Raw genomic sequence first — 57,671 nt, 5'->3', positions numbered from 1 at the left:
CCCGGCCTGTCAACGAATTACTGCCCCTGTTCAAGTATGTCGTAAGCCTGATGCCTCAGACAATAAATTGCGATCAGAAGAGACGACCAGATAGGCCCGGTTCCGGTAAAGAAATTACTCTCAAGACACGAAGAAAGTAAGGCATACACCCAGATTCGTCCAAAAAGCCGCGTCAAAGCCGGGTCCGTACCGCGGTCCACCGCCGTGCGAAAATCATTTGCGGGAATGATGACGAGCCATATGACTGTCAGGATGAAAGCCGGCAGGCCGCCATTCAGCAGACTTTCGACATAACCATTATGGGCGTGAAAGGCCGTGACCGCCCAGGTGCCGGCGATATCGGCCTGCGATAAAAGCCGATCGCTCGTCCAGAATGCCTGGAAACCCTGGCCGAAGATCGGCGATTGCGCAAAGGTGTCGAAGGACAGGCGCCATATGTCCGTTCGTCCGGTGAAGGTGGAATCGATGCCCAGGCTTTCGACCAGATTCTGTATGCTTGGAAAATAGGTGGAGCCGACCGCGACGATGTTGAGAAATGTGAGGAGGCCGCCGATCATCAGCAATGTCCGGCCGGCATGTCTTTCCATGATCCAGATCAGCGCGATGGTGACGGGCAGCAGCATCGCGGCGGTTTTCCCGTTGGTTTTCCAAAGGAAGAACCCCGCCAGCAGCGTGATCGCAATGCCGCCAAGCGTTGACCAGGCGTTGCGCAGATAAAGCCCGACCATGAAAAGAATGATCATGGCGGGCGCGGCGGCGTTCTTGTGGTTGAAGATGCCGCGCCAGTCGCCAGCAAGCGCTTTTTCCTCAAGATCATAAGGCTGGTGGACCGCGCGCGCGCGCAGGAAGATCACCCCGAAATAGCAGAGCGCAAGGAGAATGATGGCGAAGACGGCCATCATCCGGTCAAACTGCCGCCGGTCCCTTGGCATGACCACAAGGACGCTGGTGATGAAGCACAGAAGCGCCGTGAAGATCAGGCGTTGCAGCGAGGTGCCGGGCCCCGCCCCAACCACCGAGCAGATCACCAGCCAGGCAAACAGCAACAGGATGGGCAGACGCGGCCGCAGCAAAAGCCCCGTCAGCCGGTGGCGCAGGGCAAACACACCTAAAATCAGCGCGATCACCAGTCCAGTCAGCTGGTTTGCAGCGGCGTGCGGCACAGGCGGAGCGGCAAGGTTCTCAAAAGGCGCTACCGAAATCCAGATATAGAGCATCGTGACGACGAAAAAGATCGCGTCGCGGCGGCCGCCCGAAAGGGACATGGCGCTGCTTTCCGCAGAAATGGACTGCGTATCAGCAAAACGCGGCATGGTCGCCTGCATCGGGAGCGGAAAAACGGATCATTGGCCTGCCTTGTGACGAACAACAAAACCCTTGTGAAACCGGGCCATGTCCAAATAACCATAAACGGTCATTATCATCATTATTGTGCAATTGCTTTAACCCTCTCTTACCTCAAGAAGGCTAAGACAGGAGAAACTGCCATTCATTCGGGTTATTGGCATTCAGATTACTGGCCGATCACCGGCTTTTTCAGTTCGCGAAATATTGCAAGGCAGGGCGGTCATTGTTGAACTTGCCCGGCAATGTCGAAAAAACATGGAGAATGAGGTGTCGTTGAATACGCCGCGGTTCGGCCATCTAGTCAGACTGGGATTGACCTACATGGCATCCGGCGGGGCATTGCTGATGTCCAGCGCCGCCCAGCTTTTGACATTTGCCCTGCTCGCCCGCCATCTCGGTGTCGAACAATTCGCGCTTTACGCCTCGATTACCGCCGTGACCAATCTGGGTGTGCAGATCTGCGGCATTGGCTCGCAGGAATCGCTCATTCGCCGCGTGGCGCAGGATCGCAGCATGTTTCCCGTCATGCTTGGCCACAGTTACCTTTTGAGTGCGGCGACCGGTGTGGTCCTGACCATTATCGGCATGGCAACGATCCCGGTGTTTTTTCCGACCTCGGAAACATTGCTGCACACGCTTATCACCACCTTCCTCATCCTCATCACCAACCTCGTTCTTTTGAAGGTCATTTCGCTTTCCACACAGAGTTTCATCGCCCATTCCGACTTCGCCTCGGCCAACAAGCTGGAAGTGATGTTCGCCGTGGCGCGCACGATTGCCGCCGTGGTCGCCTGTCTCGTTTTCAAGGTGGAAACGGTGGAGGCCTGGGCTTTGTGGAACCTCGCCGCCCACACCATTGCGGCGGTGATTTCCGTGAAGGCAATCAGCAGGCTCGGCAGGCCGGTATTCCGGATTGTGCGTGATGAAATCCGCATCGGCATTCTGTTTTCCACGCAGTTCCTGTTCAAGGCCGTGCGCGGCAATGCCGACATTCTGGTTCTCGGCGCTATTGCCAGCGCCGAGGTTCTGGGCAGCTATTCCATTGCCAGGCGAATTCTCGACAGTTCCTACCTCTCCGTTGAGGCGCTTAACCGCCTGATCTATCCGGGTTCGGCCTCCGCCGCCCTGCAGGGCATCAGCAAGACGATAGAACGTGCCTATAATGTGTTGAAGGCTGCTCTCGTCATCGCAGCCGGCAGCGCGTTGGCGATCTTCATCATCGCACCATTCCTGCCCCTCTTGTTCGGCGACGAATATGTTTCGCTGCCCATCATCACCCGGGTTCTCTGCTGGGCGGTGATACCCATGGCTGTTGCGGCAACAGCGCTTGAAGCGCTAGGCGCATCCGGGCGGCAGGATATTCGCGCCAAGATATGGAACAGCGGTAACCTCATCGGTTCCGTCGTCGTCGCGCTTGCCACCTGGTCTTTCAGCATTTCAGGAACGATCGGCAGCTATTTCATGGTGGAGACCGCCATTGCCGCTGCGGTGTGGATCGCGCTTTTGCGACTGCGCCGTAATGACGAGGCGTTTGCCCCCGCGAAATAGGATGTAACGCCACGGGCGATCTGAACCGGATCGACACAGAAACTATCGTCATCCGCAGCGTTTGCCAGCGTAACGCCGCTATGCGGTTTTCCCGAATGCTCTAATAAAGCCCATAGGGGAAATACCGGCGGTAGATTTCTTCCAGCCGGCCGTTGCGGGAAAGTGCGGCAAGCGCCTGATCGAAGGCCGGCACAAGTACATTATCCGGATCGACGGCCATGATGGAAAGGCCTTCGCCAAGAAACCTGTCGGACATATAAGGGCCGCCAAAGAGCGCGCAGCAGCCTTCGGCGGCGCTTCCCGAAATCCAGAAAGGCAGGCGCAGGCCGTCAGCAAAGACGGCGTCCACCTTGCCCGTCTTCAGGGCTTCATACATGGGTTCATAACCCTCGAAACCTTCAGGCGCGGCTTTGGGAAAAAATGCCTTGAGCATCTGTTCATGCCGCGAACCGGCGACAACTCCCACCTTTTTTCCCGACAGGGCGTCAGCACCGGACCCGGAAAACTTCGCGGCCTTGTTGACCGCAAGACGGGCGGGCAACAGCAGATAGGGGCGCGAGAAGGTAAAACTCTTGCGCAGGTCAGCGGTGGTGGCGATGCCGGAAATAACCGCTTCGCCTTCCCCCATTTCCAGGGCCGCCTCCAGCTCGTCAAACGGTAATGCCTGCACCTGGCATTTGCTTTCCACCTTCAGCTGGGCGCAGATTTCACGCACCAGATCCACATGGAAACCCGCGAGCCGGCCCTCCTGATCGGTAAAATTGAACGGCGGAAAATCAACCGACATCAAAAACCTGATCCGCGGCACGGACGAAAGATCGCCGCCCGGAAATCGCTCCTGCGCATCAAACAGCACCGGCATACGGTTTCCGTCCGAGAGACCTTCGGCACGAGCTTCGCCAATAACACCAAAAAATTGTAAAGCGAAAGCTAAAGTAAAACCAATACCTATATTTCGCGTTACATTCGTCATTCTCATCTATACTGTCCGTGGCAGGATGTGGGACATTACCATGACGGCGGCGGCGATGCATGGATCAATCTAGCCATTATACACGAGAATCGTTTCGCACGACGCCAATGGAACGGAAAATTGCATTTTCATTCTCGGGCGATGATCAGCAATGGAGCGCAGCCGAACAGGCTGAACCCGGGCAGGCCGAACCCGGACAGGCGCAGTTCCTCGTTTCACTGGGCTTCGGCAAACCCTATATCGACGCATTCGAGCAGCGGGCTCTTAAAAACGGCTCGACGGTGGAAGATGAGTTGCTGGCAGGCGGCCTTGTCCAGCCGGACGCTTATTTCGGTGCTTTTGCCAGATTTCTGCGGCTGCCGTTTTTCCCGGAAATCGATCCGGAACGGGTCGAGGATATCAAAACCCTCGATACGCAACTCGCCGAACCACAGTTACTCCGGTTGAAGCCACTGAACGGCAGGCCGCTCCTTCTGATCGTGCCGGAACTGGGACGGTTTGAATTGCTGAAGACCATGCTTGATCGGCATCCGCATCTTTTCGACGAACTTGCCGTTACCACGCCGCAGGCCATGCGCAGCGCAATCTGGAAGGCAGGTGAAACGCGCCGCAGCCAGGAGGCGCAACAACGGCTTTTCAACGCGGCACCGGGCCATTCCGCCAGGATTACATTACAGGGCCAGCAGGGTTTCTACACCGGCATTCTGGTTACGCTGCTGACGCTGTCGTTGCTTTTTTATACGGAAGCGGCCCTGGCTTACATCCACGTCAGCCTGACGATGCTCTATTTCTTCACACTGCTTTTCAGGCTGTTTGCGCTTGTTAATGCTCCGCACGCTCCGACGGAAAACGAAAAACAAGCCCTCCCCGCTCTCCGAAACGACAACGACCTGCCGGTCTACACCGTTCTCGTGGCGCTCTATCGCGAGGAGGCAGTCGTCGAGCAACTCATCGGCGCGCTGGAGCGTCTGGATTGGCCCAGGTCCCGACTGGATATCAAACTCATCTGCGAAGCGGATGATGACGCGACGATCGCCGCCATCAAGCGCGTCAATCCCGGCCCGCATATTGAGCTCATAAAAGTGCCGCCATCCCTGCCACGCACCAAACCCAAGGCGCTGACCTATGCACTCGCCGGGGCGCAGGGCACCTTCGTTGTCGTTTACGATGCGGAAGACCGCCCGCATCCGCAGCAATTGCGCGAAGCCCACGCCACCTTTAGCCGCCAGCCCGACGAAGTGGCCTGCCTGCAGGCGCCGCTTATTATCAGCAATGCACGTTCCTCCTGGCTCAGCGCCTGTTTCGCGCTGGAATATTCCGGCCTCTTTCGCTGCATGTTACCGGTTCTTGCCGCACACAGGCTGCCGCTGCCTCTTGGCGGCACTTCAAACCATTTCCGCACCGCGATATTGCGCCGCGTCGGTGCGTGGGACCCCTATAATGTGACCGAGGACGCCGATATGGGCCTGAGGCTGCACAGGCTCGGTTATCGATGCGGTGTCATCCGGCGACAGACGCTGGAAGACGCGCCAACCTCGCTCTCCGTGTGGCTGAATCAACGGGCGCGCTGGTACAAGGGCTGGCTGCAAAGCTGGCTGGTGATGACCCGTGCGCCCCTTACAACTGCACGCCAGATGGGATGGATCGACTATATCGTCTTTCAACTGTTGATCGGCGGCATGCTTTTATCGTCGCTGACCCACCCTCTGCTATTTCTTTCCTTCGCCTTTATGGCCATGGCGATCCTGGAAAGCGGCACAGATACGCTATTGTCCTGGCAGGGCATTCTGTTCTTGATCGATACGCTGAATATTCTCGGGAGCTACACGATCTTCGTGCTGATGGGCCGAAACAGAATGATACCCTATGAGAAGCAACAGGTCGGACAATATTGGCTGACGATACCGGTTTACTGGCTGATGTTGTCTTTTGCGGCGTGGCGCGCGGTTGTGGAACTGAAAACCAGACCCTTCGTCTGGAACAAGACGCCACATATGCCGGCCGTCAAGAATTCGTCCTGACGCGGCATCGGCAATATCGGTAAATGCAGTTCCTACACGTCTTTCCGGCAACCGCAGAACAAGTCTCACCATTGCAGACGTGTTACTGCATCCCGCAAAAATCCGGTTTCGGCGAGTTGCCGTTATCGATACGGAATACACCAGAAGCCTTGCCGAATGAGATTTCTCCTCCGGCAAGCTCTATCACGCCACCACGCGGGTGACCAACGGCCCTATTTGGCGACGAGTTTGTTCTTGATCAGACCGACAATGATCTGAACGATCAGACCACCGACACCGCCGCCAACCAGCTGACCCGCAAGAGCGCCGATATCCACACCACCGGCCGCCGCATTTCCCGCCGCTCCAAGCAGTGAGCCAAGTACGGTTCCGCCGCCAATGCCGCCAATGGCGCCTGCAATCAGGTTGCCAAGCGAGCCGAGATCGGAATCCTTGACTATCTTCCCGCCAGCCGTGCCGCCAACCGCACCACCGATCACCTGGGCCAATATCGAAGCAAGATCCATGTCATCCTCCTCAATGGTTTCCCCGACCATTCGGGAAAACAAACTTCCCATTCATGTCTGCGCGGGCAGGAAGGAGCTGGCCTTGGACCTTACTCTTCTTTCTCGCCGAAAAGTTTCCAGACCACAGCACCGATGGCGCCGCCGAGGATCGGAGCAAGCCAGAACAGCCACAGCTGCTGTAGAGCCCATCCACCGACGAACAATGCCTGTCCCGTCGAGCGGGCCGGATTGACCGAGGTATTGGTGACCGGAATGGAAATCAGATGGATAAGGGTAAGGGCAAGACCGATGGCAATTGGCGCAAAACCGGCTGGAGCCCTGCCATGCGTCGATCCCAGAATGACGATCAGGAAAAATGCGGTGAGGATCACTTCGATCAGCAGCGCTGATAAGAGCGAATATCCACCCGGTGAATGTTCGCCATAACCATTGGCGGCAAAACCACCCAGTTCGGCCCCCGCCTTGCCAGTGACGATGACATAAAGCGCAGCTGCCGCAACAATCGCGCCCAGAACTTGCGCCACAATATAAGGAACGAGGTTCGATACCGGGAACTTGCCGGCCACCGTCAGACCAACGGAAACCGCCGGATTAAAATGACCGCCGGAAATGCCTCCGACCGCATAGGCCATGGTCAGAACGGTCAGGCCGAAAGCAAAAGCAACGCCGAGGAAACCAATGCCAAGCTCTGGAAACCCGGCAGCGAAAACCGCACTGCCGCAGCCACCGAAGACAAGCCAGAAAGTTCCCAGAAATTCCGAAAGAAGTTTGCGACTCATAACACTTCCCCATAATGTTACGACTGCGTCAACTATTACGTGCAATTTAATCGTAGTCAAGTTAAATTGTAGAGATGCACTTGCCACCTAGCGGCGGCCATGCACGACCTGCCCGCGGGCCGGAAAAGATTTCAGCTATATTGGAAAAATGGAGCGGGTTAAGGGAATCGAGCCACTAAACAACATACTGAAATATATATATATATAAATTTCTCTATTTAGATAATTTTCCCGCTTAATATACCGTGTTTCTGTTGGATGTTGCTGGACGAACCGTGGTACTTCGAAGCTAACTGGCGGTCATCCAAATTCACCAAGAGCTGCATGTCGCCGTGCTGCATAAATCTTTATGAATCAGATAGTCTTATCCCGTTCACCAAAGTAGGCGGGATAGCATGGTCGACGTCAAAGATGTGATTGAATCAAAGGAAATGCGTGATGTTATCGCGGCTATAGACGCGCTGAAGCAACGATGGGCTCCTAAACAACAATCGACCAACCACGTCCACCCAATTGACCTCGCGCTTGTCGGTAAGTACCGGGCCAAAGAAATCTTGCAGATACTGCTCGACAGCCATGATTACTACCCCGGCTACAAGGATGTTCTATCCGTAAGTTTCGGCGGTTGGTTGATCACGCCTCGAGAGCGGCGCGTTCGCGAAGTTATGATGGTGCATGCTGCTCTTGACCATATGGACGATGCCGAATTGAAGTTGGGTTACGCCGAGTTTAATTTGGAAAGAGACATAACGGCACGTTACATCCTCACAAGCATCGATTTTTTGGACGAGATTTATGACGGCTTGGGCGGCTATCAAGCTTTCGCAAACAATCCCTCCTATGAGACACTTTGGGAAGAATTCGAACGCAATGAAAAGGTCATAAGTACTGCTGTCCTCGCCATGACTTTTCTTCATCATGCCGTTGACCGGTTCAGTGCTCGGGGCCGGCCGCTCGTTCCAAGCCTCAACAAAGCGGTGCTCGCGTTGGACGAGTTAAAAGCAACCAAACCGCATTTCCCTTACAAAGAGAGATATGTGTCACGGTCTCTGCTTCACCAGCGATGGAGCCAGAATAAGCAAACACTGGCGTTACTGTATGCAGCGTCAACGATCCGCATCAACCGAAAAACGCTGTTTCAACTTATCTTGGATGGCTTCTTTTCATACAAAAACCACCAGCCTTACCTCGATATTTGGGTGCGCCGCGCTCGCTACGTTGCCGCTCACATCTTTGCGCGTATGAGCGACCTTGATCTCGAACGGAAGACCATGCGCCTCGTTGGCGACGGGCCTACCACCGCATTTGCACCTCCAAAGCTCAACGGTGTCGAGACTGCAGCTTTTGCTAAGGCTTTTCGCGATATTATCAAAAGTTAACGGGATCCCCCTTGTCCGTTCTCGACACCCTGTCCATGGACACACCTTGCTGTTGACGTCCGCTGCTCCCAAACGGCGCCCAGTCGATAGGTCAACGGAACTGAGGCACTGGAGTTAGTGTTCCCGGAAGGGTGCTCACTTGCCCCGGAGGAGGCAAAGGCAGTGAATCGCCGTTGAATACGCCGACTTGTCTGCCGTTATCAAACTTCGGGCAGGTACAGGCCTCACCAAATCGGGAGGCATTGACGGGGCACATCGACATTGGCGTACCCGGAGGCAGTTCACTGGGTCGGATCACGCACTGCTGAAATTTTGGCACAGTCGGCATGGGTGGGCAGGAGAATGCAGTAATTCCAACCGGAAGGCTGTTTTTTGCCTCGAATACAACATTAGTGTTTTTTGCCAACGCGACACGAGCCCATTCTCGACCCGGTTGTTTGAGGAACGGAGGCAACATAAAGCCTTGCGGCGGAGAGCTTTCTCTCACTCCCATCAAAAGCACTTCTCCGGTGCAGTTGTTCGTCGCAGTGAGGTTTCTTGTATTCATATCCGTTGCAACGGCAAGGCAGTCACATCTTCCGAGGAGAGGTCCCGTGTCGAAGTTCGGTACAACACGCTCCCACCTAATTGCAACCGATGCAGGACCACGCTCTGGTGCCGGCTCGGTCCTGAACGCGTTGAAAACGCTGCACTCTCTGCGAATATCTTCTCCATAGACCACTGTAAGGGAAACGGTGACGTTGCGCGCCCTTTCTCGAGAAATCAGTATGCTATCCTGTCCAGAAAATACTTTCTCACGTGGCTGATAAAGCTGCGTCTGCAGCGATGGATCAGAAGCGTTAGAGCCACCGACTATACGAGAGCGAGAGACGATTGTTTCTCGACTTCCGGGCGGCCGCCAGTTTATCGCAATAGTGAGGAGGTCCGGATCGCTATTAGGCTTTGCATAGCAAGTTAGCTCAGGCTGCTGGAGCACGCATGCCTCCCACGCTTGCACGGCCCGCGCAGACAAGGCCTTCTGAGCTTCATATCGAAATTGATCAGTGCGGCTTGAGTTTGATGCATCGCCACAGTTTTCGCTCTTCCACTCATTGAATTTCTGCGAACTGTGGCCGCCGCTGCCGTCAAATATTCCGTACTGAACCGCCAGTTCCGTATTCGAGGACGAGCTAGCTTGGCTATAGTCCATGTTGCAGAACGAACTTTTCGCAGCCGATGATGCGGAGGCTTGATCAACAACCAACGACTGGTTCATCAGGCTTGAGTTAAGAATTGCATCGCAATCCGCTGCGCCGGCATTTACCGCAGCGAGAAAAAATAAAATGGCGGCACAGTAGCTTCTCTGCATTTCTTCCCCCGCTCAATATAGGTGAAAGTCTACAGGCCAACGCAAAAGTTGCAAGGCAGTGTTTATCCGTCTCCGCCTCCGATGACTTCCGCAACATGTCGGAAGCACACCGATTTGATCCGCTCAATATCGAAGAGCAGGCGCAGGAAGCGACCAAGCCGCGCAGACGGCTCCGCACCGGAGCTCACTCCAGATGCCCAGCATCTCGCTGGACACGTTACCTCGACATTTGGGTGCGCCGGTGCATTCGCAATAACGTCCGTCAGACGACGGCCCTCACGTCCGTTGGGCGGTATCATCGCAAGAATGAGCATATGCATCCCGTCACCCGCATGCCACTCGATGAGTGGAAGATACTAGGTGACAAACTCGACAACATTGGCGGCCTTTATGTCTATCGCGACGGTATTCGAATTCTTCCCTACGGCAATTCGGACGTGGATTGGCTGAACATTGAGCGGCGTCGCACACTCTCGGCAAATGACTGGTTTTTCTCCTACCGGCGCCTCATAGGTGACGTCCGGCTGACTAATAAACACAATGCCAATCTCGTCGAAAAGGCTGGCCGAGAGGGCTTCAGGCAGAACAAGGCCTATCGACAGATGGTCTCGCTGCTAGAACGCCTCTTCGAACGACTTGCGTTCGACTTTTTTCGCGAAAAAGCACGCATTTCCACTGACTTCGATGCCATCCGCAAGAACAAACAGCGCGACTATGAGATCCTTCAGAAGCGTGCGAAGAGCGTCAAGACAGCTAAAGATACGTTTAATGATGCCCTGTCGCGCTTCTTCGAGAGCGCCAGAAGCGGGGAATTCGAGTTTGCGTGCAAAGAGGTGCGATCAGGTTTCGCTGCTCGGCTGAACGGCTTGACCGCCCTCGCCAATCCCGTCGCTGCCGGCGACCGTCTTCTGACGATAGAGGCCGAATTCGAAATTGCAAACAAAGGCCTGCGGGATCGCATATCTATTCCGCGGCCTCGGCAATTTGGAATGAATAAGCGGCAGCAACAGGACTTTCAAGCCTACCTACGTGAACGCGAAAGACTTCTGACCGGACACTACGAGCCGATGGTGGCTGAAATCACCGAGCAAATCCGTAGGCTGCTTACCGATGGCACAACGGAAGTGGACCCCCGTCGTCGGTTGGATGAACCCGTCAAGAGGGAATCAGAGGTGGCACTGTCAAGCGCCGGCGATGCCCGCAAGAAGGTGAGCACCACACTCGAAAAGCTCGACAGCGAGATTCGCGCCACGATCAATCGAAGCTGGGCTGACCTCAGCAACCAAGTCGAGGCCGTCAAATCCGATTTGGCGCGAACCGAGGTGGCTGCACTCACACCGCAGGAAATCGAACACCGGCGCGACCGACTGATCGATCAAGTTCGGGAATCTGCCGGACGTTCCACGCAGTTAATGGATGCTTTGGGTGAGCAATTGCGTTCGGTGATGGAGGGAATGGTAAACCAACACGACTTGTTGGACGTTGCCGCCGCGTTGGAAAGTGAGAATGATGAATTGAAGGAGAGGGTCGATCAATATGCTGACCTAGCCCAGATTGGTCTAGCCCTCGGCCTTGTGCAGCACGAGTTCTCTGGTCAGGTCCGCAACATCAACAGGGGACTCGATGCACTTAAGCCCTGGGCAAGTCGGAACCGTGGGCTTGACGATCTTTACAGCAGGTTGCAGATTAGTTTCGAACATCTCGAATCTTACCTGCAACTATTCGTGCCTCTGAATCGGCGGCTGCAGCGACGACGTGTTCCGGTATCGGGTACTGAGATTGAAGAATTCATTCGGACCGTTTTTGGGCCTCGCTTCGAACGGCATGGCATCGAGTTGGACGCGCCCGACGCTTTCCGCGCTACTACGGTTACTACTTTCCCGTCGACGCTCCTACCGGTGTTCGCAAACGTCGTGGACAACGCAATTTACTGGTTGGGAGAGATGCGCGACCAATCTAAAACTATCAAGTTCGATGTTTCGCCCGTAGGTCTGACGATCTCCAATTCCGGCCCAGGCATCGATCCGCGCGACGCTGAAGGTATGTTCGAATTCGGCATAAGCAACAAGCCGGCGGGCAGAGGAATGGGCCTATACCTGTCGCGAGATGGATTACGTAAAGAAAGAATGGACATCATCCTGGAACGAGCGGCCGGAGACGTTTCGCCGACTTTCGTGATCACGGTTCCCGATGACATGATCCTACGAGCAGGGGGACAGTGAATGAGTTTAGACGCCGCACAAGCGAAGCCCGCCTTTAAGGAGTACGGCCTTAAGGCGACAAAACGTTTCTTGAAGACCGCCATAGTGATTGATGACGAGATCATCGCCGAACCTCCTACGCAACTCCCGGAGGAGGATCTGGCGGAACCTCCTCTCTTTGCGAATGCACCGAACGAGAATCACATCGGTGACGCTTCGCCAGACGTTGTACATCAAGCACTGGGTAACGATGCGGAGGTGAAAATTAAGCCGCTGGCGGACGCGTTTCTGGATAAGCGGATCGTTTGCGGCGTCCTTAAGCCGGAGGTGGCCGACACCGACTCCCAAGTCATAGACCGAGCAGTTCGCGCCGCATCCGTCGCCGACGTCGTGATAATCGACTGGTACCTGCGTCCCAACCAAGACAACCTCGCAAGGTCTATCCTCGAAAAAATACTGACTGAAGATCGGGAACTCAACGGCCGGCTCCGCCTCGTGATCGTTTACACCAGCGCCGACCCGCTCGCTGACCGTCGCAAAGCATTGGGCGAGCATCTCAAGAGAGCGAAGTTCGATGCAGTGGAAGATCCCAACGATGACACCCTTCTGACGATCGGAACTTGCCGGGTCCGGTTCGTGAGAAAGAGGTCTATTAATGTCGGCGTAGCGGTCGAGGACCTGCCGGACTTTGCGGTGGAGGAGTTTGCCAAGCTTAGCCATGGCCTTTTGGCGAATTTCGCATTGCTCGGCATTGCGGCATTGCGGGACGCCACACACCATATCCTCGCCAATCTCGACACTAGCCTTGATACCGCCTTCGTTGGCCACCGCATGTTGCTTGGTCACGTCACTGAGGCGCGTGGCTTTGCGATGAACCTATTCCTTCTTCAAATGAAGAGTGTGCTATCGTTGCCCAAGCATTTGGGCAACGCGCTCGGCGACCAAGAGTTATCGGCCTGGCTTGACGAGCACTTCAGCTATCCTGAGGCGGAGGCACATCTGGAAGCTGCCGGCACGACCAAGGATCAGCTCCGCGAGAGCGTTCTAAAGGGCGCCGGTAGGCTTGATGGTTTTCACAAGTCGCTGTTCTTACCGATAAGCAAGAACGACCCCGCCAAAGTCGGTGATATCGAAAAGGAACTCAGCCAGAACTTTGCTCGATTCGCCACTTTTGTCAGAGAGCCCGGCGGTTTTAACCCACTGCCGGAGGGCTGGTTACCGACACTGACCTTGGGTAGCGTCGTCAAGCAGGTGGGCAGAAAGACCCGATATTTCCTTTGTGTTCAACCTGCCTGCGACACGGTGCGCATCACGGAGAGTCGCTATTTCCCTTTCATCGAATTAGTCGCGAAGAAGGCAGCAAAGTCTACGGAAAACTTGGTTATACGGGATGGAGAGAAGAAGGTTGTGGTGTATGTCAGTACCTCGGCCGGATCTCGGCTGTACGACAAGTTCAAGCCTGACCTCTCCGAGACGGTGCGCGCAGAGTCCGAGGACGGCAGGTTCCTGTTCAACAGCTCGAACGACCACGTCTACTGGTGGCTCGGCGACATCGATCCGCTGAAAGCTCAACGGATTGCAACGGACGTCTCCGGGTCGCTCGCCCGTGTCGGGATCGATGAGTATGAGTGGTTGCGTCTGGGCGGTTCCGCGAAAAAGTAGAGAGGCGGGCAGACGCTGCTGCATCTCTGGCGCGATGGAAGCCAATACCTAGTTCCATAGCCGATTGTTAGGTATGCGCGAAACCGGGCATGCTACCTACCTATTCCAAGGCCTCCTAACCGAGAGACGCCAAGGCGCCCCCAAGTGCCTTGTGATGGCGAGCACCAATGTTCGCAAGGCGCAACGGCACGTGTTACATCAGGGTTATACCCTCATGTGACGAACCAGCGGTTACAGCCACTCATGTAACATCTGGGTTGACAGCGACTATTTGTGACGGGGTAGCGTCAAGCCTAAAGCTTGAGGTGACACATGGCTCGAATTGGGTACGCGCGCGTAAGCACGCTTGATCAGGATTTAGAAATTCAGCAACAGCGGCTTGTAGCCGAAGGCTGCCAGATCGTCCGGTGCGAAAAAGTCTCAGGCGCAAGCCGCCGAGGCCGAACCGAGTTGGCAACGATCATCGAGTTCTTGCGCGAAGATGACGAGTTGATCGTCACCCGACTTGATCGCCTCGGCCGTGACACCCGTGATGTTCTAAACATCGTCCACGAATGTGAACAGCGCGGCGCATACATCACTGTTCTCGAACCACACGTTTCAACAAAAGGCGAAATGGGAAAAGTCATTTAGACCGTGCTCGGCATGGTGGCGCAGATGGAACGGCGCTTCATCAGAGAGCGGCAGCGCGAGGGTATCGAGCGCGCGAAGAATCTCGGTGTATACAAGGGTGGAAGTCGTCGTGTGGATCGCGATCTCGTTATACGCCTATCGACGCAGGGAATGCTGCCATCCGCTATAGCTGCTTCGGTCGGCTGTTCTCGAATGCAGGTCTACCGAATACTTCAAAATTCCGCAGATGAGGGCGGCGTGAACACTGGACCAAAAAGAGAATGATATATCGATAGATAGACTAAAGATTATAATCCAAATATCCGCTGGCAAGTCGATTCCATCCCTGAAGACAGGCGATAGCTGTCCGTCGGAATACCGATATCGCGACGCGCGTTTATCGCTGCTATCCGTCCTGCTTTCACCGTGACGGCGATCTCGCAACTTTTCTGCGCGTCGTGCGCAGAAATGAACTCCCTGCGTCTAATTGTCATATTTTGCATATAGTCCGCTGTCTCAACATATTGTCCCGGAATATGCGCGACAATGGTGCGAAACCACACGCGGTTCCCTTCCTTGTCCTGGCCTGTCGGTGCCCCGAACCTGCTCTGAAAGTCTGCGAGTGTCTTGCCTCGCCATTGGGAGTCAAGTTTTCGGTATGGTGACAGCATCGCAGCGACGACACCGCTATTCGCGTCGTTGATCGCCGACGATGTCTGATTCAATGCGGTGCATCCAGTCAGGAACAGAGATCCGACAATAATGGAGGAGAAGGATTTCAACATCTTCATTAATTATATCGGCGTCTTCTACAATGAATCGGATGACTTACCCCAACCCTCATCAAAACCGCCCTTCGCTATGATCGCCATTAAATATGGATTTGTACTCAGCAAGCGCTTCAATAGTGGATTTAATATCCAAACTATATTCTGGATTCTGCCTTTCAAAATCCGTCAAAACCATAATACTATCATCAATACGATAATTTGTTCGACACATTCCATAGAATGTTTCAAAAATATTCTTTAACCATAGCTTCTCACTATACTTTGCCTTTTTAAACTCTTCTATCAAAGTATCCCCTGAAAAATTTATCGTTTTTCCATAGTAAACAGCAGACAAAACTGCGGATATTCTTTCTTCTGGATCGTTGTCAATACGCGACAAAATCTCAATAATTTCTTTTTCCGTTCTGTTTTCTGGCGATTTGTACTTCACTTGACAGGCCTCCCTTTGGCCGTGAACAGCCCAGCACGGATAAGTGCATTTTTCTCGGACTGCCGCAGCTCGTTCCAAGAAGACGGAACATACCCGTGATATACGCTCTCAAAGTGATTTTGAAACACAACAATTTCGCCTGTGGAACTGTCGTAACCTATACGCGCAGTACTATTCCCGCCGAGCGGCACAGAATTAGACAATGCTTGCCCTCCGTTCGTAGGTTGGGCACTTACCCCCGGACGAATCTGGTCATGTTTTGGATTTGCTTCATACCTACCGCTGAATGCCCCGGTGGGAACGGGTAGAATATCGACCGAACTGAAAACATTGCCACGGTTATCAGCTATGACAACGTTACCGTTTGCGTCAACAACTCGTGCAAAACCAACAGGCAAACCGCCTACATCGTTGCCAACCGCACCGGCGCTAGAAAGTGGTCTGTACCCTTCAGGAACGAGAACGACGGTTCCGTCGGATGCGACAACTCTTCTGTATCCGGCCGTTTGCCCCCCGCTTGCCTCCCCGTGACCTGTTCCAATGCCAGACCGCAAACCGATCACACCGTAGGCGATTTCGGTTACAGTCGCTGACACGTATTTGAGAGCTTGGCCATTTGCGAAACACCCATTCGATTGACCATGGTCCTCGCAGTAACCCACACCAGAAGCGACATCCATGATCTTCTGCTCGAAGACGGTGGAATCTCCTGTTAGCCATCGTTCCATGACCTGATAAGAGAGCAGGCGCTGCGCCAGTGACTCACTGACGCCAAGTTCCTGCAGTTTCATCACATCAAGGTATGCAAAACGCGGGTCATCGTTCAGATCACCCAACAGGTCCTGTACACACTGCCTCGTCCGGCAGGCATCAAGCTGACGGTCCTGATCGAAGTCGATCTGGCTATATTTATCTGACACGGCAGCTTTACACGCAGCAGGATCGCCAGCACTGTCGCAGCCCTTTAGTTCCTTGGCGAGATCCTCACTCTGCTTGTGAGTCAGGAAATTATAATTGACGTTGTCTAGCCCGGCGGCCGCGCCGGTTTCGCCTCCGACCGCCGCGCCGACTATTGCCGCCACCCACTGCGTGATGGCGCTTTTCTGGTCGCCGGTCAGGTTCGGATTGGCGCTCAACACCTGCTGCAAGACGCCATTGACGACTTCGCTCAATCCACCTGCGAGCGCTCCAGATCCGGCATTGCCGCCTGCAAGCTGTGCGACCAAGCCTCCAACTGCCGCATGAAGAGCAATCTTCGCCGGACTGCCTTCGGCAAAACCGAGTTTAGCGGAGATGTCACCAACGGCGATGTTGGCAAGCGCAGAGAGGGCAGCTGCACTCTCCTGTTTCGCCTTCAGACGCTCGATGTCAAATGGGTCGGCTGTTGTGTTGGCTTTAGAGAGGTCCGTGTTGAGTGAGGCCAAATCCTGTGTCTGATTGGTGAGCGTCAGCTGACCTGGCGTCAGTGTGGCGCGGGCAACCCCCTGATCCTCCTCGTTGGCCGGCTGGCCGACCACAGGAACGGGAATGCCGCCGGGCGTCAGGGATATTCCAAGACTGGAGCTCGACGCCTCGGAGCGGTTGGTTATATCCGACCATGTCAGCGAATTGGCAGAAAGCGTATTCTGAGCAGGATCGGCCGTGGAACCTATCACGCCACCGACGAGACCAACATTGCCACCGACCTTGACGTTATATCCTCCAGAGCCCGCGATTAATCCGCTTTGTTCGGAGACGTTGGCATAGTTGCCTTCAACATCGCTTTTCTGAACTCCACCGCCAACCTTGCCCGCCGAGGAAAGATTGAGGCCACCACCAGCTGTCTTTTCGTCGTAGACCATCGTGTCCTGGCGGCTGACGATGTTGAGATCGCCACCGACGGCAGCAGTAACCCGTTCACCGGACACAACAGCTCCCGCAAGCGTGGTGTCGTTGCCAGAAGCCAGTGTGACATTGCCGGTGCCCATGACATGGGTGTTGAGGTGAGTGACGCTGTTAGCGTCCTGCTTGCCGCTGCCTGCTGCAAAACCGCCACTCAGACCGCCGTTCGTAAGATTGACACCAATTGAAGCGTTTGCTGACTGGCTGCTGCTCGATGAGGATGAAGCAGACTGGGCGCTTTCCAACAGAATGGAGCCGCCAGCCATGAGAAGCACATTTCCTGATGCCGGATCGCTTTGGGTGCCTGCTGCAATCTGAACGCCACGACCGGTCAAATCGCCGGAGTTGGCGACAATGCTGACCGAATCCCCTGCTTCAATCGTTGTGACAACCGGCGTTAATGTCGAGAGAGTTGCGCTACTCTTTTGGTATGTGAAGCCGATGGACAGGCTTGCAGAGGCCAGCGGCTGAGAACCGCCGTCGATCTGCTTAAGAATGTCTTTTACTCGATACGCCGCGAGCGCAGACGGTGCGAGAGCATAGGCACCGTTCGGACCGCCAAGCTTTCCGGCAGCGTTAGCGAGACTACCCGCAGCACTCGCGAGGCCGGAGGACACCGACAGGCTGATGCCAGCAAACATCTCCTCATGCAGGCTTTCGTAGTTGGACTTGTCCTGCGCCGAAAGCAGATTGACGTTGCGCTCTGCGAGGATAGCAACATCCCGCTCAGCGGACACCTCAGCCGCTTGAAGGTTGGCATCGCGGCCCGCCGAGATTATCAGATCACGGCCGGCAGAAAGGGTGGATCTGGCACTGGTCTCGGAAGACTGGCTTGTTTGATCAACCGACTTGCCGTAGCCAATGCCCACAGAGGCGCTACCACCGCCTGAACTGAAAGAAAGACCGAAACCGGAGCGCTGCTCCTTCTGCGCCGACGAGGCACTTTCTGCCCCGGGAGTGATATTGACGTCGCGAGCTGCATCAAGGGTGATGTCACTGCTGGCTGCGATAGAGGAGCCGATGACATTCACGTCGTTTTCGCGTGCCGTGAGCGTGACATCGGTCCCCGCCTTCAGCGCAGAGCCAACGTTTAGGGTAGATGATTGGCTCTTTTCTTTCTGCTCCTTGCCCCAGAGCGAAAGGAAGCCACCGCCGGAACCGGCGAACAGACCGGATTTCTTGCTGCTGCTCTCCAGCGCGTGCTGCTCCTCCGCCCCGATGATGGCGACGCTGTCGCCGGCGACGCTAATCGCATCGCCTGCCGTTATGTTCGAGCCCGCTATGACAGCGTTGCCGCCAGCATCCAGCTTGATGTTGCCGGACGCGGAAAGCTCGGAGCCGACTGTGGCTTCATCATAGTTGTACTGCGTCGAGCTCTTTTTCGAGAGGAAGCCCTTGGATGAGGAGCTCTGTTCGAACTCCGCCGTATTCTTGCCCGACGCGATCAGAAGATCGCCGCCCGCGCTGACATTGATATCGGCTTTGCTGGTCTCATCGCCAGCCATCACCTTCGAGGCGGAGACGACGGTATCTCCACCTGAGACGATGGACACGCCCTTCCCGCCGCTGACCGATGAGCCGACGACAGTCTGCGTTTCCGTGTGGCTCGTCGTCTGTTTGCTTCCGCCGAACAGACCGCCCTTTTTCCTGTAGGTGTAATCTATCGTGGTGGTGTCGATGGCCTCAGCGACTGTCACATCGCCGGTCGCCTTCAGACCAACCGTTCCATCGGCAGCAATGTTGCTGCCGATGACGTTGAGGTTGCCACCTGCATTGGCTGAGACCGACCCGCCCGCGGTGATCTCGGAACCCTGGCTGGTGGTTCTCACAACCGTCGTAGAACTCCGCTTGTCGCGCAAAGTGCTGGTCGTTGACCGTTCGGTGACGGAGATATTGATGTCTCCGTCAGACGTCAGGCCGAGATTGCCGCCGGCCGTCACCTTCGCATTGGCGAGCAGAATGCCCTCATTGCCCTTCAGCGAGGCATTACCCCCCGCCGTGAAGGTGCCGCCGATTGCCGCGATCGACGAACCGGAAACAGTAAGATCGCCAGTCGATGCAATCATCCCTGATGTTGCAAGCAGGCCGGTATCGATCGTCACCTGATTGCCCGCGATCAGCGCGCCTGCAGAATTCAATCTTTCCCTGTCATTAGCGGCGAGATGCAGTACCGGCGCAAGAACGCTCGCGCCGTTCACCGTCTGCCACTCATAAACGACGACGGATTCGGTGAGGCTGGCGATCTCCTCAGCCGTCAAAGGTTGGCCGAGCGGGCGCTGCTGCGCTCCGAGATAGGCGGCTCCATTGTCGAGAAGCTGCTTTATCTGGGTAATTGAATCCTGCCCGGTAAAACCTGAGCCCGTGGCCAGTCTGATCTGTTGCTCAATATACTGGTTCTCGAAATAGGCGTCCCCAAGGAACTGGATCTGGCGATCCGGCTGGTAGCCGATGCGACCAAGGAAATAGCTGGAGCCATAGAATTTGGAGACGTCAAGGAAGGCGGCGCGGGTCTCATAGAGGAACGTCTGGCCGGGAATGGTGCCGCCAAAGCCGCCGGACTGTGGGGTGGCGACGCTGCCAAGCGTGAACAGCGCACCGCTTGCCGTCATACTGGACAGTAATGCGGTCGGATTGTTCGAAGGCGCAGGCGCTGCAACGGCAACACGGTCGGCGATTGATCCGGCAATCGCGGTATTGTTGACGGTAGCAAAGCCGGTGATACCAAGTGCTCCGCCCGAGCGGATTGCCGCTGGAACCCCACCGATCGCCTCGACGCTTTCCACGGTTCGTCCGGGGCCGATATCCTTTGACGCATCCCGCGTTCCAAACGGGCTGGGGCCAGGCACGGCGACCTGCCACGAACCTTCCCAACCACCTGTATCGCCGCTTGTTTTCGATTCCTGCCACTCATAGATGACATCAGGAAAATACTGGCAGCCGCCGTGCTGGTTGCAATTGAATGAAGTGGTGCGCTGCAATTGCAGGCCTAGATTGGTCAGCGTGCCGGAGCCAACAAGCGTCATGCCTGCGCCAGCTTCGATGGCGCTATAGGCATTGGTAAGGTCGATGGTGTCGACGGAAAGCGTATTACCCGCCTTGATCAGCGCTGCAGGACTGCCTGAAGATATGAGGCGATCCTCGACAACGTCCCGGTAAACGTGGTGAGCGGGAGATCCAATGACGAATCGCTTACCGGAAAACTCGACAGGCGACGAACAGTCCCCGCAGTCAGCCGCATAATAGGTGTTATACGCGGAAACGAGCGAGTTGGAGATCTGCTGGCTTGTATAGGTGGGAGCAATTGTTCTTTCGTTGCGCAGATTTACGGTAACGATCGACATGTTACGGCCAGCGGAGATCAGGCCGGAACTGTTGACAACGGCTCCGTTCCGCCCGCCAGAAGCACTTCCAGCAATTGTGAGGTCACGACCTGCGACAATCGCCCCCTGATCATTGGCAAGCACGCCGCCCACGAAAAGTGCCGCGTCGTTACCGGCATAGATGAGCCCCGTGGCGGTGTTGGTCAGGTTGCCGGCGATATTTAGGGTAAGATCATTGCCAGCAGCGAGCTGACCGGAGTTGGCAAGCTGCGAAAGCGACAGCGTCAAATCATGAGCAGCCAGAATGTTGGTGGCGCCATTAACGGTGAGGTTACCTGCTGTGATCGCGATATCACCTGACCCCTGAACAGAACGAGCTGTGCTGCTCGCGGTGACAGCATTGAGCCGCGCACCCGTCAGATCTGTCGTTCCAGATGAGGTGAGATCAATGCCACCTGACGTCAGCGTGCTGTTGGTGAGATTGATATTATTGGCATTGACGTAGAGCGTGCCGGATGTGGCAAGTCCGCTCCTGTTATTGGAAAGGTCGGCATTTTGCTGCCTGATCCTGATGTCGCCGCCGGCGGCCGTGCGCTTGTCGAAGCTGATGACACCATTTGTCGAAGACAGCAAAATGTCTCCGTTTGCCTCCAGACTGTCATAGCGGATGTCGCTGCCAGCCGAAGCCTGCAAATTCCCTTCCGCAAGCACGAGCCCGGAAATCCCCAGATCAAGGCCGGAGAGCAGAGCCAAATCACCTTTCGAAAGGAGTGAGCCCGCCGTGATCGCTCCCGAGGCCGCCGTAAGCGACATCGCCGCACCAGACTGGGCCGTGCCGCTGATGGCAATGGAGCCAGCCCCCGACCATAGCGAAACAGGGCCGGCAGCCGACGCGTCGGCCAAGGCAATACGCCCATCTGCCAGAAGGTTGAGTGCGCCACTGGCCCCGAGAGTACCGCTGACATCGATGAAGCCTGCCCCGCCATTAATCAGGATATCCTCTTCTGTACCGATAGAAGCGACCCTGGCGTCTTTCCCCGCCTTGACCGACACCGATTTTTTTGAGGTCAGACGACCGGCCGAAACACTCCCCTTCGAAGAGATGCTGACGCCGTTATTGCCAGAGGCATTGCCGATCGAAATTTTACCGTCTGCCGACAGCGAGAGCTCACCGGCATTGGCCGCCATGTCGCCGCGCATGCGAACGCCAGAGCCCTTTTCCGTGACAACCATCTTGATGCGGCCGGCCTGCATAGCCCCGAGTGCTGAACCATCGATTGCGTATTCAGGTGTCCCGGAGGTGGCATCGAGCGCTGTTGCCTCCCCGGTGGTATAATCGAACTTGCTCTTACCGGCGGTCAGACGCAGGTCCTCGCCATAGATCGTTCCGTCGATCTGGATGGTACGGGACACGACATCGAACAGACTGACTGCACCATCACCGAGCGCAAAATTCCCACCCCCAGGGCCGAAAGTGACATCCCCTGCGTTGACCGTGAATCCATTGAGACGTCCGTCAGTGCCAATGTCGGGTACGCCCGTCGTCAGCGTGGCGCGTGGCGTGTTGATGAAACCGCAGCCGTCGCAGGTGATCCCGTTCGGATTGGCGATGATGACGTCGGCCCGGCCACCGAACACTTCGGTTGGACCGAGAAGCGAACTGCGGTTTTGCGACGTGACCTCATTGAGGATGACCGTGGCGGAACCTTTGCCTTGAAGGTTTGGATTGCCAGGCGTCACGCCACCCAGTTTCGACGTGCCGATCTCACCGTTGAAGTTGTTGAGGATGACGCCGGGCGTGCCGACGTTGAAATTGTTGTATTTATTGTGCGACAGGCCCTGACCGTTGGGCCCGACAATATCGATGAGCGGCACGCCGTTCGGGGCAGCCCCTATCCCGGGGCGATTTACGGAAGAGCCTCCAGCTTCGGGCGTTATGTCCTGTGCATGGAGCAGCACCGGCTGAAGCACGAGCGTACAACTGACGACCGTTGCAATGATTTTTTGAGCCAGCGCTCCGGCATTGGCGAACAACGCGAGGTCGGTTGCTTTGCGTGGAAGACGCTTGAACTGGGATGTCATTGTTGTTCGCCTCTCGTGGCAGACGGAAGTTTGGGCTTAGCGGTCTTTTCTGCTCGTGTCGGCCGGCGATGGCTTGCTGTCGAGTTTCTTGTAGACATCTGCCAGCTTCGACGGTGGGGCCGGGCATTTTTTGCTTCTGGCAATCTCGCCAAGAACCTGATTGCGGTTACGCAATGCGTCGATTTCCAGTTTTTCCGGCGATTTCGGATCCATGAAGAAAAGGGCGGGCCAAAACAGAAGAACACCGGTCGCGCCAAGGACCACGTTCTTACCCTGCGCATCGGATCGTTCTTTCACCGTCGCCAGCACCTGGCGCTCATTGGCCTCGAATTCGCGCTTTATGCCGGCGCAATCGAAAGCGCTGTCGGCCGGGTTGGTCGAGGAGACCGGATTTGCCGCCCGACCACCGCAACCGGAAACGACAATGGCCGTTGCCACCAGCGCGGATACGAAAGGTAATTTGGAGGTGTAAAAAGAAGATCTGATCATAATATTCTCTTTTGAAGCCTACCAGCGTGCCGTTACGCTAGCGAAAATGAGATTTCCGCGTCCGCCACTCACGCTGCTGGAAAATGCCTGGGAGTAGCCGAAATCGGCACTGATGTTGCCGCCCACGAGTTTCGCGCCAACGGTCCAGCTTGCGAGGTGGCCGTCGGAGATATCGAAGCGATCCTGTGAAAACACGCGGCCGTAATCGAGACCGAGGTATGGGCGTAATTCGCCCAGAACGGGCGCCAGACTTGTACCCTCCCATGGCATTGTCCGCCACGTCAGTTCGTTACGGCTGAAAAACCCGTTGTTGCCGAATATGACACTTTCCCTCAGGCCGCGTACGTTGCTGGAGCCACCAAGTCCGATCTGTTCTGCGCCAAACATGTTGTCGGGCGAATATTGGGCATTGAGGAGCGTCGCTAACTCGAACCGCTGGCCAGCGGCCTCGAACGGCCGCGTCGCGCTGACGGTCGTGTTTAATTTCAAGAACCGAGGATCGGCGGTGCCGGCTCCCGGCTCTCCTGCCTCCACGGCGTCGAAGAGATCAAGACCCTTATCAAGGGCAAAATCGAGAGCGATGACGCCACCCAGTATTCTTTGCGAACGCGAGAGGCCCAGAGTGCCTATCGTGTATCGGCGACTTCCAACCTCAATTCGATTGCCGAGAAGGAAGTTGTCGGTCTGCTTGTAGCTGAGACCGCCTCTGAGGGTCGTGATGGAATCCTTGTCGCGCAGAATGACGCGGTCTATGCCAAATCCAACCTGACCTGAATTGCCCGAGGTTTCGATCGGTCCAAAATTGCCGGGAATGGTGCTCTCGTATTCGTACCAGGACCCATTCGTTGAAAAAGTCCAGTAGCCATAAGGTACGCTTGTATTGAGCGAATAGCTGTTGCTGTGCCCGCGACCATCATCGTCCCAAGGATAGTCCGGGCCGCTCCGACCGTAGGAGAAACCCAACTGATCATTGATGCCCAGCAGGTCGTCGAAGCCGAACGAAACATTGGTCTGGGAGTAACCGGTACTCTCTTGACCGAGGTTGTTGTTGGAAATGCTCGCGTACCAGCGCTTGCCCGGCTTGTTCTCGACATTCAGGATGGACGTTCCATCGTCCTTACCCGGCAACATCGAGGTTTTCGCGTCGTTCGATGACAGGCGGTTGATCTGGTCTAGCCCCTGTTCAATATCGCGAATATTGGCGACCTCACCCTTCACGCCGGGAAAAGCCGTAGCGAATGAACCGTTCCGCCCGGCCGGTTGACCGTTGAGGTAGATATCCGAGATCATGCCTTCGACCACCACCAGCCGCAGCACCCCTGTTCCGGCAATATCCTGTGGGGGAACATAGGCACGTGACGTCACGAACCCCTTGTCCAGATAGAGGTCGGTGATGGCCTTGAGCAGGGCGGTAATATCCGCAACACCGATGCATCTATTGTCGTAACGCCGCGTCACTTTTCCGAGATCAATGGCAGACAGCCTTGTCGCGTCTTCGATATCTACACGTGAGATATCGAAGCATGGACCAGCGGACTTCGCGTCGCCTCGTGGTGTCCGGTCCGCACGGCCAATGACGCTATCAGGCGTGACCTGTTTCAGGTTTTCCAGCCGCTGCAGCTGCTGTTGCTGATCCTGTCGCCGGGAAAAATCATCGGCGGGCGACTGTGCAGTTGCAGGCTCCGACACGAGCAGGCTTGCAAAAAGCGAAATGGCAAAGGTCCGCTTGAAACTGTTAGGCGCGTTCCCCGAATTCCCGAAGGCGTTCCGCTCTACCCGCACAGTGACCGGGGACTTGGCGGCAACTCGAACCGCCGAGACAATTGCGAGACAAAAATCCGGAAGGAGTGACGGTCGGCAAGCAGAAATGTGAGCAGCAACGGGCATGTTTAGGAGGCCTGCATTGGAGATGAAGTTTGTCGCGGCAATGCCGCCCATGCTTCACTCTGCAGCTGTCCTTGCTGTCGATCCCCTACCGGGTAAATAGATCAGTTCATCTGACCCAAGAAGCGTTAAAGTAGTATTTTTTATTGCGAGATGATCGTCGCAAGTCATTTGCTTAAAGAAACGATGACACCAAGAAACTCACATAATAATCAATTCTACCAACACTATGGCAGGAATATCATTTTTCATCTGTGAGTTTTAAGCGCGATCAGCCAATTTCAAGCCCTTCGGCTCCTCGAGTCAAACAACAACCAGAAGTTACCGCAATGCGCCTCTCTCTGCAAGACACAGATGAAGACCAAAGTTAAGAGGAAACTAAAAATGCCTCTGGCATTGGGCCGAGTCAGGCAATGCAAGCTCTCATTCTTGCCCGCGGATTCCGAAGATCGTCCGTGACCGCATACGAAGCTGTCGGAGTCTCCCGGTTGCCAAAAATCGCTCGACCTTAAAGTTTTTAGTCAGCAGTCTCAGCCAAGCTTCGGTTTTGGACACGCTCTTCATCCAGCAAGTCCGCCCACCACTGCATCATCTTCACTCGCTCGCCCCAATATGTGGCCCGATTGTAGATACGTCTAACGGCCCGCGTATCGAGATGCGCAAGCTGAGCTTCGATAGCATCGATGCTGAACTCTCCAGACTCGTTCAATATGCTGCTGGAGGAAGAACGAAAGCCGTGGGCGGTATGCTGGGCCTCTGTTACACCCATGCGCCGCAAAGCGGAGTTCATGGAGTTTTCGGATAGAATCTTCTTGCCGGACATCATTGAAGGGAAGACATAGGGCTTATCGCCAAACAGCTCTTTCATCTCCGTGAGAACTTCCACTGCTTGTGTCGAAAGCGGCACATGATGCTCTCTGCGCATTTTGGTTTTCTCTGCGGGTATGGTCCAAACTAACTTATCAAAATCTAACTCCGTCCACTCCATCGAGCGCGTCTCACCGGGACGGGCAAAACACAAGGCTTGGATTTTCAAGGCAGCCACCAACGAGGGCCAACCCTCGTAGCCATAAATGGCACGCATCAAGCCGCCCATCTCAGCCTTCGTCGTTAAGGCGGCGTGGTTGACCGGCACATGGCGTTGGAGAGCCCCACGTAGTGCCGACGTCGGGTCATTCTCGGCCCTCGCTGTCGCGATGGCGTAGCGAAACACGCGACCAATGGCAGCGCGAGTAGCCAGAGCGCTCCACACGGCCGCTCTTTTCAATGCTGATCAGCACGGCAAGAACGTCACGCGCCGTGATCTGAGTAACCGGGTAAGGCCCCAGCTTTTCGGCAAGGTCTTTCAACATCCATTTGTTTTTGGTGATTGTGGGCTCTGCGCGCTTGTCGCGTTTCAGCTTTTCAATGAACTCATCCGCAATGACGCCGAAGGTGTTTCCGGCAGCGGCCTTGGCAGCAAGCTGATCACGCTTCTTCGCCAGCGACGGGTCTAGGCCCTCAGAGAGCTTCTTCTTCGCCTCGTCGCGCAATCGACGGGCGTCCGCCAGCCCCACCGTCGGGTACTGCCCAATCGTCAGTGTTTTTCGCTTTCCGAAAAAATCGTAATCGAAGCGCCAAGACTTGCCGCCGGCAACCGATATGTAAAGATAAAGCCCCTTCTCATCAGACAGCTTGCGCGGTTTGCTGTCGGCTTTAGCGTTCTTAACCTGAATGTCTGTCAGTGCCATTTTACGGTATCGGCTTCCTACCACGATGACGAGTACCGTGATTTTTACCGACAAAATTGCTGGATGTCACTGCATACTGTTGCACGACCTTACGCGCGCGCGAGGCAAAAACGCTGAAAAATCAGCGCTTGGTGGACGTCGTTGATCTTGTTGGAAAGGTGGCTGGAGCGGGTGAAGGGAATCGAACCCTCGTATTCAGCTTGGGAAGCTCGATCTATCGTAAATATTTCAATACTTTATGGGTAAAACTCCGCCTCTCGCGTCAAAATTCTCCCAATGTTTTCAATAGCGCTGTAAAACCTTGCTGGTCCTGAAACATGGCGAAGGCACTCCATATTGACTCTTTCTCAAAATGAGAACATTTATAGAACAAACGAGAGAGTAAGTGATATGTCAGACGCCGAAAAGATCATCGTGGTGCAGTTCAAAAAGGGGCGCTACGGGATCGTTCCGGGCGATATGCGCCCTGCAACCAACGCAGCATCCGCCGAAAAAATGGCGAGCGCCATGGCACCGCGCCACATCGGCGTAGCGGCTTATGCCGTCACTGTGGACGAGGAAAGCGGCAGCATGGCTAATCCTCGTCTGCTGGTCCAGCACGGGCAAATCGCCGACCTTATGCCAGACTGATTAACCGGCGCGGGGGCGCGCGCCTTTTTATGACAGGGGAATTTTGCGGCTCTGAAACAGGAGTTTGGAAACGTGCGCCCCAACGCAATCAAACAACCAGACGATATCGCGGCCTATGTTATCCAATGCCATGACGGCGACGCTTTTGCCGCCGTGGAACGAAATCTACCATCTGCAAAATCAGCTATCCATCGCCATCGCAGCCATGGGCCGGGGATATACATGCGGATGGACGCCACCCCCGTCCGGCGAGAGTTTAGCCCTTGGACTATTTACAAGCGAGTCACCTTCATGGAACTATTCCGGTTTGCGACACTCGATAGCCACGCTCTCTATCCGAGCTATATCGTCGCCGATCCATTTTCCGTGGCTGTCTACACCAGAGAAGACGCTGTTCCCGTAAACCCCTGTATCAAAGTATTCTAGATTCACGAAACCAACTGTCGACAGTACGTTAAATAGCTCATGTTTTGAGTATATGTGGCGATGCCCATGCCCGTAAAACATCTTATTAAACGCATCATAAATCGTAGACGAATCGTCATCTACAAATTTCTTAAACCACTCAACATAACGCGTTGCTACAGGCCCATCCGGATAGAAAATTAGCTTAGCCATATTCTCTAGGCACGGCGTTACGATCCTACAGCTCCCCCCTGGCTTCAAAACGCGAAAGGCTTCAGACAGCATGAAGTGACCTTCTGACTTCTGGACATGCTCGATCGCGTGCTCCGAGAAAACGGCGTCAAAAGACTCATCTTCGAAAGGGAACTTTTTGGTAAAGTCCAAAAACATCACAGCGTCATCACCAATCTCTACATCGGTGTTGGTCCAGCCTGTGAGGATATTTAATCCAGAACCTAAGTGCAGTTTCATGCTATACCTTCTATCAACGATATTTCTTATTCAGGTCGTGCTGGAACATCTGCTTCAACTCCCGCCAACGGGCTTCCCAGCCGTTGGCTTTTTGAGACCACAAATGCGCTTTTTGTTGACCGTCGATAAGCAGGCAAAGCCGTTCCTTTGTCAAATCATCCTTGATCAAGTGAACAAACTTCTGCATTCGTTTCGTCTGGGGTATTTGGGTCGCGATGACTTCGAGGCCCGCATTCAGATAATGGTACGCCTTGTCAGGATTAATATGCTTTGTCATCGTATTAGAGACATATGGCAGCAGTCCAACGTGGTAATTCCTAAGTATGGCAGGAAGTTCATCGTTGTCATATTCTCCGTGATAACTAATATAGGATGACGACTCGATAAGTTCTTTCAGTAGCTGCGAAATTTTCTCGTTCTCTTGGTGCACTCTACCGAAAATATCGATCTTGATCCCGTTCAAAGCCATTCGCTTCAAGAGATGAAAATCTACGCGTTCATCAATTGAGCCGATGTATACTATTGGTTGACTGATATCAGCGGGTTCTCCCTTATCCAACCTATCAAGATGCGAAGCGTTTGTAAGCCATCGCGACTTCCGCGGATAAAGAAATTTAATTCCGCAGTCCAGCAACAACTTTCTATCACAAACTCGTCGCCACAAGTAATCAAGCTTAGCGCGCATAATTAAGTCGCGACCTCTAGAGCCGTAACGGAAGTAGTCAAAAACGTCATAGTACACGACGTTTCGCGAAAGTAGCTGCTTTAGCGGTCGAACGAATCTCTTGACCTCCATAGGCGTCCCCAAACCGACGAACACTATTGTTGGTTTATCTCCGAGAAGTCGCACGACCCTACGCGCGACATCGGGACCCAACAAATAGCCCTGAACTTCGTCGATAATATTTTCGTTCAATGTGAGCACGAAATTTTCGCTGCATTGAATATGTAATATATTTGCTCCATCCTTTAGAGCGCTTCTAGCAATATACTTTCGAAAATCCTGCTTGTACGGCTTGTTGTCAATTATTATAAAGTTTATTGACGCCTCATTGTTTAATTTAATGTCTTCTTTGATCACGCAGAATCGGTGGTCAAGCAATTTTTTTACCGATGTCCATACGTCCATCATTGAAATCGTAGATGCGTTTCCAAATATCATCGCAGGAACAACGATACAATTATTACCCCGCGCACCATGTGACTCAATAAAGGTCGCTCCCGAAAATAAACACAAGGTGGGGACATCTAAGCATGCTGCAATGTGTGTTGTTCCAGTGTCATTTCCTACAAACAAATCTAGATCCCGGACAGTTGATATATATTGTCCAATTGAGAGGTTGCCGACCAAATTTATTACGCGATCACTACGCAATCGCTTTTGAATAGTCTCGCCTTCCGATAGCTGTGATGGAGAGCCAAAAACTACTATTGTTGCGTCGTACTCAAGAATGAGTCGCTCAGCAAAACTTAGAAAGTTTCTGATGGGCCAATTTTTCGCGACGTCCCCTGATCCGCAGTTAATGCCGACGATAGGGCCACGCCCCATCCTCAACAACGGAGCTGGGACTTCCTTAGAAGCAACTCTTTCAAGGATCGAATACAAGTTATGCATCTCAGTCTGCTTGGCTATCACAGCAGATATTAGAAGCTCTTGTAGTGTCGAGTGGTGCACCCTCTCGCCTCGCCCGAAACTGTATGCGCCGGAAGGAAGTGCAAGGTCCATGTGATGTGACACGCCGTCCGCTGCGAATCCAGCCCTATAACTAGCACCAACTAAGTCTAGTATAAATCTAGTATCAGGCGCATCCCGGAGGTCTATGGCGACGTCAAAACCCTTGAGACCAAGTCTCTTAAAAGAGAAATTGTCAAAATCGCCTCGCTCTGCCCATTTCCCGGATTGTTCCGGAAAAAAACGAAAACCGTGCACGACGTCGAATAGTCCAGTTGCCTTAGCGATTGCGACATTCCAAGGACCACACAGCATGGTAATCTCTGCTGCAGGATAGGTATCGCGCACTTTCTTGAAGGCAGATAAGCCTAGAACAAAATCTCCGATATGGTCCAATTTTATCAACAGGATTTTTTTTGGCATTACTACGAGATCGCGCACGATCATAGTTCCTTTTGAGTGACACACAATTTTAATTGCATCTTCTGGGCGCACTAATATTCAAGGTCAACTCTCGGCGGAGGTCAATTCCTGGCTGCGGACAACGTTTTGCAAACTAGCGGCAAAATCGCAACAACTGATTGCAATCATGAGAACCGTGATCTACGTTTTATGCAATTAGTCTTGGCCGACATTCCAAGGCGGTTTCGATAAGATCTGCACGATTGGTCAACCGGCCATGCGGCGGTCAAACCATTTATGGAAGAGCGCTTCGACACCACGCGGCCCGAGATAGGCCAGAAGCGCAATCAACCCGGTTGATGCAGGTTGACCAAGATCGGCGTAGGCGGCGGCGCTTTCGCCGATGACCGCCATGCCGAGCGCGACCGGCAGTTCCCAAAACAGTTCGACGCCGAAGAATTTGCGGCGACCTTTCCTCGCCTCATTACCGTGCCACATGAAGCGGCCAAGCAGGGAGGCGATGATAGTGGTGAATGCACCACCAACCCACGCATTCATCAGTTCGATGAAAGAGGTGTACTTTTCCGGCATGTCAGCGACCTTTTCCATGACGGGCGCATTCGTCCCGGTTCCAAACGTCGCCACCACAAAGGCCCGCAACCGTCCGGTCAATTTTCCGTTGATCTTCCTGCGTTGCGCCCCGCGCGCCGATCAAGTCAATTCCGACCACCCGGCGCAGGCCCGATACATCGCCCGGCCCCGAAATCCCACACCCCGCCAGCGCAATCGTCAAAACGATGACGAGCGTTGTCCGCCCGATCCCCTGCCGCATTATTCTGCCTTTCAGTTTTGATGACCGCGCGATAGGTCGCATTCCGGTCGATGAAGAGGATGCCCGCGCCGATGAGAGACACCGCCGCCAGCCCGAGCAAAAGGAAAAGTCCGATTTTCGACATCAAACCGCGACCTCGCGACCCAGCAAACTATTGACCCGCCGAGAGATGACATCGCGCTTGCGGTAGGCGATGACGCCAAGAAAGACCACCGCAGTAAGCAACGCGATCCACCCCCAGGGCAAACCGAGCGACCATGCAGCAAAGCCGGAACCAAAGAGCGAGCCTGCGCCGCCCTGCACCGCTTCTTTCGTGGCAACAGCGTCACGACGCAACTGCGACAAGGTGGCGGGACCAATGATGCCATCGGCAACAAGGTGCGGGTGCGCAGACTGATATGCCTTGACTGCGGCAGCAGTCTTTTCCCCCATCCAGCCGTCGATAGCGCCGGGATTAAAGCCTTTCGCCGAGAGGATAGCCTGCGCTTCCTTAACCACCGGATCGGGCTGCTTCGGTGCGGTCTCTTGGGCGGAGCGCGGCACGCCTTCACCGACGCCAGTGTAGATTCCCTTTTCGAACAAAAGGGCTTCTTCCTTGCGCCTGCGAACGAGGCCGGGCAGCTTCTTGCCTCCAGCCGTATCGTAGTGGGTGGCGAGATAGTCCGCCGCCTGCTTTTGCTTTCCGGCGCGCCAAAATTTCGCCCACTGCCAATCCATGGCGCCAGTGCCGAGATTGAATATCGCGGACACCGCCGCATCCATTTCGTGCTGCTTGCGCGCATTCGGCGACTTGGCGACCACCGCAGGCTCGAATTCATCCCGAAGCACCGCCGCGAAGATGGCTTCCGATTGGCTGGACGTGAGTTTCGTTTTACCCGGCACCAATTTTGTAATGCCAATCTTTTCCAGCTCACGCCGAACAGACCGGCTCCGCATCGTGAAGCCCCGCCCGATGGTGGGGATGCGGACTGGATCAAGATAGCAGGTAAGGGGGTTTCCTTCATGAGCGTCCATAAAGGCGCGCCCACGCGGTGACGTTGTCACAACGGACATGGATATCTCCTAGAGATTTTGGGGAAGAGTGGTAGGGCCGCGCCCTAGTTTTCGTCTGTCCGTCCGAAGCGGCGCGGCGTCAGGAATGAGGAAGGCGTGGCCGGGGTGCCGGGCGCACTGTTGGGCGCAACCTTGCCGGTTGCTTTCGAGGCGTCCGGGGTGGCGTTGGAGCCGCCGCTTTCCGTGCCGGCCGATTTTTCTGTTGCGGATTTGCCATCGTAGAGCCTACCCGAAACCGCCACTTCAAGACCGCCGGTTTTCGTGTATGCGGTTTTGGCCGTCTTAATGATGTAAGGTACGCCGTCCACTCCGGGTCGGATATCGGCGAAGAGCAGCGGCAAGCCCGCGTCTATTCCCGCATCGCCGATCACGGTTACAGACACCGAGCCTTCGCCACGCTGCAACTCCTTGGCCTTCGCCTGCGCGGCCTTGTCGGCTTCGGCGGGCGATGCATAAGGTTCCGGCAGACGGTAAACGCTATCGCCGTCCGCATCCGCATCCGCTTCGATTTCCACGCGCTCCGCCTTATCGGAATCCTGATAGTATGCCACGACCTTGCTGTATTTCGTGCGGTCGTTGATTTCGACTTTCAGGCTTCCGACCTTGATTTTCTCGGGCGTCAGGATGATCGAGCCGAGCGGCGCGGCGGATGCAGATAACCCGGAACCGAGCCGGGTAAAAATCAGGCGCTTTTGCTTGACCGCATACAGGCCGTTGTGCCGTTCGGCCAACCGTCGCAAGAAATTGATGTTGCTTTCGTCCTGTTGCGCTAGCCAGTCATATTCGAAGTCCGCAAGGTCATCATCAACGGCGGGGGTTAAGCCGCTTTCGCTGGCGATCTGAGACAGGATATCGCCGAGCTTCGTTTTATCCCATGACCTTTCCTGCCGCTCTTTCAGCTTTCCGCTGCGAAGGTCCGCAGCCTTACCGGAAATCGACATTTTATAAGGCAGGCAATCGACGTTGACTTTGTCCGCGGTAAAGACGCCTTTCGGCACGAGATCGTCACCGAAACCCATCTTGACCGAAATGATGGCCCCCTTACGCGGGATTGCCAGAAAGTTCGGCGGGCCGTCATTCAGTTCAATATCCACCGTGTCGGATTTCATTCCCTCTTCGTCAGTGACGGTAAGGGAAAGCAAACGCTCATAGAAATGGCCTGCCACTGGCACGCCGTCGATACTCACTTCCACGCGCGGTTTCATGGTTAGTCCCAAAGGCTGGTCAACGGCTTGGCCGTGCTGGTGGCGGGTATGTCCGGCATGGTGATTTTCGTGCCGAGAGGAAGAACAGGCCCGAGCGAGGCAAGACCCGGATTGGCATCAATAACGGCTTCGACCACTTTGGCCGTGCGCCCATAAAAAGCGAGGCAAGCGAGATCAACCGTCTCGCCCTGCCGTGTGGTGTAAATTGTCGCCATGTGGTCACCGGAAAAGTTCAGACAGGAAGGATGCAGCCCGATCCACAAGACCGCCCACACTTGGCAACGTGCCAGAACCGGAGCGTTTGAGCGTGATAGAATAGGCGTTGCGCCCTGCCTCGCCCCGGCGGTTAATGTAGCTGCGATCCTCTTCGACGCTTTGGACCGTAAACATTCCTTGTATGACGCCCTGCGCGGCATCGCCGGTCACAAGCATCATTTCGGTTCCAGCCATCGACGCAGCAATGATACCGTCAAGCTGCGATTGCCCGCCGAACTCTTCGGGAAAAAGAACCCCCGAGATCGTCACTTCGTCCGAAGTGGGTCCGGTCCATTGCTGCTGGTTGAGGGTTTGTCCAACAGGCATATCCACCCAAGGTGTGTTCACCTTGCGTTTGATACCCTGATAGCCAAAGCCCAATCCCTCGAAGGCGAAGCCACCGAGCATCATCGACGTTACGCCGCTCATAACGACTCCCATATTTGAAATTTTCGCGATAAGTATCCCGAGAGGAAAACCAGAAGGGGAAAACGAATGCGCATAGCCGCTGTGGCGATACTGCCGTTCTTGTTCGCTGCGACTGCCGCAAACGCAGCAAACTCAATGGCCATGATGTGCTCTGACTACGCCAGTGAATGGAAAGCGAAGAAGAGCACAGCAATGGAGGACATGCCGCCAAGCGTTCAAGCTGCGACGTTTTTCCTTGCTGGCGCGTACCTAGCTGCAACTAAACAACCGATACAGTCCTACGACGCGAATGACTTTAACGCATTTCTGTCAGCGGTGGCTAATAAGTGCGATGCGAACCCAAAACTGATGATAATGGACGTGGGCTTGAAGGAAGCAGCAACTTGGAAAGGTCGCCAGCAGTCGCGTTATCAGGAAGTAACGCTGATAGATTTGAAGCTGGACATTAGCAAGATGTCCGGCAAAAGCATTGAAACGGAAGCGACAGTACAAATCGTTGGCGACTTCGGAATGCTGCATGCGGGGATGATGGACGCTAACCCACTTTTCCTGGACTACAAAAAAATCCCGAGAGAGCAGCGAAAGAAGCTTCTCGAACAATGCAGCCTTGGATGCTCCGCCCGCATTCAAGGAAAAGTAGGAAGCGTGATGTTCCAGAACGGCATCATCGCAGATGCCGTTCTGCTCGATTAATCGCTAAACGCGGCCTCCACCGCTTTTTGCACCTCGTTCCCGATCTGAGTGGCCGACGCGTTAGCAGCGGCTTGAGGGTCGGAAACTCCTGTGATGCTCACCTGGTTATGAACCGTCACGCTCACAGGCTGCTGGTTCGTAACACGGACATCCTGCGTCCCGTTTGGCTTCACCATTTCCGAAATTGAAGAGGCGTCGATTCGCGTGGTCTTAATGCCGAGATCATCGGCGGTCTTTCCGGGAAGGTTTTCTGTGCTGCCGCCAAAACCGTTAGCGCGCGCCGCCTTGGCAGCATCCAACGCAAATTGAGTTGATACTGATGTTGGGGCTGGATCGGTGGTCAACGACGAAAAGAAGCTCCCGGCAGCATGAAGGGCATCTTCAATTCCCGGAAGCACGGCCTTTCCTTGGCTGTATGGCGTATCGCCCGTATAGGCAGCTTTTCCTAGCTCGTACGCCCCAGCACCAGCCCCACCGTAAATACCCATGCGGGCGAGGCCCAAGAGGATTGAGGACCATCCACCGGCAGCGCCGCCAGCGGCGGCGGCGGTTGCTGCGGTTGCTGCGCCGGTTCCAGCGGCAGCGGGGGTACTTCCGCCGACAATAGCAGCGATGCCCCCGGCAACTTTTAGCGCACCGAGCAACGTGCTTGCGCCGGACAACACAAACAGCGCTGCCGCGAGTTTGCGAATGGTGCCCGCCAACATGGAGATGCCCATGCCCCATGCAAAAAGCTGGAAGCCGTAGCCGGACATTTCCGCAAAAAACTTGGCGATAGGGTTATCCTTTATCGCATCGTTCAATTCGCGGATGGAAGCGCCCCATTCCTTCGCCCGCATAAAGATTGCTCCAATGCGGTCGGCGGCGTTCGGATCAACAGGGCCAAGCAACAGGTCGCCGAGATCGTTCATGAACTCCTTCATGCCGCCGGTATACCCGAAGCCCTGCGCAAACCCCTTCGTGAAATTCGTGATCTGGTCGAAGATCGTCACGCGGTTGCCGAGCGTGTCCAGCACCTCGCCGATGCCCTGCGCGCCCTCGCGGATGGTCGGCAACATGCTGTCACCGATTTCCGAAAAGACGTTGGAAATCTTGTTCCCTAGCAGGTCCAGAACGTTTTGCGTGGTGCTGGCGCGCTGGATGTACTCGTTGAACGCGGAGCCTGCATATTTCGTGCGGTCGGCCACGCTATCAAGCGCTTGATCCAAAAGCTTGATGTTACCGACCAGCGGCATGAAGGCGCGCGCTTCGTCGCCGAAGAATTCGGACAGCAAGGAAACCTGCTTATCCTTCGGCGCTTTCGCAATCGCCGTCAGCACCTTACGCATGGTGCCTTTCGCGTCTTTCTGCATATCCTTGGCAATGGACGGCAGATGCAGCCCGAGCGCCTTGGCGGCGTCCCGCTGCGACTTCTTGGCAAACTCGCCTTTGGTCAATGCGCGGATGACGTTTAACATGGCGGTTCCCGCCGTGCTGGCATCCGAACCGGCGGAGATCATGGCGCTACCCATGGCCGCAAGTTCTTCTTTTGCGAAGCCGCCCATTTCACCAAAGGAGCCGACCCGCAACATAAATTCGGTCACATCCTTGGCCTTTGACGCCATGTTGTTCGACAGATGGTTGATGGCATCGGCCATGTCGCCGGTTTCGGCCACCGTCAAACCAAGCTGCGTTTTCAGCCTGGCAAGGCTTTCGCCTGCCTCACCTGCGCCGAGATCGAAGGCGATGCCGACGCGTGCGGCCATTTCCGCGAAGCTTTGCAAGTCTTCGGTCGCGATACCGCTTTCACCTGCGGCGGCGAACAGTGCGGCAATATCATTTGCGGCCAGCGGGATTTCGCCAGACATGCGCCGGATGCTGCGGCGCATGTTTTCAAACTGCTCGTCATTGGCTTCGACCACCTTTTTCACGTCTGCAAATGCAGATTCGAAACTGATGGCCGCGCCTGCGGTCGCTTCCAGACCGCGCGTGACACCGAAGTATCCAGCGCCGAGCGCGACAGCCTGCCCGATCAGTCCACGCATCGGCGCAAGAGAAGAGGCGGCTTGTGCGCGCAGGCCATCTAATCCCCGCCCGATATGCCGCGCCGTGGCCGTCGCATCATCGATAAGCGAAATGCGGAGACTGCTTTGCTGGACACCCATGGTCATTCTCTCATGATTTTTCGTAACTCGGTGGCCTTATGGAAATATGCCAGGAGTTTTCGGGCGGGCCACCGCTCAATCACGTCAAGCGATGTGTGTGTGGTGTTGGCGACGTAGACGGCGATCAGCCGCCAGTCGTGGTTTTCTGATCGTTTCCCATGAGCGGCTTCGTCTTGGTGATGATCGCCTTGAAATCGCTGCCCTTGATTTTCTTGAAGGCGGGCAATGGCACATCGGAAATGAGGGCCAGCAACGTGACCATTCTGGCAAGGTCGGATGTAGTCTCGTCCGCCACCAGCAAATCACCGACATCCGGTTCGCGGAAGGTCAGGTCTTTGTAGGTTTTGCCGTCATGCTCGACGGGCTTGGCGAGCGTTGCAGAAATTTCGTCCATGGTATCACCTGAAAAAATCGCCCACAGAGCGCGGGCCGGATTGGAAGGATTTGGGGGAGAAAGGAACGCCAGCCGTTACAGCAGCAAGGCGTTTCGGATATCGCCGAACTGCGAGACGCCACCGACCTTGAAATCAAAATCGTCCATCTCGTAGATTTGCTCGCCGTCGATTTCGAGCTTGTAATAGTTCACGTCGACTCCGTAGTCGTTTTCGGAAAGCTCGCCAGCCTTCCACGTCCCGGCGTCCGGCTTGAACACCCTGCCGCGAATGGTCATCACCGCGCTGTGCGTGGTGCCGTCCTCGTCTACCAGCGCGCCGGTAATCATGAAGGGCGTTTCGGAACCGATCTTGATGCCGTGCAGCTTCAAAATCTGCGGGTCCATGCCCGGCATCTTGAAGCTGAATTCAAGCGCGTTGTAACCGAGATGGACCTTGCGGGCCTTGATCATTCCGGCATTACGGACATCCTCGCGGACGGCTTCGGGAACCGGCGGCGTGATATCGCCGATCTGCCCGAGCTTGCTTTGACGGTCGGCCCACAACATGCAGTTCCGCAGGATGTAGGCGGGAAGAGTTTTTTGCACCATGTGGAAAGCTCCTTAGACTGCGGGCGAAAGTGCAGGGCGTTCAATTGCCCCGTTCACTTCGTCCAGCAGCAGTTGATACCGGACGATATTGCGGTGGGTGGTGATATGGATTTGCTCCATGATCGCGACCGGCTCAAACTCGACTTCCAAGAAAGTCTTACCGTTCGCCATCAAAGACGGAGTGTTAACGTCAGAGAGCCAGACGCTACCGCCAAGCGTATCTTCGTTTCCCTGGAAGACGCGCATGGCCTCGTTGCCGTCTTCCACGAACAGCTTGAAAATCCCCTTGGTGGTTTTGCGATCCACGTAGAGGAAGTAAAGGTCTTCCAGCGCTTCATTGACCATATCGGCGGTCGCGCGCACGCTGTCGAACTGCCACAGCGGATCATCAATCGCGAGGCGGCTACCCCACGTCCTGAAACCGCCGCGTTCATTGATGATCGTGGCAACCTGATTTTCATTCAGGTAATTGCTGTCATCGGGATAGGAGATCGTGCGCGCAACGCCGTCGATGGTGCGGATGATCTTGTTCGAGACCGACCCCGAAAACCCTTCCGCCGACGCCACTACGCGGGAACGAACGCCAGCGAAGACAGGTGCAACCGGCTTCGTCACCGGAACACCGTTGACGTTCTTGATCGTCTTCGGATCGATAATAAGAATGCGACCGCCATTGACGGTTTTGCGGAACCGCAGTGCTTCCGCGTCGGTCGTATTCGGTCCCGTGATGTATGCGCGAGCGCGGATTTTCGGAGTGATGGCGTTGAGCGCCGAAACGAACGGGTTCGCCACGTCGCCGACATTGGCCGTGGCGGCAGGCAGAACCTTACCCGCATCGGCTCCCCCGCCCGTGAAGGTCAAGAGCGGAGCCGCCGACATTTTCTTGCCGGGAGCGACGACCTCAACCCCAACCACCTTCTTGGCGTTGGGGCCAGTCCCCATGATTGCTTTGAGTGTCGGCAACACCTTACCGGGGTCTGCGCCGCCACCCGTCGCCGCCACGTCAGGCACTTCGGTCAGATTGTCGCCTTCGGAAGTCAGCGACACCGAGACAACTCCGCCCTCAATCCATGCACCCGTATCGCCTGCGGTAATGAGGACGCGGGGCTGGTAGCTGGTAATCGCCTTAGCGCGAAGCGCCGCATAAAGGCCAGTTCTGGCCACGGGGTCGCCGATAAGGTTATTCTGCAGGGTCGCAGCATCTGCGCTTTCGGGAACGCGGTTGACGATGCACCAAGAGCCGCCTTCGTTGAAAATGGTGGTGACATCTTCCAACAGCGTGCCAGCAGCGCCAAGCGCCGCCGCCTGCGGCAATGAGCGAACGATGGTGGGATAATTCAGGGGAAACGCAGCGGGGTCGGCGTCGGGCGCGGTTCCATTTACGAAGGTGATGCCACTGCGCTGGACGCGCACAAGCGAAGGGGTGTCGGCGCTTTCGACAAGCTTGACGCCATGATGATAGGACAGGTCAACCATTCGGCTGGTCTCCGTTGAAGGTTCCAAATATTTTGAAGGGGGGTTCCGGCTTGAACCGGAGACTAGATAGCACCGCGCCAGATCGGGCGGGGGTGATTTGTCAATTGGCGTCCGGCGTTCCAGCAGGCCAATAGGCAGCGTTCGAAGCGAAGTCCGCCGGTATCGGGTCCATGTCTTTCAGTGCGCGCGCCGCGAAAATATGAGCCTGCTTATGGGCCATAGCAGCCTGCCCCATTGCAAAGGTCGTTTGCGCGTCGAGCGGATGCGTCGAGTTGTCTGCCGCGATCCATTCAAAATCGCTGTCACCGCCGTGCCACCGGAAATCGCCCGGCGGTGCCCCGTTGACCATGGCCGCGAGCGCAGCCGTTGACGCCCCTGCAATGTTCTCGCGATCCTGCCGACGCGACTGATATGCGACCCCGTTGAAGGTGAAGCCTGCCGCAATGCGCCGATCACGCTCACTATCAACTTCCATTTCAGTCGGTGCGGGCACTGCAAACGGTTCGGGAGCGTTTCCCGCCGCTAACCACTCATCTCGCATGCGGCGCAAGTGGGTATCGGCGGGGAAAGAGAGATCATCTGCCCACGAAGTTCCGTCGCCCATAACGATCAGAATGGAGGTAAACGGCGGTGGAGCAGTCCGTCGAATAGAAGTAATCATTCTCAAATCCTCGCGTCAGCGACCCATAGGTTGTTGGCTTGGAAGGTGTCCTGCCTTCCGCTGATGGTCGCCGCAAGGGCGTCTACAGCACCGAAGCCGGTAAACCCTGCACTCACCGCCACAACGGGGACGGCGCGCATTCTCGTGCCCAGATCAAGATAGCAAGTCTTGGTCCTCGTATCAGATGCCGTTGATGTGATGCTGTCGGGAATTGCGACCCTGTTGATGGTCGAGCGGAAATAGTAGCGCAAGCAAGCCCGCCAGGCGTCGCCAATGTTGGGAAGTTCCCATTCCGGCAATTGCCCTCCGGCGTAAAGGCCGATGTCAGCCACCTCTACTACATTCCCTACCGTTGCCATGAACGGGGTAAGGGAAGCCGTGGCAACGAAATTTCCGTTGCCCCACTCGTTTTCTTGGGCCGTAAGGAAGCTGCTGCCGCTGGAAAGCGTTATTCTAACGGATATTCCAGAAGCACTGCTGTCCTTCACCCACGTGCCAGTTTTGCACCCCGGAACTACCGCCGTTATCAGCTTATCCTTGTTCGCCTCTGCCGCCGTCACCGTGAACATTTTTACGTAGGATCGGGTGAGGCTAGTGTTGGTGAACGAAAGACCGTAATTTCCCTGAGGAAGCTTCACAACGCCGCGCCATACGAACGGCATAGCGTCAGCCGTTCCGAATTTGAGGTCGGCAACGTCGATACCCTCAATTGGAAATACGACTCCGTAATAGTCTCCCGTGCCATAAGCGGCATCAGAAGTAAGAACGGTTGCTCTGAACCGATAGGGCGAACCGCCGGGGGTATCAGATGCGACTTGCCCCGCCCTGAGAACGCCGCCACCCGTCGAATTTACATGGACGCCGTCCATGACGTATTGAGCGGTGCCGACATCGACAGTTGCGCCAAGAGCCCTGTCTTGGCAAACTTGGAACGCCGGGTTTAGTTGGCGATTTCGCCGACTGGCTTTCGTTTCAAATGCCGCCTTTTGCGCATCACTGATGGGCTTGTCTTTGTCTGCCGTGTTATCGGCATTGCCCAGACCGACATCAGCCTTCGCCAAGACCACATCACCCGACAGTTCCTTGTCGTTCACCTTGCGCGTGCTAGGCACCTTTCCGGCAAGTCCGTCGGAAAGAGCTTGTGCCGTCGCGTAGTAGGCAGGCTCACGCCCTCCAAATTTGAGAGTGTCGGGAGCCTTGCCGCCTATTATGATCTGGTCAATCTGCTCCTGCGCGAGCGTGATGGATTGCTGCAAGTTGGCAATCTGCGGCGCGACGTTCACCTGAATATAGTCAAGTGAAGCCTGAATGCCTTGCGCCTTCAGGCTTTCGAACGATGCTTCCAGTTCCTCGCGGTCGGACAGCCGCACGTGAATATCGAGCATTGTGGAATTCCACAACTCTCGATCAATGAGCGTTTTCGGCCACGACGGAAGCTGATAGCCGTTAGACCTCTCTGGCATAATCAAGCACCTCGTCACCTTCCTGCTGGATGATTGCCGCAACGACCTTCCCGAGCATTTCGATTTCGTTCAGCGGCTTGAAGGTGAAGGCTCCGCGACGTACCGGGCGCGACAGCTTCACCTTGTAAGTTTTTTCCGGGTCAATCTGGAAAGCCATGGGGACCTCCTAAAGTGCGGCAATGAATGCGTCCTGCACGAACGGCACAGACGCGACGTTGTTGGTGCTGGCCGCAGGGCGCATGCGGGCGGCAGTCGCCGACGCGCCAAGCATGTAGGTTGAAAGATAGGTCCGGCGCGCAGGCATCTGCGGGTCGACCGTGATTTCAGTGGTGCTAGGATTGACAACCGTATTGCCCACCATGATGGCGGGCGTGAACGTGTGCCGGTCGGGATCGAACGAATCCAGCGTGTACTGCGTCTGAATGCTGGTAGTCGAAAACCCAAACGGAAAGCTTTTGCTGACTGCCCTCATGCTGTTCCGGTTCCGGGCAACGCGCGAAACTGCCTTCTGGTCAAGCTGGATCATCGGCTGCAAGTCAGCCGTACCCATCATCACCATACGAAGCTCAACCGACGCAGGAAGGCCGACAAGCGGGTTTGTTGCCGGGTCGCCGTCATCGAGTTCGGTCCAGACGGTGGAGCCGGATGGCCGAATTTCCCAGCCGAGAGAACAACCACCCGGAACCCAACCGGCGTACAGCATGTCAATCTGCGTCATGCCGTCCGCGAGGTTCAGCGCCTGCATCGGAATAACCGTGCGTGGGCTGCGATATCGTGCAGCGTTCAGCCGGAAGCAGATGTCCGTCTCTGTCGACCCCTGCGCAAATGCGCCGTCTGTCGTCAGGAACTGCGTGCCGCCCGTATATTTATTGGACCCTGAAATGTGTAGCGCATGCGCTCCTGTCGTCACAGTGACGAAAGCGTACCGCTTTCCGCTTTCGAGAAGCGTGATCGGAAGAACCACTTTGTTCCAGCCAACTACAAGATCAGCATGGTTCAATTTACCCTGCGCAAGAACCGCATCAAAACGCGGCATGCCCCCAATCGTGGTTTCCACGATGAACACATGCACATCGCCATCGGCACCGACGCGCGCAAATGACAAGTCAAGGCTGGTCACCTGCATTGGCTGCGCTACAAGGAACGATTGCCCGTAGATCGAACCGTTAACCCCCACATCTTCGGTCACATACTGCCAATACGGTTCGCTGTAGATTTCATAGCGAACCTGCCGCACACCATAGGTTTGGTGACCCGGCCCGTAGTTCGCGCCGACATAGACAACCTCGAAGGTCTCGCCACCGACATTCAACATTTGGCCCACCCTGGAATCGCCTCCAAGGCCGGACCAACCGGCAGTATTCTCGCAAGCGCCCATGGTTGGACCGTATGTAATACGGATGCGGGATGCTTCCTTGCGGACAAGAGTGGTTTCGGTGTGCACCAACTGCGAAATATTAAGCGTCGCATCCAGCGAGGTGTTTGCAATGCGCGTCACCTCATCAAATGCTGGCACCATGCGGCGACCGCGAAACGCAATCTTCGGATCGTCTTCCGCCTGCACTTCAAGCCGGGCCTGCGCTTCGGCAGCGAAACCGAAGCGGACGCCCTCTTCAATCCGGGCTAACCAGTCCACGTGCGTCATGTCCCAACGGTCGGGGATAAGGCCGTCATCGAACACATAGGCGCGCGCCTCATCCGGCAAATCGACTTTGAGCCGGGCCGCGCCGATATCGCGTTGCATCTGGCGAATGATGACCGGACGGGGGATTTCGGTTAGCTTGCCTTGAATATTGACGATCTGCGTTTCAATCGTCTCAGTCCTCATGAAAAGACCGTCAAGATCGACTTCCAGCGCAGTAACGCGACCTTCGACTTCGAATAGGGTTTTCACACGGTCGCTGTTGCCCGGCTCGATAGCATTCGCGTCAATCCCCGAAGAGGTCAGCAGCACGAAGGCGATACATGCATCCGTAGACGCCACCACGGGCTTGACCGGAACCGGGTTCGCTTCGCCCGGCTGCACGATCAATTCAACAACCCGGCGAATTGTCTTCGGCGTGCTACGGTTGATGATGACGCTGGTTTCGGGATCGTCGGATGTCTCAAACGGGCGGTTTGCCGAATCCGTCACCTCCTTGCCACGCAATAGGATGGCAACCCAGCGCTGGTCGGAAGCTGCCGCCGGGATATAAATTTGAAGGTTCAAGTCGTTCGGCGCTTCCTGCGCATAAACGATTTCCCCGGCGACATAGCGGCCAGCCGAAACCGTGATTTCCTGCGCCGATTTACGCGCGACGGTAAATGCCGCCCAATGGGCAGGATAGCCGATGGCATCCAGCCAAAGGCCATCTGTTGCGGCCTGCGCCTGCAAACCGATGGCTTCGAAATCCGCATGATCGGCGATTTCAGCTTCTGCAAAGGAAGTGCGCTGCATGTGTCGTTACCCTCAATCCAGCCGCTTGCGATCCATGTAACCGCCGATGGCATGGCTTCCGTCGATGAAAATGTTGTCGTTAAAGGTGATGCCGCGCCGCCATGCGAAGGAAACAGAGTAAAGCGTTTCCGGGGTCTTGGCGGTCGCCATGGCGCGCTTGGCGCGGCGGATGGGTTCAAGGTTGATGGCCGTCATCGCCGCTCGCCCGAAGGCGCTGCGGCCTATCTGAAAACGGTTCTTCGGCGCTGTCAGCGTGACACGAACAAGGTAATGCGCAACATAGGGCTGATGCGCTATCGGTGTCCGGCCAATCACCGCGCGCCCGAAGGTGAAGCGGTTGGGATGCGCAATGCGATCCACGATTTCCGCATCAACAAACGCAAGGTAGCGTTTCAGCCCGGCAAGCGTGCCTTTAAGCGCACCCAAGGGGGACGCGGGATAGAGCGTCGAAACCCCGGCACACTGCGCAATCATTTCCCGCTTGCGCTCTTCGGTCCAATCATCGAACCAGAGATCGACCGAATGATGCACGGCCAGCCACGGCAGAAACCGTGCGGGCGTCTGGTACGGGTCCATCAGAACAGCGTAAGGGATCGGCAGATCATCCGACATACCGGCGGCAAGCGCCTTTTCGAATGGCTCCGCCGATGACGGCAGCAACACACCTACGTCGCTCATGCCCGCACCTCGACAGCGATGTTAAGGCTGGCCATCACTGGCACCTTATAGGCGTCGGGCAGGATGACGACCGGCGCGAGGTCGCGCACCCTGATAACGCCTTCACCGAAGGCCGCACCCGAAAACAGGGCTTCGGGGATTTCGCCGCCGATCAGGATGCGGGCGGTCGCCGCTGCGGTGACACGCTTTTCAGCTTCCTGCCGGACGATATCGGCAGACGGTCCGACCGCCGGAATTTCGAGCACAAGCGAGACCGCATATTCCGTCCGCCCGGCGGCCATGACCGATATAGCCACAGCTTCCGGCGCACGGTTCGGGTTCGTTACCGACGCCCGGACTGCATCCAGCTCCAAGGAAGTCGGAAGCCTGCCCATCGGGCCGATGACAACAACATCCGTGTCGCCGCGACGGCCATGGACCGCCCGGCCATTCACCCGCGCATCCCAAAGCCCAAGGGCCTTGTCAGCAGATTGTGGCCAAGCCGTCCACGCATCATAAAGGTAGCGACCGGCAGAACCGGCGGACGGCAGATCGTAGGACAGCAGATAACGACGCAACAGTGCGTCATCGCCTTCCATGATCGCCGCCGCATTTGCGGTTGCAGGAACCACGGTCAGGCGGACTATGTTGCGGTTTGCGGCGATGGCATCCAGATTGGACCCCTTCGCATATGCCGCCAGAAGCGACCGGAAAGTGTCATTGACGTTCTGGCGGTCCAGAAGGCGCAGGTATGACCAAGCTTCACCGACGACGCCCGCCGGGTCCGTTTCGAGATCCTGCACGTCATATTCCGGTAGCGACGGATTGACCGCCCGCAGCGTGTTCCAGAACGCGAGGAAGCGGACCTTGAATTCGCTGTAAAGCGTTTCGAAATCCAACGGGCTAATCGCATCAGGCAACGGCAGGCGCGAAACATCAATTGTCGTCGGTGCGTAAATCGCCATGGTCACTTGCCCGGATAAATGACGCGGACGCTGGCGCTCTCCGCAACGGAGTAATCGCCGCGATGGCCGCGAGGATAATAGGTGCCGAAGATATCGAGCGCGATGACGCCACCGGCATCCGCTTGGGTCACGCGCCCGGCAGTCATTCGGAAGCGCGGTTCCCATTCGAGGATTGCCGTTGCTGCGGCGGAATAGAGTGCAAGCACGTTCCGCCGCGTCATCTTGCCGTCGATAAAATCAGGGACATTGCTGCCGAAGTTTCGGCGCATGACACGCGAACCTTTCGGCGTTCTCAGAATTTTGCGGATTGATTGCTCCGTATGCGGCCAATCATTCAGCGGTGCGCCGGTCTGACCGTTTACGCCGGTTGAGCTTGCCATGGGCGCTAGCCTCTTTTTCAGGGAGAACGACATTGCCGAAGGGCGGCGCAAGCTCGCGGGCTTCGTCGTCGGTCAGGGGGATGATTTCGCCAGCCGACCGCCAGCGCCCGGCGATTTCGCAGCCGGTTCGAACCTTGTAGTTTTTCATGGGATTTCCTCAGTCCACCGCGAAGACGTGTTCCGAGCCTTCGACAATCGGCCACTTGCCCGACGAAGAACCGGACATGACGTGCACAAGGTCGCCGATCCGGGCGACACGCTTGCCGCCGTCGCCGCCAAGCTGCACGTTCGGCGATTCAACAATCACCTTCGGCGACGTGACTTTCGCCTGTCCCGCCGATGCTTCAATGACGGTATCGCCGATCTTGATATGAAACGGCGTGTCGCTGTTCTCGCGGGCGTTGTCGTCGCTATAGGTGGAAAAATCTATCTGCGCATCGGTCATGTCGCCATTTTCGGAAACAACATCCACCTGTTCGCCAACGCTGTAGAGGACATCGACCTTGACGCCACCGGCAGCGAGGGTCCGCGCCTTGATCCATGGCGTCAGGTAGGGCTTTCCCGCCTGTTCCGACAGCTTGACGCGGTACTTGGATTTGTCGTCGCTGACTTCCGCAATCGTTCCCTTGCGCCGCCGGTTGCGGTTCCGGCGCTCAAGTTCGGCCATGCGAACATAAAGGTCTGTGATCTGGTCCACCAAACTGGCCATCAGGGAAACCCCTCGTAAGGTGTGATCAACAGGGCATCGGCCTCGTCATGAATAAGACCGTATCGCCGCATGGCCGTCTGCAATTCACTCGCATTGCCGGAAAGCTGTGCCCGGATGAGGGCGATCTTTTCCGCCATGGACGGATCATTCGGAGCTAGATCACTTTCGCATTTGGCGAGAAACATGGCGAAAGGCGAACCCGGCTTGAGCGGTTCCCCGCGCAAAGGTTCGGCCACCATACTCGCGGTGACTTTCAGTTGGTGCGCGGCAAGCCGCATCCCGTTCGTGTCGCCGCTAATGCGCGACCGCGTGGCCGATTGAAACGACTGGCAAAGAGAGCGGAAAATTACCGCCCATTCATTATCGGGATCATTGAGGGCATCGCCAGTCTGGCGAAGCGCCATATCAAGAAGAAACTCAAACGTGGCATCCGTCGCAGGCATGCCAAGGATAATACTTTCATCCGTTTCGGAATCGGTGATCGCGTGCGCCGTGGCCACCCCGGACTCGAAGACGATATCAAGAAGACCGGGGGACGATAGGGAGCGAAGTTCAAGACCGTCCACAACCTTAGAACTGTCAGTGTAAACCGAGATAAATTGCTTGTCCTTATCCGTCCGCAATGAACCGTCGGCAGCGATATCGAGTACGCCGATTTCGCTGTCCAACACGTTCGAGCCGACAATGGTGTTTCCCTTGGTCGCTTCCACGGCGGAGATGCGGGCGGCAAAGCGAATGAAGGACATGGAAGCTCCTAAATCTCTTTCAAGGCAACAGCGATAAGGTTGCTGTGCCGGTCGCTGACGAAATCAACCGACCAAGCCGGTTCGCCAGCCCGATCCATCGCCCGCACGCGGTCACCGGGTTTGAGCGCCGGGCCTTCGTATGTCGAACGGTCAATGAACAGGACGGCATCCGCCGCAGCGAAGCGCACACGATGGGGGCCGCTAACCGCATTGCCTGCGGGTCGCGTTGTGTCGTCTTCCGTGTGCAGGGCTTCGCAGCGGATGACGATCTGCGGGCGGTCCGGGTCCGTCTTGCCGTTCACCAAGAACGACAGGCGGACCGTCTCGCCAAAAGCGCCGCCAACCTTACGGTCAACGGCAGCTTCCAGTTTTCGCCAGTCCACCATCTTACTGATGCAAGATGAGGTCGCCGGTCGCCGAAGGATTGGCGGCGACGGCGGCGGCGTAACCGACCTTGGTGTTTGCGCCAGCATTATCGGCGGTGGTCAGCTTGGCACCATCCCAATAAAGGACTGCGCCTTCGGCCCATGCCTGCGCGTTCGTCTTGGGCAGGGTGAAAATGCCCGAGCGGGAAATATTGACGCGCTGGCCAGCCTTGGCGGAAAACTCCGCTACGCCGAACAGCTTGCCGACAAGAACGCCGTCGCCGGAATTGACATCGGCGGGCGCGGTGACTTCCACCGTATCGGCGGGGCCTCGATAGTTTTTCATGGTGATCTTCCTTGCGATCAACGTGACGGAGAAAGGGAGAGCCGAGCGGCTCCCCCAACGAAGTCAGGCAGGCGGCTTACGCTTGGCCGGGGTTGTGATAGCCGAAGCGGAAATCGGTCGCGCCGCAACCGAAGTCGTGTTCCACCGACATGCTGAAACCCTGCGAGCCGAAGGGTTCATCCATGCGAACGCGCGGAGCCTCGTAACCTTCGAGGTAACCCCAACGGTAATTGGAGCCGGTCGAAGGATCGGCGAAGAGGTCCCAGGAATTGTCCGCGATCTGCGACGTTTCCACCAGTTCGAACTTGCCGGAGAAAATATTGACCGTGGAAACCGTGGCGGGCGTGATGGATGCCAGCAGCTTTTCCGCATCGGTCAACTGGTTCGGGCCGACGAGCATGATACGCGCCGGGTTTGCGAGCAACGGCTTGCCATCCAGAGAGGTCTGCCGACCCATCGACTTGCGGCCTTCGCCGACGCTATCGACAGTAATCGCAGAACCAGCAGCCGCAAGGTTCTTATGGTCAGCATGGAAGACGGTTTTGCCGTCAGCAAGCTTGCCGTTGTACGCACCGCCGTAGAAGGTGACTTCTTCGAACAGGGCAACCGAAGCGCCATAGCTCGTCAGCAGTTCGGCGATGGCGCCAAGATCGTCATTGATGAGCATCTGGCGGCTGATATTCAGAGCGATGGCATAGCTGAAAGCCTGCACGGCTTCCTTGCCTTCGCCGAACGAACCGAACTTGATCTTGCCGTTTTCCAGAATCTTTTCCAGCATCGGGAAATCGCCGGTCTTGACGATCGTATCCGGGCGGAAGTCGCGGAAATTCTTCTTGCGGGCGAAGCGCTTGAAGGTCGGTTGCGCCAGCACATAACGCTGTTCCAGCGTACGATTGACGGCACCTTCGAAGATGACAGGGAAATCCGAAGTGGAATGCGCTGCACGGCTGAAGATGTTATCGATATCGCGCGCGTTCAACATACGGCGACCGTGATAGTTCACGCAATCGGCGGCGATATCGACCAGACCTTGACCCATATACTGGCGGGCAGCGGCAGACGGACCGACCTGCGGGAGCGGCGCGCCGAGACCGTAGGCGAGCGCTTCGACACGGGCCGAACGGATGGTATCGGCTTCGTCATTGCCGACCTGCACGCGAACGCGGCTGTCGGTCGGGGCGGTGCGCTCATTGGTCACCATGTGATCCAGCAGAAGACCCCGGAAACTGTCAAGCGAAGTGCCGGAGCGGATATGGTCACGCGCGAAGTCAGGGAAACCTGCACGCGCCGCCAGATCATCGATAGTCGTCACCCGCTCCCGTTCGGCACGTTCCGCGTTCTGCGCAACGGCCTGCGGCGTGGTGGTCACAGGTGTGGGAGCCGTACCGCCTCGCTCCGCAGTTTCGAGCGTTGCAATCCCGGCGCGGACGCCATCGAGTTCGGCGAGAATGTCCGAATGCTCTTTTTCGATGGCGCGGGCCGCTTCATCGGACAGCCCTTCCACCAGTTCCTTGCGCTTGTTTTCGGCACGCGTCGTCAGGTCGGCGGCGGTTGCCCGCAATGCCAGCAGTGCCGGGCTGGCCTGATAGACATGATCCAGAATGCCGCGCGTCTGCACGAACGCATCGTGGCTCATGAGCGAGGCCGCGTGGGAAGGGTCGGCGGAAAGAATGGTGAAGGCGAGACCGAAGCAGACGATTGCGGCGACGGTCGCGAAAACATATGCAGCCTTTTTCATGGCGTGCGGTTCCTTTTGTATTACCGGGCAGGACAAGCGCCGTCGCCCTGCATCCCCGGTGGAAGTCAGGCGGCGAACTGGAAAAAATGGAATGGGTGTCAGTCGAAGCGGCGGGCGTCTTCTGCCATACGCATGCGGGCAGCGCGCAGGCCGTGACCAGCAGCAGACTGGATAGAAAGCGGGAAAGTGGTTTCGCTGGATCGGACCTGCGCACCGGGATCGGCGGGAACGGTCACAAAAGAAATCTCGTTTGGCGTCCAGCGCTCCACGAAAATCTTTTCGACCTCGCCTTTCTTCGCCGCTTCCTCCACCCGGATTTTATCGATGGAGTAACCAACCGACACATTCTTGATGATCTTGTCAGAGACCAGCCCGAACATGCGGTCGGCGGCGAGATCAATTCCGGCCTTCGGGAAACGGATGGTTGCCCATCCTTCGCCCTTTTCGATCCATGCCCGTTCAACAACGGCGATCTGCGAAAAGGTTGACCAACGGGAATGACTGTCGAGAACCGGCGCACCTAGATTCATGCGCGACAGGTCCAGCGCCCGTTCGCTGACGACAAGGACTTCATCGAACGGGACAGCCGTGTCCCATCCGGTATAGCGCAGGCGGCGCACCGCAGCACCGGTCGTGAACACCAGCGTCACGGTGCGGGCCTCTTCATCGATGGAACCGATATTGAGGTCATGCCCGCGAACCTGCATCGGCAGGGCTGCGGGCGCTTTGCGCAGTTCAAGTTTCGTCATCGTCGGGGTCCTTGTCGTCGTCTTCCGGCTTGTCGTCGGGCGGGTCGTCTGTTTCGTCCCGCTGCTGCACCTGCCCGGCCTGAGACATCCGCCGGGGGTCGCTGTCGAGAACAAGCTTGCGCTTGTCGATCTTGGCTGCGTCGGACGCGATTTCGTCCAGAACGTCATCCGGGTTTTCGCCCATCTCGGCGATAACGCTGGACAGAGAGCGGAAGCCCGAGCGAACTTCCTTGATGCGGGCGTTCACGTCTTTGAGCGGATCGGCGGAATAGAAGCGCGGCGGCGACCACTCCACGGGAACCTTGGGCGTCTTGATGATGCCAGCGAAGTAGGCCGCTTCGCAGAACCAGTCCCAAATAGGCTGCAACAGCATCGGAATGATGATGAGCCATTGAACGGCGGAGATCGTCCGGCGGAAGCCTTCCAGCCCAACCTTGCTGGACGAATAGTTCACCTTGTCGAGCCGACCGGACAAGATCGCATGAGGAACCCGCCAGCCCGCCGCGATGGTGTGCAGCATGGAGTTCTTGTAGGGATCGTAGCTGTCCGTCACCGCCGGTTGCGAAAACTCCATGCCCCGGCCACCAACTGCATTGTAGAACATGCCGGGTTCGAATTTTTCGACGCGCCTGCCGTTCACGTCATAGATGCCGGGCTTGGCTGGACTGTTATCCGCCATAGGCATGCCAAGCTGGTCGCCTTCGTCGCCGCCGGTCATCACGCCGACAAGGCAGGCTTCCAGCCGCTTGCGCGTCAATTCCGCTTGCTCGTATGACGCCAGATCGTAGGTATCGGCCATCGCTGGCGTACCCCACGGCGCGCCCATCACCTGCGTGCGCTGCTTTTCGAAAGCGTGGGCAATATCGGAAGCGGGAACCGGCTTCGAAACAATCGTGGACTTCGGGTCAAAGAAACTGTTGCCCGGATGAGATCCGAACATCCAGTAAGCGCGCTTCCTGCCGATGGCATCAAATTCGATGCCTTGGATGATCTTGCCACCATCGGAAAGAACACCTTCCTTGGTAGTGTCGATCAAGTCCGGTTCCAGCACCTGCAATTGCAGCGGGACGGGCAGACCGTCTTCCAGTCTGCGGCGGCGGCGGCGAACAAGGCCGTTCCCGCTTTCGAACATTTCGCGGGCTGTCAGGTTGACGATACCGTTGAAATCAAGATCGCCGTCCGCATCGCAAACCTTGCTCCACTCCGCAAAAAGCTTGTTGAGCTTCTTGTTTTTCGAGCGCGGAATAATGCCGTCGCCGATGGCGTGGGTAACAAGTTCGTGGATTGCCTTCGCAGCATAAGGGTTGTTGCGGGCGAGATCGCGCATGCGGTTGCGCAGGGTCCGACCGGCGCGCGCAATTTCAGCGTCCGCCGATGTTGATGGTGCACGCCTGCCGGATTTCAGGCGGCTGGTATCTGCGCCAGCGTATGCGCGTGACATGATTTCCAGCGCGGCGCGGTGCTTCACCCGCCTAAGGCCAGCTTCGGGCGAGAAATAGCCAATGGTCCGGTCGAGAACGGTAGCGAGGCCCATTAGTCGAGCGCCGCGTAAATGGTACGGGAGCCGCCCGACCGGGTGGATTTGAGGGCGGCAAGAGCCTCCCTCATATCTTTGAGAGAGTGATATTCCACCTCGCGGCGAGTGCCGCCAGAGTGGAATATCACCTTTCGCGCGCCCATTGCGATTGCATCTTCAAGCGCAGCAATTTGATCGTCTGTAGTCGCCATTATGCAAGCCACTCCGGTTTCGCGATTTCTTGTGTGTAGGTTGCGACCGCCGGTTCCGGCGGTGTCGAAAGCTCGCCCTCGCGGTGCGCCCAATTGGCATTGACCATCTGCCGGGCGGCGAAGGCATAAACGGTGCAGTCAAGCGCCTCGTGGCGTCGGCCCGGTATCGGGACGAACTGGCGGCTTGGCTGGCCGCGCAAATAGCGGACTTCCATCTTTTCGCCTGCAAGCTGCTCGTACCAGACTTCCGGCAAGTCCTTCGAAAACCGGATGGACTTGGGCCGGGCCAGCCTGCCGAAAATGTGGCTCTTGATGCCGTCCACGCCGACGATGAAAAGGCGTCCGCCCTTCACGTTCGTTTTGGAGCGCTCGATCCATGGCCGGTTGCCCGCCGCACCCTTGATCGCCAGAACGCGGCGATTGAAGCGCGGGAATGCGAAGCGATAGACCGTTTCCATCGTTTCGCCGTCCGAGCTATCGACGCAAACGGCATCAACCTTGATCTTACCGCCAAGGGGATGGTCCCATTGCGTGGTCAGGGCAACGTCCAGTTCGGCCCATGTGGTATGGTCGTCATAGCGACCCCAAACGACCGTATGGCCGAGAACATAGGGGATGCCTTCCTTGTCCCAACCGACGAAGGTAGCTTCGAGACGATCATCCTGCACGTCCACGCCGACCGTGATAATCAGGACTTGGATCGGAATATTTTCCAGCCCGAAATCTTCGGCCCGGCCCGCAAGCTCGATATCGTCCAGTTCGTCGCCGTCCTCCTTCCACCCTTGGGCAAGGATGGTGTTGACGAATGTTTGCAGCGTCGAAGGGTCGTTTTTGACCGTGACGAATTCACGCGCCAGCCGCCCCCAGGAGGCGTTAGGCAAAAGCGAAATCAGGGCGTTCATGCGGAACCCGGCATGATCCTTGATTTCCGGTCGAAGAGCGCGCCAGCGGCCATTTGCCACCATGCCCGGCTTATGCCGTTCGTCCACGACGGAGCCGCATTCGGCGCAAACATAGTACGCCTTTTCCGGCTCGCCTTCGGGCCAATGGATATCGGCCCATGTGATTTCATGGAAGTGACCGCACTCGGGGCAAGGCACCTCATAAATGCGCTTGTCCGATTGCTCGTAGGCCCGCAGCACGTAGCTGGTCGCCTCGTAGACCGGCGTTGAACCCATCACAATCTTGCGGTCAGCGAACGACAGCGTGCGGCGTTCTGCCAGCAGGATCGGCGATCCTTCCTTCGTCGCGTCCATGCCGTCCGCCTCGTCAATGAAGAGGATACGGACATTGTGACGGCGAAGGTTACGCGGTGCCTTGGCGGCAATGACTTTCAGGAAGCCGCCCGGAAAGCGACGGGCAAGAAGCGTGTTGCGCCCGCCTTCGCTGGTGTCGCCGGTCAACAGGCCGCGAAGCGCTGGCGAGGCGTCGAAAATCGGTTCAACGTCCGAAACCATGTAGTCGCGGCAGTCGGCCTCTGTCGGCAGAAGCGAAAGGATCGGCGACGGATCGTTCGAACAGAAACTTGCCATGGCGCTGGTCAGCAGCGTCGTGAAGCCGACGCGGACCGGCTTGACCAGCGTAACCCGCTCAATCGCGCTATCGCCAATCGCATCGGCAATTTCTCGCTGCGGCGGCCACAGCCGAACCTTGCCGGTGAGCGATGAAACGCCTTCCGGCAAATGGACGGTGTGTTCAATCCATTCCGACAGCCGAAGTTTCGGCGGCGGTAACAGGCTGTCCCATACCGCTTGCCGCAATGTCGCCAGCGCCGTTGTCATCGTCCTCGTCACCAAGTTCGGTAAGCGCCGACCGGATTTCTTGGCCGATCAGGTCCACATCGTAGGTCGTGAGATGCGGGAGCATCTGCCGACAGCGCGAAGGCACCGACAGAACAGCGTTGCGGATGCGTCGGCCTATCGAAACCCATTCGTTCCGCACGTCCGTCATCGAAACCATTTCGCGGCGCATGGCTGCGTTTTTCATCGCCGTCTGGTCTGCCTGTTCTCTCGCCAGTCTGGCGCGTTCGGCGGTCAGAACATCCGCGCCGTCACCGCCGCGACCGGCGGCAACACCCCGCAAATGCTCGCAGTAAAGTTGGATGGACTGGCGAAGATCGAAGCGATTCCGTTCCGTCTTCACCACGATTCCACGCTCTACGAAATCCGACACTGCCCGCTTCGAAACCTTCAGCAGTTCCGCCAGTTCGGATGCGGTGATTTCGATATCGAGCGAGGGCTTTTCAGGTTCGGCAGGTGCCGTTTCGGTAAGCAGCGGGAGGCTTTCGCCAGCTTCCGCATGCTTCTTGTGCGATTTGGCCGCAAAACTCGGGCTGACGTTGAACTTCGCCGCCGCTTCCCGAACCGTATGGCCCTCGTCCATGAAGGCCACGACCTGTTCACGCAACTCGTCAGGATAGCTCTTTGCCATCTGATTCCGATTCCACTGAAAGGGCGGTGGAACCCCCCTATAATTTTCTTCACAGAGCGAAATCCCGCAGTCGCCCACACCCGCTACTTGGCCTCTTTTGGGGGAGGACCCGACCGAGGGGGGGTATGGGGCGGGTCGCGACCGGGGGTCGGGGTGGCCGGTCAGGGGACCAGCTTGGCAAGGGCTGCTTCGACCCGCTCTTTCAGCAATGGCGCTGCGATGCGCTGGAAAGCTTCGGCTGTCGCGCCGCTGGTCATTTCCTTCGGGATGAAGACGCCCGAGCGGGCGAAGGTGATCTTCGTGCCGGAGCGATTGAGCCGGTAATAGGCATGGCCGTTGAACTGCGCCACCGGCTTACGGTCGGGAAACTGGCCGCCACGTAGGAACGCGCCGGGATAGAGCGTAGGCTTTCCGAAGGGTCGCGCCACGACACCGGCTTCGGTTTCCTTCGGGCGCAAGTATTTGAGGCGAATGTTGCCGCCTCGCGTTGTCATGTCGTAGACCAACCGGCCCGGCCTTGCGGTTGCCGGATTGCCGATGGCCTTAACGATGGTGGCACGCGGCAATCCGGTCTGTTTCGTCAGTGTGCGAACAACAACAGTTTTCGACCTGTTGCCGACACCGTTGACGATGCGAGGCAGTACGGTCGGAAACTTGGTTTTCAGAGCAACTATCCGGTTGCCGTACTCCGCAAGATTGCGGTCGGCCCATTTCATGGACAGAACAGCCATCGTCAGATTTTCCCGGAAGTTGCCTACACCCTACGCAAACGAAAAAGGCGACCGGGTTAAGGTCGCCTTCGCTCAAGTCCGCCGATGATATAGCTGTCGCACTGGCCTTGAATCGGTCTCTCTGGCGAGAGGGTCAAGGCAGGGTCCACCCCGGCTTACCAGCGTGGAGGTTTTTGGAACCCCACTCGCCGGTCAAAACCGGCGCGCCTGCACAGGATCAGCAGATCATCCTGCGCTATGCATAGTCACAACTGTTCGAGCAATGCAAGAGGGGCTTCGATGGTCGAAACCTTGCCAAACACGTCAACCGCCACCACAGCGCCGGTAGCAACGCGCTCGCCGTCAACGGTCCGATCCTTGCGCAGTTTCAGGATGGTGCCGCCGAAACTGGCGAAGGGGCCAAGCACGAAACGAACCTTATCGCCGCGCTTGAACTGTTCGCAGTGCTTCACGTCCGGCGCAGTCTCGTCATCGCCGAAAGCCTTGAAACGATTCATTTCCTCGTCTGATACACGATGAGGGTGAACCATCCCGCCAACGAAGCCCGCGACACCTTCCAGCCGGGCAATCCCGCATACCGCTGCGGGAGAATACACGATGTTGACCAGCACATAACCGGGCATCAACGGGCGCAAAACATCATGGATAACCCGACCACGAACGACCTGTTTACCGCCGTTCTCCATAGGCAAAAAAGTTTTCACACCGGCTTTGCTAAGGGCGTCTTCAACAGCTTTTTCCGCCTTATGCTTCGTCTCCACCACGAACCATTCGTGTTTCCCCGGCTGATTCTCCGCCGCCATGGAAAGCATGGTGACGTTGAGTCGCTTCGTGTTCTGCATCTGGTCGAACAGAGACGCGAAACGCGACAGGTCATAAAGCTCCGGGTTGACCGGCTTGCTGGCGGCATAAATCTTCACGTTATGCATCATTGGTGCGTCCCTCGCTGATGGTGGAAAGAAATTTGGAAAGCGCGGCATCAACTGCCGCTTCGAGATCGTCAGCCCCGTCATCGACCGGGGGGAAGTAAACCCATTCGGGCGGATGCTCGATAAAGGGCCAGCCGTTGCGTTCATGCAGGCGCTTCCATGCCGCGAACACATCGCTGTCGCGATGCACCTGCCGGAAGTCCTGCACCAATGGGAGAAGCGAGAGCGACGTGTTGAAAGGCTCGCGGCGACGGGCAAGGTCGCGCATGGTGTTGACGAGTGGCCAGCCATTGTCACGGCGCTTTTCGAACACAAGCTGTTCGCGGGAAATCATGCCCTTGGCGATGCGGGTTTCGTCAAAGCTGGTCACATACAGCAACCCGGTCGGCTCTTTCGACAACGCCTCAAAGCGCGTCCCCATCCAGAGCTTGCCACAGACCTTGGCAATCCCGTGGGTGTTGATCGGCTCAGCAAGGACATGTTCTGGCAAGTCGCGCCAGTGACGGTTTTTGAGGTAGACCGCTGCGGCCATCAGGTCGGCGGGCTTGGCCCAACGAAGATAGGCGGGCGTCCGCTCCACGCACTCGGTCCGATCTTCCGGGGAAAGGGCGAACCATGCGTTGCGGGCATATTCGATATCGCCCTTTTTCCACGTCGCAAACCACAGCGTGAAAGCGTGCTCTATCTTTTTTCGATCAACCTTTTTCAAAACTCCCTCTTCCGCGCCAGCGGCTGGAGAGTTTTCTGGAATGTTAGTTGGAAGATTCTTATCTTGGTGGAACTCCTCCACCACCTTCCGGTCTTCATTTCCACCACCTTCGGGAACGATTTCCACCACCTTGGCGATGGAACGCGGTGGAACTGTTCCACCACCTTCGGAGGCGCGGGCATCGTCGGAACGTGGTGGAGGATTTCCACCACCTTCGTTATCTTCGCTGCTGGCGGCATTGCCGGAAAGGTCGCGCCCCGGCCAGCGCGCAACATATTCGTTCCGCTTCCATTTCT

The 57,671-nt window shown here is 56.5% G+C and carries 51 protein-coding genes and 3 pseudogenes (1 of these 54 running past the window's edge); 9 read left to right on the top strand and 45 right to left on the bottom strand.

Translation table 11 applies throughout. From position 1 onward, the window contains the following. Window positions 1–17 precede the first annotated feature (17 nt). The gene (gene uppY, locus EXN68_RS12355) at window positions 18–1,313 is read right to left on the bottom strand and encodes a Wzy-type polysaccharide biosynthesis protein UppY (protein WP_142841046.1); all 1,296 of its coding nucleotides are present in this window, start codon (window positions 1,311–1,313) and stop codon (window positions 18–20) included. Window positions 1,314–1,602: 289 nt separating this feature from the next. Between uppY and uppX the strand changes: the two genes are divergently transcribed. Further along, window positions 1,603–2,895 carry a Wzx-type polysaccharide biosynthesis protein UppX gene (gene uppX, locus EXN68_RS12350; RefSeq protein ID WP_161991313.1) on the top strand — a complete coding sequence of 431 codons (1,293 nt, stop codon included), beginning with the start codon at window positions 1,603–1,605 and terminating at the stop codon, window positions 2,893–2,895. Window positions 2,896–2,995: 100 nt separating this feature from the next. Here uppX and EXN68_RS12345 read toward each other — a convergent pair whose 3' ends face one another. Beyond that, on the bottom strand, window positions 2,996–3,757 hold the full coding sequence (locus EXN68_RS12345) for a transporter substrate-binding domain-containing protein (RefSeq protein WP_142841045.1): 762 nt from the start codon (window positions 3,755–3,757) through the stop codon (window positions 2,996–2,998). A gap of 170 nt (window positions 3,758–3,927) precedes the next feature. Between EXN68_RS12345 and EXN68_RS12340 the strand changes: the two genes are divergently transcribed. Continuing rightward, complete coding sequence (locus EXN68_RS12340; RefSeq protein WP_161991312.1) at window positions 3,928–5,889, top strand: glycosyltransferase family 2 protein; 1,962 nt, start codon at window positions 3,928–3,930, stop codon at window positions 5,887–5,889. 212 nt (window positions 5,890–6,101) lie between these two features. Here the strand turns inward: EXN68_RS12340 and EXN68_RS12335 are convergent, their stop codons facing one another. Beyond that, window positions 6,102–6,395: a hypothetical protein gene (locus EXN68_RS12335; RefSeq protein WP_046800726.1), complete on the bottom strand. Its 294-nt coding sequence runs from the start codon at window positions 6,393–6,395 to the stop codon at window positions 6,102–6,104. A gap of 89 nt (window positions 6,396–6,484) precedes the next feature. Beyond that, window positions 6,485–7,174, bottom strand: a complete 690-nt coding sequence (gene aqpZ / locus EXN68_RS12330; RefSeq protein WP_142841044.1) for an aquaporin Z — start codon at window positions 7,172–7,174, stop codon at window positions 6,485–6,487. Window positions 7,175–7,569: 395 nt separating this feature from the next. Here aqpZ and EXN68_RS12325 point away from each other — a divergent pair, with 395 nt between their 5' ends. Beyond that, window positions 7,570–8,553 (top strand): hypothetical protein, encoded by a 984-nt coding sequence (locus EXN68_RS12325; protein WP_142841043.1) that lies wholly within the window; start codon window positions 7,570–7,572, stop codon window positions 8,551–8,553. Between the two features lie 91 nt (window positions 8,554–8,644). Here EXN68_RS12325 and EXN68_RS12320 read toward each other — a convergent pair whose 3' ends face one another. Then, entirely contained in the window at window positions 8,645–9,901 is a 1,257-nt protein-coding gene (locus EXN68_RS12320; protein ID WP_142841042.1) for a hypothetical protein, read from the bottom strand. A gap of 95 nt (window positions 9,902–9,996) precedes the next feature. On the opposite strand from EXN68_RS12320, the gene EXN68_RS12315 reads away from it, so the two are divergent. The 3 genes and pseudogenes from EXN68_RS12315 (at window position 9,997) to EXN68_RS12305 (ending at window position 14,661) form a co-directional block, all read left to right on the top strand. Then, on the top strand, window positions 9,997–12,123 hold the full coding sequence (locus tag EXN68_RS12315) for an ATP-binding protein (protein WP_142841041.1): 2,127 nt from the start codon (window positions 9,997–9,999) through the stop codon (window positions 12,121–12,123). Further along, window positions 12,124–13,764, top strand: coding sequence for a response regulator receiver domain (locus EXN68_RS12310; protein WP_142841040.1), 1,641 nt, complete (start codon window positions 12,124–12,126; stop codon window positions 13,762–13,764). It begins immediately after the preceding gene. A gap of 312 nt (window positions 13,765–14,076) precedes the next feature. Next, a pseudogene (locus EXN68_RS12305) lies at window positions 14,077–14,661 on the top strand (recombinase family protein). A 23-nt stretch (window positions 14,662–14,684) separates the two neighbouring features. On the opposite strand, the gene EXN68_RS12300 reads toward EXN68_RS12305, so the two are convergent. The 7 genes and pseudogenes from EXN68_RS12300 to EXN68_RS28125 form a co-directional block, all read right to left on the bottom strand. Then, window positions 14,685–15,167 (bottom strand): hypothetical protein, encoded by a 483-nt coding sequence (locus EXN68_RS12300; protein ID WP_142841039.1) that lies wholly within the window; start codon window positions 15,165–15,167, stop codon window positions 14,685–14,687. 52 nt (window positions 15,168–15,219) lie between these two features. After that, window positions 15,220–15,597, bottom strand: coding sequence for a hypothetical protein (locus tag EXN68_RS12295; RefSeq protein ID WP_142841038.1), 378 nt, complete (start codon window positions 15,595–15,597; stop codon window positions 15,220–15,222). After that, window positions 15,594–22,880 (bottom strand): hemagglutinin repeat-containing protein, encoded by a 7,287-nt coding sequence (locus EXN68_RS12290; RefSeq protein WP_237681397.1) that lies wholly within the window; start codon window positions 22,878–22,880, stop codon window positions 15,594–15,596. Before EXN68_RS12290 ends, EXN68_RS12295 begins: the two co-directional genes overlap by 4 nt. A 36-nt stretch (window positions 22,881–22,916) precedes the next feature. Further along, window positions 22,917–23,369: a hypothetical protein gene (locus EXN68_RS12285; protein ID WP_142841037.1), complete on the bottom strand. Its 453-nt coding sequence runs from the start codon at window positions 23,367–23,369 to the stop codon at window positions 22,917–22,919. Window positions 23,370–23,387: 18 nt separating this feature from the next. Next, window positions 23,388–25,307, bottom strand: a complete 1,920-nt coding sequence (locus tag EXN68_RS12280; RefSeq protein ID WP_142841036.1) for a ShlB/FhaC/HecB family hemolysin secretion/activation protein — start codon at window positions 25,305–25,307, stop codon at window positions 23,388–23,390. A 463-nt stretch (window positions 25,308–25,770) separates the two neighbouring features. Then, window positions 25,771–26,337, bottom strand: coding sequence for a tyrosine-type recombinase/integrase (locus tag EXN68_RS28130; RefSeq protein ID WP_309546936.1), 567 nt, complete (start codon window positions 26,335–26,337; stop codon window positions 25,771–25,773). Window positions 26,338–26,460: 123 nt separating this feature from the next. After that, window positions 26,461–26,983, bottom strand: a pseudogene (locus EXN68_RS28125) (tyrosine-type recombinase/integrase); the annotation flags it as partial. 390 nt (window positions 26,984–27,373) lie between these two features. Here EXN68_RS28125 and EXN68_RS12270 point away from each other — a divergent pair. Then, window positions 27,374–27,613: a hypothetical protein gene (locus tag EXN68_RS12270; protein ID WP_080810719.1), complete on the top strand. Its 240-nt coding sequence runs from the start codon at window positions 27,374–27,376 to the stop codon at window positions 27,611–27,613. A gap of 72 nt (window positions 27,614–27,685) precedes the next feature. Continuing rightward, window positions 27,686–27,851 (top strand): annotated as a pseudogene (locus tag EXN68_RS27890) (dehydrogenase); the annotation flags it as partial. A 59-nt stretch (window positions 27,852–27,910) separates the two neighbouring features. On the opposite strand, the gene EXN68_RS12260 reads toward EXN68_RS27890, so the two are convergent. From EXN68_RS12260 to EXN68_RS12225, 8 genes are all read right to left on the bottom strand, one after another. After that, window positions 27,911–28,489, bottom strand: a complete 579-nt coding sequence (locus EXN68_RS12260) for a class I SAM-dependent methyltransferase (RefSeq protein ID WP_142841035.1) — start codon at window positions 28,487–28,489, stop codon at window positions 27,911–27,913. Window positions 28,490–28,502: 13 nt separating this feature from the next. Further along, window positions 28,503–30,602, bottom strand: coding sequence for a glycosyltransferase family 9 protein (locus EXN68_RS12255; protein WP_161991311.1), 2,100 nt, complete (start codon window positions 30,600–30,602; stop codon window positions 28,503–28,505). Window positions 30,603–30,830: 228 nt separating this feature from the next. Continuing rightward, window positions 30,831–31,154 (bottom strand): phage holin family protein, encoded by a 324-nt coding sequence (locus EXN68_RS12250; RefSeq protein WP_142841304.1) that lies wholly within the window; start codon window positions 31,152–31,154, stop codon window positions 30,831–30,833. A gap of 1 nt (window position 31,155) precedes the next feature. Then, the gene (locus EXN68_RS27885) at window positions 31,156–31,395 is read right to left on the bottom strand and encodes a lipoprotein (RefSeq protein WP_142841033.1); all 240 of its coding nucleotides are present in this window, start codon (window positions 31,393–31,395) and stop codon (window positions 31,156–31,158) included. Between the two features lie 123 nt (window positions 31,396–31,518). After that, window positions 31,519–32,448, bottom strand: a complete 930-nt coding sequence (locus EXN68_RS12240; RefSeq protein WP_142841032.1) for a glycoside hydrolase family protein — start codon at window positions 32,446–32,448, stop codon at window positions 31,519–31,521. A gap of 44 nt (window positions 32,449–32,492) precedes the next feature. Beyond that, the gene (locus EXN68_RS12235) at window positions 32,493–33,446 is read right to left on the bottom strand and encodes a phage late control D family protein (protein WP_237681396.1); all 954 of its coding nucleotides are present in this window, start codon (window positions 33,444–33,446) and stop codon (window positions 32,493–32,495) included. A 209-nt stretch (window positions 33,447–33,655) separates the two neighbouring features. Then, complete coding sequence (locus EXN68_RS12230) at window positions 33,656–33,868, bottom strand: tail protein X (RefSeq protein WP_142841030.1); 213 nt, start codon at window positions 33,866–33,868, stop codon at window positions 33,656–33,658. Window positions 33,869–33,872: 4 nt separating this feature from the next. Then, entirely contained in the window at window positions 33,873–34,337 is a 465-nt protein-coding gene (locus EXN68_RS12225; protein WP_142841029.1) for a phage tail protein, read from the bottom strand. Between the two features lie 66 nt (window positions 34,338–34,403). On the opposite strand from EXN68_RS12225, the gene EXN68_RS12220 reads away from it, so the two are divergent. Then, window positions 34,404–35,030, top strand: a complete 627-nt coding sequence (locus EXN68_RS12220; RefSeq protein ID WP_142841028.1) for a hypothetical protein — start codon at window positions 34,404–34,406, stop codon at window positions 35,028–35,030. Here EXN68_RS12220 and EXN68_RS12215 read toward each other — a convergent pair. The 25 genes from EXN68_RS12215 to EXN68_RS12100 form a co-directional block, all read right to left on the bottom strand. Further along, the gene (locus EXN68_RS12215; RefSeq protein ID WP_142841027.1) at window positions 35,027–37,174 is read right to left on the bottom strand and encodes a phage tail tape measure protein; all 2,148 of its coding nucleotides are present in this window, start codon (window positions 37,172–37,174) and stop codon (window positions 35,027–35,029) included. The genes EXN68_RS12220 and EXN68_RS12215 overlap by 4 nt on opposite strands. A 124-nt stretch (window positions 37,175–37,298) precedes the next feature. Beyond that, window positions 37,299–37,568 (bottom strand): phage tail assembly protein, encoded by a 270-nt coding sequence (locus tag EXN68_RS12210; protein ID WP_025594279.1) that lies wholly within the window; start codon window positions 37,566–37,568, stop codon window positions 37,299–37,301. Window positions 37,569–37,643: 75 nt separating this feature from the next. Beyond that, the gene (locus EXN68_RS12205) at window positions 37,644–38,156 is read right to left on the bottom strand and encodes a phage major tail tube protein (RefSeq protein WP_142841026.1); all 513 of its coding nucleotides are present in this window, start codon (window positions 38,154–38,156) and stop codon (window positions 37,644–37,646) included. Window positions 38,157–38,168: 12 nt separating this feature from the next. Then, window positions 38,169–39,632 carry a phage tail sheath protein gene (locus EXN68_RS12200; protein ID WP_142841025.1) on the bottom strand — a complete coding sequence of 488 codons (1,464 nt, stop codon included), beginning with the start codon at window positions 39,630–39,632 and terminating at the stop codon, window positions 38,169–38,171. Between the two features lie 100 nt (window positions 39,633–39,732). Next, on the bottom strand, window positions 39,733–40,293 hold the full coding sequence (locus tag EXN68_RS12195; RefSeq protein WP_142841024.1) for a DUF4376 domain-containing protein: 561 nt from the start codon (window positions 40,291–40,293) through the stop codon (window positions 39,733–39,735). Between the two features lie 2 nt (window positions 40,294–40,295). Continuing rightward, a complete protein-coding gene (locus EXN68_RS12190) occupies window positions 40,296–41,678 on the bottom strand; it encodes a hypothetical protein (RefSeq protein ID WP_142841023.1) in 1,383 nt (460 codons plus the stop codon). A 61-nt stretch (window positions 41,679–41,739) separates the two neighbouring features. Then, window positions 41,740–41,913 carry a hypothetical protein gene (locus EXN68_RS27655; RefSeq protein WP_193559516.1) on the bottom strand — a complete coding sequence of 58 codons (174 nt, stop codon included), beginning with the start codon at window positions 41,911–41,913 and terminating at the stop codon, window positions 41,740–41,742. A gap of 9 nt (window positions 41,914–41,922) precedes the next feature. After that, on the bottom strand, window positions 41,923–44,193 hold the full coding sequence (locus EXN68_RS12185; RefSeq protein WP_142841022.1) for a hypothetical protein: 2,271 nt from the start codon (window positions 44,191–44,193) through the stop codon (window positions 41,923–41,925). Between the two features lie 12 nt (window positions 44,194–44,205). Continuing rightward, window positions 44,206–44,871, bottom strand: a complete 666-nt coding sequence (locus EXN68_RS12180) for a phage tail protein I (protein WP_142841021.1) — start codon at window positions 44,869–44,871, stop codon at window positions 44,206–44,208. After that, window positions 44,868–45,815 carry a baseplate J/gp47 family protein gene (locus tag EXN68_RS12175; RefSeq protein WP_237681395.1) on the bottom strand — a complete coding sequence of 316 codons (948 nt, stop codon included), beginning with the start codon at window positions 45,813–45,815 and terminating at the stop codon, window positions 44,868–44,870. Before EXN68_RS12175 ends, EXN68_RS12180 begins: the two co-directional genes overlap by 4 nt. A 2-nt stretch (window positions 45,816–45,817) precedes the next feature. Continuing rightward, a complete protein-coding gene (locus EXN68_RS12170) occupies window positions 45,818–46,195 on the bottom strand; it encodes a GPW/gp25 family protein (protein ID WP_142841020.1) in 378 nt (125 codons plus the stop codon). Then, window positions 46,146–46,343, bottom strand: coding sequence for a hypothetical protein (locus EXN68_RS12165; RefSeq protein WP_142841019.1), 198 nt, complete (start codon window positions 46,341–46,343; stop codon window positions 46,146–46,148). Before EXN68_RS12165 ends, EXN68_RS12170 begins: the two co-directional genes overlap by 50 nt. A gap of 9 nt (window positions 46,344–46,352) precedes the next feature. Next, window positions 46,353–46,904: a phage baseplate assembly protein V gene (locus tag EXN68_RS12160; protein ID WP_112495636.1), complete on the bottom strand. Its 552-nt coding sequence runs from the start codon at window positions 46,902–46,904 to the stop codon at window positions 46,353–46,355. Continuing rightward, entirely contained in the window at window positions 46,904–47,650 is a 747-nt protein-coding gene (locus tag EXN68_RS12155; RefSeq protein WP_142841018.1) for a hypothetical protein, read from the bottom strand. Before EXN68_RS12155 ends, EXN68_RS12160 begins: the two co-directional genes overlap by 1 nt. Before the next feature lie 8 nt (window positions 47,651–47,658). Then, complete coding sequence (locus EXN68_RS12150) at window positions 47,659–48,036, bottom strand: hypothetical protein (protein WP_142841017.1); 378 nt, start codon at window positions 48,034–48,036, stop codon at window positions 47,659–47,661. A 1-nt stretch (window position 48,037) separates the two neighbouring features. Then, on the bottom strand, window positions 48,038–48,361 hold the full coding sequence (locus EXN68_RS12145; RefSeq protein WP_142841016.1) for a DUF2190 family protein: 324 nt from the start codon (window positions 48,359–48,361) through the stop codon (window positions 48,038–48,040). A gap of 76 nt (window positions 48,362–48,437) precedes the next feature. Continuing rightward, entirely contained in the window at window positions 48,438–50,099 is a 1,662-nt protein-coding gene (locus tag EXN68_RS12140) for a phage major capsid protein (protein WP_142841015.1), read from the bottom strand. A 98-nt stretch (window positions 50,100–50,197) separates the two neighbouring features. Continuing rightward, a complete protein-coding gene (locus EXN68_RS12135; RefSeq protein ID WP_142841014.1) occupies window positions 50,198–50,848 on the bottom strand; it encodes a hypothetical protein in 651 nt (216 codons plus the stop codon). Beyond that, complete coding sequence (locus EXN68_RS12130; RefSeq protein WP_142841013.1) at window positions 50,835–52,382, bottom strand: phage portal protein; 1,548 nt, start codon at window positions 52,380–52,382, stop codon at window positions 50,835–50,837. Before EXN68_RS12130 ends, EXN68_RS12135 begins: the two co-directional genes overlap by 14 nt. Then, a complete protein-coding gene (locus EXN68_RS12125) occupies window positions 52,382–52,576 on the bottom strand; it encodes a phage head-tail joining protein (protein WP_112200667.1) in 195 nt (64 codons plus the stop codon). The genes EXN68_RS12130 and EXN68_RS12125 overlap by 1 nt, the downstream gene beginning before the upstream one ends. Continuing rightward, complete coding sequence (locus EXN68_RS12120; protein WP_142841012.1) at window positions 52,576–54,357, bottom strand: phage terminase large subunit family protein; 1,782 nt, start codon at window positions 54,355–54,357, stop codon at window positions 52,576–52,578. Before EXN68_RS12120 ends, EXN68_RS12125 begins: the two co-directional genes overlap by 1 nt. Further along, window positions 54,272–55,006 carry a MerR family transcriptional regulator gene (locus tag EXN68_RS12115; RefSeq protein WP_161991310.1) on the bottom strand — a complete coding sequence of 245 codons (735 nt, stop codon included), beginning with the start codon at window positions 55,004–55,006 and terminating at the stop codon, window positions 54,272–54,274. Before EXN68_RS12115 ends, EXN68_RS12120 begins: the two co-directional genes overlap by 86 nt. 161 nt (window positions 55,007–55,167) lie before the next feature. Next, window positions 55,168–55,737: a hypothetical protein gene (locus EXN68_RS12110; RefSeq protein ID WP_142841010.1), complete on the bottom strand. Its 570-nt coding sequence runs from the start codon at window positions 55,735–55,737 to the stop codon at window positions 55,168–55,170. A gap of 245 nt (window positions 55,738–55,982) precedes the next feature. Beyond that, entirely contained in the window at window positions 55,983–56,669 is a 687-nt protein-coding gene (gene nusG / locus EXN68_RS12105) for a transcription termination/antitermination protein NusG (protein WP_193559515.1), read from the bottom strand. Then, on the bottom strand, window positions 56,659–57,671 hold the 3' portion of the coding sequence (locus tag EXN68_RS12100) for a helix-turn-helix domain-containing protein (RefSeq protein WP_142841298.1). The gene runs 256 nt beyond the window's last position; only the last 1,013 of its 1,269 coding nucleotides appear in the window; its start codon lies beyond the right edge, outside the window; the stop codon is at window positions 56,659–56,661. The genes nusG and EXN68_RS12100 overlap by 11 nt, the downstream gene beginning before the upstream one ends.

The sequence above is a fragment of the Martinezella rhizogenes genome, assembly GCF_007002745.1.
GTDB lineage: Bacteria > Pseudomonadota > Alphaproteobacteria > Rhizobiales > Rhizobiaceae > Agrobacterium > Agrobacterium cucumeris.
Note: the sequence above shows the minus strand (reverse complement) of the source record. Positions and strands in the feature narration are given on the sequence as shown.

What these genes read in the sequence shown, in the direction of transcription:
- EXN68_RS12200 (WP_142841025.1), bottom strand. Translation starts at nt 39,632, where the DNA reads ATGGTTGACCTGTCCTATCATCATGGCGTCAAGCTTGTCGAAAGCGCC.
- EXN68_RS12215 (WP_142841027.1), bottom strand. Translation starts at nt 37,174, where the DNA reads ATGGGTGTCCAGCAAAGCAGTCTCCGCATTTCGCTTATCGATGATGCG.
- EXN68_RS12150 (WP_142841017.1), bottom strand. Translation starts at nt 48,036, where the DNA reads ATGGTGGACTGGCGAAAACTGGAAGCTGCCGTTGACCGTAAGGTTGGC.
- EXN68_RS12340 (WP_161991312.1), top strand. Translation starts at nt 3,928, where the DNA reads ATGGATCAATCTAGCCATTATACACGAGAATCGTTTCGCACGACGCCA.
- EXN68_RS27885 (WP_142841033.1), bottom strand. Translation starts at nt 31,395, where the DNA reads ATGCGGCAGGGGATCGGGCGGACAACGCTCGTCATCGTTTTGACGATT.
- EXN68_RS12145 (WP_142841016.1), bottom strand. Translation starts at nt 48,361, where the DNA reads ATGAAAAACTATCGAGGCCCCGCCGATACGGTGGAAGTCACCGCGCCC.
- uppX (WP_161991313.1), top strand. Translation starts at nt 1,603, where the DNA reads ATGGAGAATGAGGTGTCGTTGAATACGCCGCGGTTCGGCCATCTAGTC.
- EXN68_RS12120 (WP_142841012.1), bottom strand. Translation starts at nt 54,357, where the DNA reads ATGACAACGGCGCTGGCGACATTGCGGCAAGCGGTATGGGACAGCCTG.
- EXN68_RS12230 (WP_142841030.1), bottom strand. Translation starts at nt 33,868, where the DNA reads ATGGCGACAATTTACACCACACGGCAGGGCGAGACGGTTGATCTCGCT.
- EXN68_RS12125 (WP_112200667.1), bottom strand. Translation starts at nt 52,576, where the DNA reads ATGGCGACTACAGACGATCAAATTGCTGCGCTTGAAGATGCAATCGCA.
- EXN68_RS12165 (WP_142841019.1), bottom strand. Translation starts at nt 46,343, where the DNA reads ATGAAAAACTACAAGGTTCGAACCGGCTGCGAAATCGCCGGGCGCTGG.
- EXN68_RS12140 (WP_142841015.1), bottom strand. Translation starts at nt 50,099, where the DNA reads ATGAAAAAGGCTGCATATGTTTTCGCGACCGTCGCCGCAATCGTCTGC.
- EXN68_RS12225 (WP_142841029.1), bottom strand. Translation starts at nt 34,337, where the DNA reads ATGAGCGGCGTAACGTCGATGATGCTCGGTGGCTTCGCCTTCGAGGGA.
- aqpZ (WP_142841044.1), bottom strand. Translation starts at nt 7,174, where the DNA reads ATGAGTCGCAAACTTCTTTCGGAATTTCTGGGAACTTTCTGGCTTGTC.
- nusG (WP_193559515.1), bottom strand. Translation starts at nt 56,669, where the DNA reads ATGATGCATAACGTGAAGATTTATGCCGCCAGCAAGCCGGTCAACCCG.
- EXN68_RS12220 (WP_142841028.1), top strand. Translation starts at nt 34,404, where the DNA reads ATGCGCATAGCCGCTGTGGCGATACTGCCGTTCTTGTTCGCTGCGACT.
- EXN68_RS12310 (WP_142841040.1), top strand. Translation starts at nt 12,124, where the DNA reads ATGAGTTTAGACGCCGCACAAGCGAAGCCCGCCTTTAAGGAGTACGGC.
- EXN68_RS12195 (WP_142841024.1), bottom strand. Translation starts at nt 40,293, where the DNA reads ATGATTACTTCTATTCGACGGACTGCTCCACCGCCGTTTACCTCCATT.
- EXN68_RS12210 (WP_025594279.1), bottom strand. Translation starts at nt 37,568, where the DNA reads ATGGACGAAATTTCTGCAACGCTCGCCAAGCCCGTCGAGCATGACGGC.
- EXN68_RS27655 (WP_193559516.1), bottom strand. Translation starts at nt 41,913, where the DNA reads ATGGCTTTCCAGATTGACCCGGAAAAAACTTACAAGGTGAAGCTGTCG.
- EXN68_RS12130 (WP_142841013.1), bottom strand. Translation starts at nt 52,382, where the DNA reads ATGGGCCTCGCTACCGTTCTCGACCGGACCATTGGCTATTTCTCGCCC.
- EXN68_RS12290 (WP_237681397.1), bottom strand. Translation starts at nt 22,880, where the DNA reads ATGACATCCCAGTTCAAGCGTCTTCCACGCAAAGCAACCGACCTCGCG.
- EXN68_RS12175 (WP_237681395.1), bottom strand. Translation starts at nt 45,815, where the DNA reads ATGGCGATTTACGCACCGACGACAATTGATGTTTCGCGCCTGCCGTTG.
- EXN68_RS28130 (WP_309546936.1), bottom strand. Translation starts at nt 26,337, where the DNA reads ATGCGTGCCATTTATGGCTACGAGGGTTGGCCCTCGTTGGTGGCTGCC.
- EXN68_RS12155 (WP_142841018.1), bottom strand. Translation starts at nt 47,650, where the DNA reads ATGTCCTTCATTCGCTTTGCCGCCCGCATCTCCGCCGTGGAAGCGACC.
- EXN68_RS12135 (WP_142841014.1), bottom strand. Translation starts at nt 50,848, where the DNA reads ATGACGAAACTTGAACTGCGCAAAGCGCCCGCAGCCCTGCCGATGCAG.
- EXN68_RS12205 (WP_142841026.1), bottom strand. Translation starts at nt 38,156, where the DNA reads ATGGTGCAAAAAACTCTTCCCGCCTACATCCTGCGGAACTGCATGTTG.
- EXN68_RS12285 (WP_142841037.1), bottom strand. Translation starts at nt 23,369, where the DNA reads ATGATCAGATCTTCTTTTTACACCTCCAAATTACCTTTCGTATCCGCG.
- EXN68_RS12180 (WP_142841021.1), bottom strand. Translation starts at nt 44,871, where the DNA reads ATGAGCGACGTAGGTGTGTTGCTGCCGTCATCGGCGGAGCCATTCGAA.
- EXN68_RS12300 (WP_142841039.1), bottom strand. Translation starts at nt 15,167, where the DNA reads ATGAAGATGTTGAAATCCTTCTCCTCCATTATTGTCGGATCTCTGTTC.
- EXN68_RS12270 (WP_080810719.1), top strand. Translation starts at nt 27,374, where the DNA reads ATGTCAGACGCCGAAAAGATCATCGTGGTGCAGTTCAAAAAGGGGCGC.
- EXN68_RS12110 (WP_142841010.1), bottom strand. Translation starts at nt 55,737, where the DNA reads ATGGCTGTTCTGTCCATGAAATGGGCCGACCGCAATCTTGCGGAGTAC.
- EXN68_RS12240 (WP_142841032.1), bottom strand. Translation starts at nt 32,448, where the DNA reads ATGTCCGTTGTGACAACGTCACCGCGTGGGCGCGCCTTTATGGACGCT.
- EXN68_RS12345 (WP_142841045.1), bottom strand. Translation starts at nt 3,757, where the DNA reads ATGCCGGTGCTGTTTGATGCGCAGGAGCGATTTCCGGGCGGCGATCTT.
- EXN68_RS12190 (WP_142841023.1), bottom strand. Translation starts at nt 41,678, where the DNA reads ATGCTCGATATTCACGTGCGGCTGTCCGACCGCGAGGAACTGGAAGCA.
- EXN68_RS12320 (WP_142841042.1), bottom strand. Translation starts at nt 9,901, where the DNA reads ATGCAGAGAAGCTACTGTGCCGCCATTTTATTTTTTCTCGCTGCGGTA.
- EXN68_RS12250 (WP_142841304.1), bottom strand. Translation starts at nt 31,154, where the DNA reads ATGCCGGAAAAGTACACCTCTTTCATCGAACTGATGAATGCGTGGGTT.
- EXN68_RS12170 (WP_142841020.1), bottom strand. Translation starts at nt 46,195, where the DNA reads ATGGCAAGCTCAACCGGCGTAAACGGTCAGACCGGCGCACCGCTGAAT.
- EXN68_RS12160 (WP_112495636.1), bottom strand. Translation starts at nt 46,904, where the DNA reads ATGGCCAGTTTGGTGGACCAGATCACAGACCTTTATGTTCGCATGGCC.
- EXN68_RS12315 (WP_142841041.1), top strand. Translation starts at nt 9,997, where the DNA reads ATGTCGGAAGCACACCGATTTGATCCGCTCAATATCGAAGAGCAGGCG.
- EXN68_RS12325 (WP_142841043.1), top strand. Translation starts at nt 7,570, where the DNA reads ATGGTCGACGTCAAAGATGTGATTGAATCAAAGGAAATGCGTGATGTT.
- EXN68_RS12115 (WP_161991310.1), bottom strand. Translation starts at nt 55,006, where the DNA reads ATGGCAAAGAGCTATCCTGACGAGTTGCGTGAACAGGTCGTGGCCTTC.
- EXN68_RS12280 (WP_142841036.1), bottom strand. Translation starts at nt 25,307, where the DNA reads ATGGGCGGCATTGCCGCGACAAACTTCATCTCCAATGCAGGCCTCCTA.
- EXN68_RS12260 (WP_142841035.1), bottom strand. Translation starts at nt 28,489, where the DNA reads ATGAAACTGCACTTAGGTTCTGGATTAAATATCCTCACAGGCTGGACC.
- uppY (WP_142841046.1), bottom strand. Translation starts at nt 1,313, where the DNA reads ATGCCGCGTTTTGCTGATACGCAGTCCATTTCTGCGGAAAGCAGCGCC.
- EXN68_RS12335 (WP_046800726.1), bottom strand. Translation starts at nt 6,395, where the DNA reads ATGGATCTTGCTTCGATATTGGCCCAGGTGATCGGTGGTGCGGTTGGC.
- EXN68_RS12185 (WP_142841022.1), bottom strand. Translation starts at nt 44,193, where the DNA reads ATGCAGCGCACTTCCTTTGCAGAAGCTGAAATCGCCGATCATGCGGAT.